Origin of the sequence: Halomonas sp. Cn5-12 (assembly GCF_021532545.1) — a bacterium.
Lineage (GTDB): Bacteria > Pseudomonadota > Gammaproteobacteria > Pseudomonadales > Halomonadaceae > Vreelandella > Vreelandella aquamarina.
In genome coordinates, this window is the sequence record NZ_JAKGAY010000009.1 from 57,672 (window position 1) to 113,890 (window position 56,219).

The window sequence follows — 56,219 nt, forward strand, 5'->3', positions numbered from 1 at the left end:
AACCACGCATGAAACTTCACTAAAGACATGCAAAGGGCGGGAGATCTACCCTAATACCATTCAGTTAAGCATAGTTAGCGGTCATGGGAGGGAGCTTCAGCTCGCGACGGGGGCTCTGCTAAGGCGCCTAGCGGCGCCATTCGCCCGCTAAAGCGGCCTCCCACTCAGGCTTACTCAGCATAACGGGTAGGTAAACCCGATAACTATCAGCGAACCTTGGCCAGCTCCGCGCGCATCTGCTGAATCACGCTGTCGTAGCCGTGGGGGTCGCTTGCCTGGTGGGCGTTAAAGATCGCTGAACCCGCTACAAAGGTATCGGCACCGGCGGCGGCGATATCCGCGATATTGTCGACTTTGACGCCACCATCAATCTCCAAGCGAATGGGCAAGCCCGAAGCGTCGATACGCGCACGTGCCTCACGCAGCTTGTTCAGCGTGCCGGGGATAAACGACTGGCCGCCAAAGCCGGGGTTGACGCTCATCAGCAGCACCATATCAACCTTATCCATCACGTAATCAAGATACGAAAGCGGCGTGGCCGGGTTAAACACCAGCCCCGCTTTACAACCACCATCACGAATCAGCTGCAGCGAACGATCAATATGCTCAGAGGCTTCGGGGTGGAAAGTGATGTAGCTGGCACCCGCCTCAATAAAATCGCTAATCATGCGATCCACCGGCTTCACCATCAGATGCACATCAATGGGTGCCGTCACGCCATGGTCGCGCAGCGCCTTACATACCATCGGCCCAATAGTCAGGTTCGGCACGTAATGGTTGTCCATAACGTCGAAATGAACCACATCGGCGCCGGCCGCCAGCACGTTATCAACCTCCTCGCCCAGCCGCGCAAAGTTAGCGGAGAGTATCGAAGGGGCAATCAAAAAATCCTGTGCAGCGCTCATGAAGGGGTCCTCAGGTAATAAAAATAAAGGGGCCATCTTACCAGAGCCACACACGAAGCCCTATTACACGTGACGGCCATGCAGCACGCTTGCCGTCAATGCATATCCTTAAACAGATATTTCCAAATAGAATATAAAACACGATTGTAATTCCACAATCCTAGGTTTAACCTTAGCGTCATCGCGACTAAATCGCCCCCAGAATCAAGGAGTCTATAATGACGCTACCCTCCTCTTTCCGCACCGGCCTTCGCCGTAGCCTACTGGCCGTTGCCGTTGGCACCGTCGTTTCTGGCATGACCTTCTCCAGCGCCGCCGTTGCTCAGGAGCGCGAGCTGCTGAACTCCTCCTATGACATCGCCCGCGAGCTGTTCGCCGCGATTAACCCGGAGTTCCAGGCGTGGTGGGAAGAGGAGCATGGCGAAGAGATCGCTATCAGCCAGTCCCACGGTGGCTCCTCTGCCCAGGCGCGCGCCATTATGCAGGGCCTACGTGCGGACGTAGTGACGTTTAACCAAGTCACCGACGTTCAAGCACTAGCCGATGCAGGCTTGGTGGCTGAGGATTGGCAGGATGCGTTTGAGAACAACGCTTCGCCCTACTACTCCACCACCGCTTTCCTGGTGCGCAAAGGCAACCCGAAAGGCATCGAAAGCTGGGATGACCTCGTTAAAGAAGACGTACAAATGGTCTTCCCGAACCCGAAAACCTCCGGTAACGGCCGCTACACGTACCTGGCTGCCTGGGGCTTCGCCGAGAATGAATTCGACGGCGATGAAGAGAAGATCCAAGACTTCATGCGCACCTTCCTGCGCAACGTAGCGGTGTTCGACACCGGCGGTCGCGGTGCCACAACCAGCTTTATCGAGCGCGGCATTGGCGACGTACTGATCAGCTTTGAGTCTGAAGTGAACAACATCCGCAGCGAATACGGCAGCGATGACTACGAAGTAATCGTCCCGCCGGTGAGCATTCTGGCGGAATTCCCGGTCGCGGTGGTGGGTGAAAACGCCGAACGTAACGGCAACAGCGACTTAGCCCAAAGCTACTTAGAGTACCTCTATACCGAAGACGCCCAGCGTCAGCTGGCAGGCTTTAACTACCGTGTCCATAACGACACTGTGGTAGAAGAGTTTGCCGACCAGTTCCCCGACACCGAGCTATTTGAAGTCGAAACCGTGTTCGGCAGCTGGGAAGAAGCGATGGAGAACCACTTCGAAGGCGGTGCTCTGCTTGATCAACTGCAACGTCGTTAACGGAACCCCATGAGCCAATTAGCATTTTGGCGATCCGGCAGCACGCGCGTGCTGCCGGGTTTTGGCCTATCTATGGGTATCAGCGTGCTATTTATTTCGCTGGTACTGCTACTCCCCATTACCGGACTATTTGGCCAGCTTTCTGAACTAAGCCTGGCCGAGTACTTTGCCATCATCACCGAAGGCCGCGTCGTCGCCAGCTATATGGTCACCATCGGCGCGGCAGCCGTAGCGGCGCTGGTGAATGCGGTGTTTGGCCTGCTACTGGCCTGGGTACTGGTGCGCTATGAGTTTCCTGGCAAGCGCCTGCTCGATGCCTTGATGGACCTCCCCTTCGCCCTGCCTACTGCCGTGGCTGGCATCACCCTGGCCACGCTCTATGCGGGTAATGGCTGGGTAGGCAGTATCATCGAGCCGATGGGGCTTCAGATCGCGTATACCTGGGTAGGGATTGCCCTGGCGATGGCCTTCACCAGTATTCCCTTCGTGGTGCGCACGGTGCAGCCGGTGCTGGAAGATTTGCCTGCCGAGGTGGACGAAGCCGCGATGTCCCTGGGGGCTACCGACGGCGTGGCGTTTCGCCGTGTGATTATGCCGCATCTATGGCCCGCGCTCGTCACCGGCACCGGGCTTGCCTTCGTACGCTCATTAGGTGAGTTCGGGGCGATTATTTTTATCGCAGGCAATATGCCTTACGAAACCGAAATTACCGCGCTAATGATCTTCGTCAAACTACAGGAGTATGACTACGCCGGGGCGTCTGCCATTGCCTCGGTGGTGCTGTTTGTTTCGTTGGCGCTGCTGCTCGCCATCAATATCTGGCAGGGCCGCTTTGTGCGTCGCCTGCATGGGGGTAAAGGATAATGCGCCGGATTGGTGATGCGCCTTTAGTGCGGCGCTTATTAATTGGCGCAGCCCTACTGCTGTCTGCGCTATTTCTGCTGCTGCCGCTGGTGGCTATTTTTGCTCAGGCGTTCTCCCAAGGTGTGGCGGTGTTTTGGGCGAACGTGAGCAATACGTTCACTCTACACGCCATTGGTCTCACGCTGGTCATCGCGTTAATGACCATCCCCATCTGCTTGGTGTTTGGCGTTGCGCTGGCATGGCTGGTGACGCGCTTTAGCTTCCCAGGGCGGCGCATTCTGCAAACGCTGATTGATATTCCGTTTGCCGTCTCCCCTGTCGTCGCTGGCTTAATTTATCTACTGCTGTATGGCCGCAACGGCTGGATTGGCGGATGGTTAGATAGCCACGATATTCAGCTGATGTTTGCCTGGCCGGGCATTTTGATGGTCACCATCTTCGTCACCTGCCCGTTTGTGGCGCGTGAATTAATCCCGCTTATGCAGGCCCAAGGCTCACGGGAAGAAGAAGCCGCCGTAACGCTGGGCGCTTCTGGCTGGACAACGTTTTGGCGGGTCACGCTGCCCAACATTCGCTGGGCACTGCTCTACGGCATCATCCTTACCAACGCCCGCGCGGTGGGTGAATTTGGCGCGGTCTCGGTTGTCTCAGGGGCCATTCGTGGGCAAACCAATACGCTACCGCTGCACCTTGAGCAGCTCTATCAGGATTACAACGCCGTGGGTGCGTTTGCGAGCGCCGCCCTGCTGGCCCTGATTGCCCTGTTAACTCTTGCGGCCAAGGCAGGCCTTGAATGGCGCGCATCGCGCCGGGAGGCATACACATGAGTATTCGCTTACAGAATATTGCCAAGCACTTTGCCAACACCCAGGCACTTGAACCCATCAACCTGGACATTCACGAAGGTGAATTGGTGGGCTTGCTAGGTCCTTCCGGTTCGGGCAAAACTACCCTGCTGCGTATCATTGCTGGCCTAGAGAACGCCGATAGCTCGCCGCAGCCGGGTAAAATTCTATTTGGCGACCGTGACGTGACCAATGTGCATGTGCGTGACCGCCGCATCGGCTTTGTTTTTCAGCACTACGCCCTGTTTCGTCATATGAGCGTTTATGACAACGTGGCGTTTGGCCTTACGGTGATGCCGAAAAAGCGCCGCCCCTCCAACGGTGAAATTCGGGCGCGGGTCTTCAGGCTCCTTGAGATGGTGCAGCTACAGCACTTAGCCAACCGCTTGCCTGCCCAGCTCTCGGGTGGGCAACAGCAGCGCGTATCGCTGGCTCGCGCACTTGCTGTAGAGCCTGACGTCCTGTTGCTAGACGAGCCGTTTGGCGCCTTGGATGCCAAGGTTCGCCAAGACCTTCGCCGCTGGCTGCGCCGCCTGCACGACGAACTGAACTTTACCAGTGTGTTCGTCACCCACGACCAGGAAGAAGCGCTGGAGCTTTCTGACCGTGTGGTGGTGATGAGTAACGGCCGTATCGAGCAGATCGACACGCCGGATACGCTCTACCGCGCACCGAAGAACCGCTTCGTGTTCGAGTTCTTGGGTGATGTGAACCACCTTGAAGGGCGCGTTCGCAATGGCGTACTGACCTGCGGCGATGCCCACCTGAACGTGGACTTACCCGATGGCGATGAAGAGCTGCAGCTGCGCCCCCATGAGGTGCGTCTGGCGGAAGAACCCAGCGCTGAAAGCCACCTGCCGGTGACGATTACCGCTATCTCCCCGGTCGGTGCCGAAGTGCGTGTGGAGCTAGAGGCCGACTGGCTGGCAAAACCGTGGCTAGCCACCGTTCGCCACGCCGATTTCGAGCGCCTGCACATGCGCCGGGGGCAGCGCTTGTTTGCTCATCCGCGCCAGTGGCATCGCTTTAAAGAAGACGCTAAAACACCTGAGCAGCAAGCAGGCACGAGTGGCTTAGGGACTGCTAGCGCGGCAGGCTAGCACAACGCTATACTGCCGCAATTATTGCAATGCCTTGTTTCTTAACGCTTTGCTTTTTAATACCTTGTTGCGACAGGTATGTTTATCGTTTAACCACAATGATTGCGGAGAGTTTTATGCGTCGGCGTCACTTTTTACGCGCGTCTGGTGCGTTGTTAACCACCCTATTGCTGGCAGGCTGTGCAAGTCCTCAATACCTACAGCTAAACCCCACCCGTAGCGCTAACGTGCCGCAAACCGGCTCGGGTCAGCAAGTGACCGTGGTGGCCGTCGACGCCCGGCCGAGTGAAGTCATTGGTACGCGCACGGGCGGCAACATGTCGACGGCGCAGATTATAGTAAGCAGCCATGAATTGATTCCGCGCCTACAGGCCGAAGCGGAGCGTGCCGCACGCGATATGGGGTTTACCCCTACCCGCGAAGCCGCCCAAGGCCGTCCCAGCCTGACTCTGGAACTTGCCAGCTTGCACTATGGTCGTGGCGACAGCGGGCAGCCGCTAATTGATGAAGCGCGTATTGAAGGGGTTTTCCGGGCCATCGCGCAGAACCAGGGCACGACGTATACCGGAACATATACGTCACGTCGCACCCAAGGTTATGCGCTTAAACCGGGTGAAGATGCCAATACGCGGATGTTGAACGACTTGCTTAGCGATGGCCTAAACCGGGCATTCAGCGACCCAGAGCTGGGTCGGCTTCTCGCCCGTTAAGGGGGATAATTAAACCCGTGGCCCGCGCCGCTCAAGCGCCCAGATGCTTTCACTTCGGCCACGGGCATCGGCGGGCAGCTGAGCGAGTCGCTCGATACGGAAATTGGGCGCCATCAGGCGCTCAATTTCCTCATCCGGCACGCTAAATGGCGGTCCGGCATCGCCATCGGCGTGGGTTAACCCCACCAGCAGTCCTTTCGCTCCCGGTGGCACCAACTGAGCCAAGTGGAAAGCGTAGCGTTCGCGGGTAGCCGGTGGCAGCGCAATCAGCGATGCACGATCGTAAAAAGCCTCCACTTCAGCCGCCTGCTGAATATGCAGGTGAAAGAAGTCACCGCACCAGAGCTCGATGTTACCCTGACGGCACACCTCAAAGCCTGCCTGAGTATAACGAGAGATACCGCCACTACGCTGGGCCAAAAATTGCTCGATAGCCTCCGGGGCAAGCTCTATGCCCAACACCGGGTGCCCTTGGTCCGCGAGCCAGCGCATATCTAAGCTCTTCCCACATAGCGGCACCAACACCTTGGCTCCAGAGGGCACGCCTAGCGTTGGCCAATACTTCAACAGTGCCGGGTGGGTCTCCTCCAGGTGAAAGCCTATCCGTCCCTCTTGCCAACGCTGCCGCCAGGAATTCTCCATGGACATGCCCTCTTACTATCCTAAAAACCTAACTGTTTAGAACCAGCGGTCACGCTTTTTACGACGGCGCGGCAAGTGCGGCACAATCAGCCCCACCAGCAGGCCAGCGCCCGCCACACCGCCACCGTACATAAAGTAGCGCATCAGCAAGTCTTCCTCTTGAGTGTCCAGACGTGCCTGCAGCGCTCGCACCTGTTGGCGTGACTGCTCTGCCTCGTTATCCAGCTCAAGGTTCCTCGCTTCCAGGTCTGCGATGCGCTGCTCGCGAACATCAAGCGTGGCGGTCATGGAAGAGACCCGCTGCTCCCAGGTATCGTTGATACCGTCAAGCTCTTGGGTCAGCTCTTCCACCTGGGCCTGCAGCTCGGGCAATTGCTGACGAGCACTAGGCGTTTGCTGAAGCTCATTGCTCAAAACCCACACCGTATCGCCGCTATTGCTGCGCACCCGGGTGTAATCACCGCTGGTTTCCAGCACTTCCACCTGCTCGCCTGCATTGAGCGTTCCCACAATGCGATAACCATCTGTCGGCCCACTGCGCACGTAGGTACTTAGCTCATCGCTGACCCAGGCTTGGTTATCGGATTGAGCGAATGCCGCTTGGCTGCTCATGCTTAGCAGCACGCCAACTGCGGCGGCATAACAATTACTGCGAAATTTATCTACTTGCATGACGTCATGTCCTGATCATAAAAACGCGCATGGCCGACGAAGCCACCGCGCGTATCGCTCAAAGCGTTGCGCGTGTCTAAAGCGCTTACCCTTCCCCGCGGGGCGGTAACGGGAAGGGACGAGGAAACTCTGCGACGCGAGCATCACTTTTCACGGCCTTCAGGGGGCCTTCACGCTCTACCTCATCAATCCGCACAATGGCGTTAAGAGGCAGGTAACTACGCTTCACACCCTCAAAGGTTCGCTGCAGTTTTTCCGCTCCTGGATCCACCACCACTCGCGACGCATCGTCAAAGACAAACTCCTCGACTTCAATAAAGCCCCAGAGTTCGCTCTGAAAGATCTCTCTGACGTATAAATCCCAAATTTCACCCTGCTGGTGAACCACCACACGGTAGATCGGCTTGGCCGCCATCTTGGCCTAATCCTCTTGCCACTTGAAGGTAACGTTACCGCGCCTAGCCTACCATACTCCGGGGTTGCCCCTTTAGCAGACATCATCGAAAACGGCGCTTTCCTTATTTGACAGCCTCACAGGCCACTAATTAGCCGGTGGTAGCGCCTATTGTGTATGGTACCCACTGGGGCTTGATCTACTTTAAAGGTGAGGACGCGCATACCATCCGTGATCTTTTAAAACGCCAAGAGGATCTCGACTTCTATGTATAATCCCCGCTACGGCAAGGGTAAGGAGTCTATGTGACAAACCACCAAGAGGTCTCTTCACCTGAAGATGCCAAGCTCAACGAGCTAGCACGTCCGGCAACGGCGAGCGCTTTGGCGAAGCCTCTCTGCCATTTGAGCAGTTCACTTCGCGGCTCTATATCTACCACTACGCCCCTCTAGAAAGAGGCGAGCTGGCCACGGTGACCGATGAAGAACTAGAGCGCGTTAAGGGCTTTCTGCACCGTAGCTGGGGAGCCACACGCTTCCCCCTACTGAGCTGCAGGCCGACTAATGGCCCCAGTAATACGGGGCCTCCCAAACACTACAGATACGACCAAGATGATACGACTCGATCAATTACTGGTCAGCCAAGGACTGGCCAGTTCTCGTACCCGTGCCCAGCGGCTGATCAAAAACGGGCGCGTTTTTTTAAGCGACGGCACCTTGCTGAGCAAACCCTCTGAAAAATGGCCGACCAATGCCCCACTCCGCGTGGAGGAGGACCCAGAAGAGCGCTACGCCTCACGCGCAGGGCTAAAGCTAGAAGGCGTTCTACAGGCGTTAGCCATGCGCTTAGAGGATAAAGGCGTGCTGGATATTGGCCAGTCCACAGGCGGGTTTACTGACTGCGCGCTGCAATTTGGCGCACGCCATGTAGTAGGCGTGGAAGTCGGCCACGACCAGCTTGCCAGCCACTTACGCAGCGACCCACGAGTAACCTGCCTGGAAGGCCTCAATGCCCGTCATATGAGCACCTCAGAGGCACTTTTGAGCACGCTTGCCGAACGGCCGATTGATCTTGCGGTGATGGATGTATCGTTTATATCCCAGACGCTGATTCTGCCTGAGATTGCCGCCCTACTGCCGCCTAGCGGGCAGCTGCTTTCGCTGGTAAAACCACAGTTTGAGCTAGACCCCGGTGCGCTGGATAAACGCGGCGTCGTGCGCGACCCTCGTCGCTACGCAGAGGTGGAGCAAAAAATACGCACCGCCTGCGAGCAGTGCGGCCTCGTCATCAGCCACTGGCAAGAGAGCCCGATTACCGGCAGCGACGGCAATCGGGAGTTTCTTCTTCTCGCCAGCAAGCCCTAGCGGTTAGCTCAACGAAGCAGGCGGGAGGGTCGGCTTGGACTGCACTTTCACCGACTCCCCTTGCTCAGGATGCAGCCAAACATCGAGCTGTTCAAAGGCGATCTTCACTCCCGCCTCCTTGAACAGCTCGTCCACTCGGCAGTTCACCTCATCGGCGGCAAATAAGCGGTCCAGTAGGTCATTGACAAAAATACGCAGTTCGAAATTCAGGCTGTGTGGCCCATAGCTCAAGCAGAACACCTGCGGCTCCGGGTCATCCAATACGCGTGCGTTCTCATCGGCAGCCTGACGTAACAGTCTATGCACGAGTGGTAAATCCGAACCGTGGGAGACGCCGTAGGTGAGCACCACGCGGGTCACGTTATCGGAGAGCGACCAGTTGATCAGTTGGTCGGTCACGAACGTTTTGTTGGGAATGATGATCTCTTTGCGGTCGAAGTCGGTCACCGTGGTCGCCCGAATGCGAATCCGGCTGACCGTGCCGTGAAGGTTCCCTAGCGTAATGGTGTCGCCGATACGAATGGGGCGCTCGAACAGAATGATCAATCCCGAAATGAAGTTGGCAAAGATCTCTTGCAAGCCAAACCCCAAACCCACACTCAGCGCCGCCACCAGCCACTGCAGCTTGTCCCAAGAGACCCCCAAAGTCGCCAGCGACATAACGATCCCGGTGCCTACGATGGTGTAAGAGAGCAGTGAGCTAATCGCATAAGCGCTGCCCTGCTTGAGTGCCAAGCGAGAGAGCACCATGACTTCGAGTAGTCCTGGCAGGTTCCTCGCCATGATGAACGTGACAGCCACTACCAGCAGCGCCGTAAAAAAATCCGAAATGGAGAGAGCATCATCGACCAGATCGCCTTCGCCCGCGTCCCAAAGCGATACCTGGTCCAAGTAACCCAATACCGAGAGCAGATCCGACCACACCAAATAGAGCAGCGCACTGAAACCAACCAGCAGAATCAGCTTGGAGAGCCGCAGCGACTGAGCGTTGATCTTTTCCATATCCAGCGGCGGCTCTTCGACTACCTCGAGCCCGCCTTCGGCACCCTCTTGCACCTGGGCGCGCCGTCTAGCCAGCGCTCGGCGGTAGGCCAAGCGGCGGGCGGCAACGGCCAAACTACGCACCACCGTCGCCTCCACTACCACCCAAAGCCCTAATAGATAGAGCGTAATGGCAAAACGCGCTACCAGCCTGAGCGCCGTGTACTCGTAGCCCCAGGCAACCAGCCCCATCAGCACCAGTGGAACAGCGGCCATGGCGAGCCCCAAGATCAGCCTGAAAAGCCGCACACCAAAGATTGGGACATGGGCCAGGATGAGCTGCGTCAGCGACCACGCCATGGCAAGCAGCCCCCCCATGAACAGTGCCATAGCGACAGGGCGCTGGGCCAAGGGGGTCTCCATCTGTTCAGACATGGCCGCAATGGCCACGACCGGTACCAGCGCCATGCCCAGCCCAATCAACAAGCGACGCAGCCGCGCGTTGTACGCCGGTGACCAGGTAAAGTGACGCTCGGCGACGCCGTCGGGCACCAGCAGTCGCCGCCCAAGGGCTACCACAAACCAGCTCAAACCAAGCTGCAGCAGCGCCGGTGCCAGTCCAAGGGCCAGACCACCTTCCGCCGTACGTAGGGCTACGCCCGTGCCAGCCAACGCCAGCGGGCCTGGTACCGCCAGCAGTGCATTGAGCAAAACGGCCTTGGGGGTATGCAGCTGGGTATCGCTCTTCAAACGGCCAATTTGTGAATGAATCAGCGCCAAACGCGCTTTGATATGCCCGCGCAAAGCGATTAAAACCACGCTCAATAGCAGCAGTGGCGCGCCCACCAACATGTCCCATGAGAGCCCTTTCCAACGGGTAGGCAACACCGCGCGCCACTCCCCTTCCCGCCACTCCTGCTGAAGATGCTGGGGCAGTTGGCGCAGCCAGTTCACATCTAGAGGACGACTGTTGGCCACCCAAAACAGCTGCTCATCGATAGTAGTGCGTAAATCTTGTGTCGTGCTGAGCAGCTGCTGCTGATTGAGCTGTAGCTCGATAGCCGAGCTCAATAGGTTGCCGTATGCTTGTTCGAGCTGCTCGACCAGCTCGCGTCGGGATTGATACAAGCGGGTCAGAGAATCCACCAGCCCTGGCGTGATATCGACGCCAGCCTCTTCCAGGCGCTGAGTTGCCAGTCGCTCGCCCTGCCGGAGTTGATCGCGCTGGCGAATGAGATCGAACTGCTTCAAACGCAGATCGGCGATTTCATCTTGCAAATCCCGGCGCGGCACCACAACGGGTAGCGATTGACGCTGTTCGCGAAGAATACGCGACAACAGTTGGCTGCCGCGAATTGCCTCCATCTGCTCGTTGAGGCTGCGCTGGAGCTGGCGAACATGTTCCAACTGGCGCTGCGCCTCGATGTTCTCGCGCACGATGCCATTGGCACGGTCCGTCGCCCGCAATAGCTCCAAGCTAAGCGTTTGGTTGATCTGCTGTGCATTCAGCACGACAGGGTGCCCCTCGGCGATCAACGGATCGTTCTTGGCGGCATCGGCAATGGCCTGTTCAGACTGAAGACGGCGCTGGCGGTCGATCACGCCCTGGAGCAGGTTGAGCTGCTGCTCTTGCTGGTCGATTTGCAAGGCAATCAGGTCACGACGCTGCTGAGCCAGCTCGCGCAGGCGACTGTTAGCGCTCAACTCCCGCTGGTTCAGGGTGACCTCTTGCTCGGCCACCGCTCGCTCTAAGCGCCACTGAATGAGCTGGGCATCCTCACGGGCCGAAAGCTGGCGGTCGGCGAGCAGCGCGGCTCGGGTATCGTGCTCACGACGCAGTGTTTCAGCCCGCTGCAGCGCCTCGGAAATGGCCTGTTGCGCCCGCTCGGGCAGCGTTTGCGCCGCAAGGAGTTGGGAATTTACCTCGGCCATTTGGCTCTGGAGCTGCTGCAGTTCGATCACGGCATCCGCCAGTTCGGCTTCCAAAGCCTCTAAAGGCATATCGCTAAGGTTATCGACCGACAGCTGCAGACTCTCCTCTTGCGCAGCGTTGAGCTCACGCTCCAGGCGTAGCAACTGCTCAGGCGCCTGACTGACCCGCTGCTCGAGTGCCTGCTGACGCTCTTCAATCGCTTGGAGCCGCTCATATGCCTGCAATGCAGCGGTCAACGCCGCTTGGTCACGCTGCTGGTCAGCGGTAGGCTCAGTTTCAAGAGACTCAATGACTGCCAAGCGTTCGGAGAGCTCAGCTTGAGGAGGAACGCCCTCGATCAAGGTGCTTTGAGCGATGGCGGTTTCCGCCAACAGCACTACCACAAACAGGCAGCCGATGGCGGCTTTCAGGGCATTTCTAACCACGTGACGGATGCCTCATAGACATATCGGCCCGCGATGCCGGGCGAGATGGCCATTGTCATAGGTAAGACAGCTCGACGCAATATTGTCAGCACGTCGCCATACGGAGTTGACTTACACAAGCGGCATGTATAGAAACAGTGCTGACATCTCTCTACTCTTAATTTGCGAGCCACGTTGATGGTTACCCGAAAACTGCTGTTCACCGGTTTGGCGACATTTGTGAGCGCGACCGTGCTCAGTCAAAGCGCCATAGCCGATTCCCGAGAAGACATTGAAGCCCGCATTCAAGCGCTCAGTACCGAACTCTACCAGTTGCGCCAGCAGCTTCAGCAAATCGAAGCACCCGAAGATGCCGCCCTGGGTATCGAACCAGCGCCGCTGCCGGTCGAAGTAGCGCTCGAAGACCTGAGTGAACGGCGACAGTTGGAACAAGAGTCGTCACGTAACCCCTTCGCCATCACGACGCATCGCACCAACTATCTGTTCCCCATTAGCTACAACACGAATCAAAACGTCGAGAATTTCCGCAGCATCACAGACGACGTTCAACCGGATAGTGGTGAGGTCAAATTTCAATTCAGTGCCAAGTTCAATTTGGCCGAAAATGTCTTCGGTGACATAGGCGACGTTTACTTTGCGTATACCCAGCGTAGCTGGTGGCAGGCGTACAACACCGATGCCTCCTCGCCGTTTCGCGAAACCAACTATGAGCCCGAAGTGTTTATCGACTTCGACAATGCCTGGAGTGCCTTGGGATGGGTGAACACCCGCAATCGCGTGTCGTTCATCCATCAATCAAACGGACGCTCCGATCCGCTCTCGCGCAGTTGGAACCGAGTGTACTTGGAAAGCACCTTCCAAAGCGGCGATTGGGCGCTCACCCTGGCGCCTCACTGGCGCGTGCCCGAGTCGGATAGCGATGATGACAACCCCGATATCGAGCGCTTCGTCGGCTATGGCGACATTCGCCTCGCCAAGCGCCTGCAAAACAACCATGAATTTGCCGGTCAACTGCGTGGCAACCCTAGCGCCGGCAACTACGGCACGCAGATCGATTACAGCTGGCCAGCGTTCAACGGCGTGCGCACCCATGTGCAGTACTACTACGGTTACGGCGAGAGCATGATCGATTACAACCACCGCGTGCATCGCCTGAGCCTTGGTTTTAGCCTCAACCCACTATTCAGCGCCACTGGGCTGAACCGTTAAGCCAGTAAGGTTGTCTATATGGTGATGACTGCTATGCTGAAGTCGTTACTCAAAGTCGTAACTCATTCACTCGTCAAAGGAAGACATCATGGCAAAACGTAATACAGACACCTCTGCCCGTGCTGACCAGCTGAAAGAAGACCTGCGCCATCTCAGCGAAACAGTCGAAGAGCTGGTGAACGCAACCTCCAAAGACGCCAGCAGCGAAATGCGCGATCTGCGTGAGCGTGCCGAGCGACGTTTAAAAGATACTCGTACTCGCCTAGAAGCCCGCGGAGAACGTTTCTACGAAGACACCCGCGAAACGCTCTCCGAACAGGCAGCGTGTTGTGACCGTTATGTCCATGAAAACCCCTGGACCAGCATCGGTATTGGCGCCGCTGCTGGCCTTGTCGTTGGTATGCTGCTCGGGCGTCGCTAATGGCTTTGGGTCCCACCCAACGCGTCTTTTCTGCCGCCAAACGCCTGCTGAAATCACTGGTAGCTAACAGTGAAACTCGCCTGCGTTTGGCGGTTTTAGAGCTAGAAGAGGAGCGCGCGCGTTTACTGGTTTTGCTGTTACTTGCGGGTGCCAGTCTACTGCTCCTGCTATTAGGCGTTGCCACGCTTACGGCGCTGGTGGTGGTTCTCTTCTGGGATACTTATCGATTAACGGCAATTAGCGTCAGTGCTGGTGTGCTCATCGCGTTAAGCATACTGCTAGCGGTGATTGCTATGCGTCAGGCCAAGCGCCATACACTGCTAAAAGAGACGTTAAAGCAGCTTGCCGCCGACCGTGCACTGCTGGAGGTGAATGAGGATGACTCGTCACGATAGCGTCGTTAAACCACTCAGTCGCGCAGAGCGCAAGGCGGCGCTGCTCGCCGAACTGGAGCAGCAGCGTATCGACATACTGGTCGATAGCGACACGCTGCTACATGCCTCTTCCCCGCTGGAACGTCATTGGAAAAGCGTCAAACTGCCGCTTTACGCCATTGGCGGCATTGCTGCGTTACGCATTGCACGTCATCCAGGCGGTGCCATGGTGCTAGGTCGTAAGGCACTGGCAGGTTACATGCTCTTTCGAAAGCTGAAGCTCCTTGCCAAAGTGGCGACATAATCGTCCGTTGACCGCTACGCCTGCGACAAGGATTATCCGACAAGCCGCTGCGGCTCACTTACCACAGCGGCTTGTTTAATGCGTGTCGATGACACCTAACACGCTTGTCCACAGGCCACACCGCTTGCCCAGGCCCACTGAAAGTTATAACCGCCTAGTTGGCCCGTCACATCCAGCACTTCCCCAATAAAGCGCAGTTGAGGTAGATCCTTTACTTCAAAGGTTTTGGATGAAATGGCGTCGGTGCTGACACCCCCCATCGTCACCTCGGCCGTGCGCCACCCTTCGGTGCCTGCTGGTTTTAGCTGCCACTGATTTAGCCGCTGGGCCCAAGCTTCGAGCGCTTCGTTGCTGTATTGCGCCAGCGGGCTGGCCAAGTGAGAGTCGGGATACCACTCCAGCAGCGCTTGGGCAAAGCGTTTGGGGAAACGCTCGCCTAGCCAGGTCGACAGCAGCCGCTTAGGGGTTTCCTGGCGCGCATGGCGCAAAGCGTCAGCCGCGTCTTCGCCCGGCAAGAGGTCGATGGAGATTGCGCTACCCGGCTCCCATACGCTGGAAATTTGTAGCATAGAAGGGCCGGATAGCCCTCGATGGGTAAACAGCATCGGCTCGACAAAGCGCTTCTCTTTGCAGCTCACTGCCGTGGGCACGCTAACGCCAGAAAGCCCCGCCGCCCGCTCTTTCCAGCTATCGCTTAGGGTAAATGGCACTAGGCCGGGGCGCGTGGGCAGCACCTCTAAGCCAAACTGGCGGGCAATATCGTACCCAAAGCCGGTCGCCCCCATGGTAGGAATGGAAAGCCCTCCGGTCGCCACGACCACCACCCCTGCATCAATCGTGCCCAGAGACGTGGCCAACCGCATGCCCTCGCCCTGCCGCTCCAGCCGAGAAACGGATGTGCTCAGTTTAATCTCCGCCCCGGCCCACTCACACTCGGCCAAGAGTACCCGCACAATCTCTTTGGCGGAATCTGCGCAAAATAGCTGCCCTGGCGCTTTTTCCACATACTCAACGCCATGGGTTTCTACCAGCGATACAAAGTGTTCTGGGCGATAACGTTTTAATGCAGAAATGCAAAAATAAGGATTTTCAGAGTAAAAGTGTCCAGGCGCTGTATCAAGATTGGTAAAGTTACAGCGGCCTCCCCCAGACATAAGAATCTTTTTACCCGCTTTGTTCGCATGGTCGACCACCAAAACGCGTCGCCCGGCATAGCCAGCCTGTGCCGCGCACATTAAACCAGCGGCACCTGCGCCAATGACTACGACGTCGTAGACCATAACTGAGGCTCCCAGAGTGAAAAGGCGGGCATTTTAACAGGTAAGAAGCGCCAAACTACTGTACATTTTAAAAACTCATGTATAAGAAATGCACAAGATACTACCTATTCGCCTCAACATTCGCCCCAACAATGTTGCAGGTAATGACTTACTATCATCGCCGATTGCGGAATATTTCAATAATACTGAGACACTTATGATCGCTTTTAAACGCTCCTTTTGCTGCCTCGTGCTACTCCTTGGATGGGCTTCTATTGCCAGCGCACAATCAAAGCCGCCTGTGATTGGTTATTACGTTGAGACAGAGACCTGGTCCGACCCGCTGGAAGCACTAGGCACCTTACGTGCTGATGAAAGCGTGACCTTATCGGCCACCGTAACCGACACCATTGCAGAGATTAACTTCGATGATGGCGAGCAGGTAGAGCGCGGTCGTTTACTGGTTCGTTTGGAAGACGCCGAAGAGCAAGCACTGCTAAGAGCCGCCCAGGCCATTACCGATGAGCGGCGAAACGCTTCTGACCGCGCTTCGCAGCTGCAGCAGCGCAACTTAGCGGCTAGAGCAGACGTAGAAGACACTCAATCCCAGCTGCGCCAAGCACAAGCCGATGCCCAAGCCCTGGAAGCTAGACTGGAAAATTACCGAATACACGCGCCGTTTAGCGGCCGCGTAGGATTTCGTGACGTCAGTGTGGGCACCCTCGTCACCCCCGGCATGGCGTTGGTGACGCTAGATAAGCTAGATGTAATGAAACTCGATTTTACCGTACCAGCGGTATTTTTGGGGCGGCTATCCGCCGGGTTAAGTCTTAGTGCCACCACGGCGGCGTACCCAGACGAGGTATTTCGCGGCGACGTTGCCAGCATTGGCACAAGGATTGACCCGGTATCCCGTAGCGTTAGCGTGCGTGCCGAGTTGACCAATCCTGATTTAAAGCTGCGCCCTGGCATGCTGATGGAAGTCATCGTGCAGCAGCGCGTACGCGATGCGTTAGTGCTGCCTGAAGCCGCGATTCAGCCTAGCGGCAACCGCCACTTTGTGATGGTGATTCAACAGCAGGAGAATGCGCCACGCTTAGAGCGCCGAGAAGTAGCTATCGGCGAGCGCCGCAGCGGGGAAGTAGAAGTACTAGAAGGCATTAGCGAAGGCGATTTGGTGGTGATTCATGGTCTGCAGCTAGCCCGTGAGGGTCAAGAAGTTCGCCTGCTAGGCGTTGCCGACGACAGCACGGACATTCGCTCGCTGCTGGAGGCTGATCGCTAATGCGTTTATCCGATATTTCCGTTCAGCGGCCAGTGCTGGCCATGGTAATTGCCGCACTGATTATTGCTTTTGGCTTGCTGGCCCTTAACCGCTTGCCGCTGCAAGAGTACCCCACGGTTGACCCGCCTATTGTCAGTATTGATACCCGCTACCCCGGTGCCTCGGCCAGCGTGGTAGAAACACGCATTACCCAAGTATTAGAAGACCGCATTGCCGGGGTGGAGGGCATCGAGCTGATCACCTCCCAAAGCGAGGATGGCCGCTCGCGGATCGAGATCGAGTTCGCCATCACTATGGATATCAACGCTGCGGCGAACGATATCCGCGACCGCATTTCAGGCGCACTGCGCAACCTGCCGGACGACGCCGACAATCCTGAAGTCACTAAAGCCGACAGCAGCGAAGAGATTGTTGTTTGGCTAAGCCTATCGGGGGCGGACTACTCGATTGCCGAACTCACCGACTACGCCAACCGCTTTCTCGTCGATAGCCTTTCAGTACAGCCGGGCGTTGCCCGAGTACGCGTGGGCGGCGGCCAGGATTACGCCATGCGTGTATGGCTGGACCGTAACGCATTAGCAGCCCGTGGCCTCACCGTGGGCGATGTGGAGGACGCTCTACGTGCTGAAAACGTCGAGCTGCCTGCGGGTTCTATCGAATCCGATGACCGCCAGTTTATTGTCCGCTTGCCGCGCAGTTTCGCCACTGCTGAAGACTTTCAAGGCTTAGCGCTTGCCCAAAGCAATAACGGCTATCTAGTGCGCTTATCGGATGTCGCCCGGGTGGAAGTAGGCTCTGTGGAAGACCGCTCCGTTTTCCGAGCCAACGGCGTGCCTATGGTGGGGCTGGGGATGATCATGCAGTCCACCGCCAACGTGATTGAGCTTTCTGAGGCAGTGCAAGAAGAGCTTGGGCGGCTACAAGGCACCCTGCCCGAGGGGATGTCGCTCACGCTGAACTATGATGCCTCGGTGTTCGTTTCCGGTGCTATTGAACAGGTAGTCATGACCCTCTTTATCGCCATGGGACTCGTAGTGGTGGTCATCTTTCTGTTCCTGGGCAATCTTCGCACTACCCTTGTCCCCGCCGTCACAGTGCCGATTGCCGTCATCGGTGCATTTACAGCACTGGCAGCCATGAATTTTTCCATCAACTTGCTGACGCTGCTCGCACTGGTGCTGGCCATCGGGCTGATTGTTGATGATGCCATTGTCGTGCTCGAAAATATCAACCGACGCATGCACGACTATGGCGAGACGCCGCTAGTCGCCGCCTTTCGCGGCACGCGGCAAATCGCCTTTGCGGTGATCGCCACCACCCTAGTGTTAGTCGCCGTCTTTGTGCCACTGAGCATGCTGCAAGGCGATATTGGTCGGCTGTTCTCGGAGTTCGCCCTCACCATGGCAGCAGCAGTGGTCGTCTCTACCCTGCTCGCATTGACCCTAACGCCCATGATGGCGTCTAAAATCCTCAAGCCCGGCATGCACGATAGCCGCATTGGAAAAGGCGTGCAGTGGCTGCTGGATGGCACCAAACGCCGCTACCAGCGAGCCTTAGAAGCCGTACTAACGGCCAAATGGCTGGTCGTGGCCCTGTTTGCCCTACTCATTGCCGGAACGGCGTGGCTCGCCACAGCGCTGCCCAATGAATACACTCCGCAAGAAGATCGCGGTAACTTTATCGTGCTGGTCAACGGCCCGGAAGGAGCCACGTTCGACTACATGATGGACTACATGGATGAGATCGAAGTGCGGCTCACCCCCTTTGTAGAGAGCGGCGAGCTTGAGCGCGTGGTGGTTCGTGCCCCGCGTGGCTTCGGTAATATCGAAAACTTCAACAGCGGCTTTATCATCGTCAATATGGCGGACTGGGGCAGCCGTCGCAGCGCCTGGGAGATTATGGCCGATGTGCGCCAGCAGCTCAGCTCGCTCCCTGGCGTCCAAGCCTTCCCGGTGATGCGCCAGGGCTTTGGTCAGCGCACTCAGAAGCCGGTGCAGTTTGTGTTGGGCGGCGGCACTTACGAAGACCTAGCCCGCTGGCGTGACCGGCTGATTAATCACGTGCGGGAAAACAACCCACGTTTGACGGCCATCGAGAGCAACTACGACGAAACCCAGCCGCAGCTGCGGGTCGATATCGATTACGAGCGTGCCGCCTCGCTAGGTGTGACCGTGACCGAGATTGGCCGCACGCTGGAAGTGCTGCTGGGTGGCCGTAACGTTACCCGCTATGTGGACGACGGCGAAGAGTACGATGTGATTGTGGAAGGCGACCGTAGTCGCCAAAACAGCCCGCGCGCGCTGGATAACATTCAGGTGCGCTCAGCACGCACAGGGGAGCTCATTCCGCTGGCAAGTCTGGTAACGCTGTCAGATTTTGCCGGTGCCAGCACGCTGAACCGCTTTGACCGCGTGCGCGCCATTACCATTGAAGCGAACCTCGCCGATGGCTACCCGCTGGGCGAAGCGCTGGCATACCTGCAAGACACCGCCGATACCATTCTGCCGGAAGAAGTACAAACCAACGTGGCGGGGCCATCGCGGGATTTCCAGCAGGCAAGCGGCGCGACAATGTTCCTGCTGGTGCTGGGTGCCGTGGTGGTATTCCTGGTACTGGCCGCCCAGTTCGAAAGCCTCATCCACCCGTTTGTGATTATGCTCACGGTGCCGCTAGCCATGAGCGGAGCGCTGCTTGCACTACTGCTCAGCGGTCAGTCGCTGAATATATATAGCCAGGTGGGCTTGGTACTGCTGATTGGTTTGGCGGCCAAAAACGGTATTTTGATCGTTGAGTTCGCCAACCAACTACGCGATGAGGGGCAAGCGTTTCGCTCGGCGCTGATTGAAGCCTCGGTGACCCGCCTGCGGCCCATTTTGATGACGGCGGTGACCACCATGGCGGGTGCTATTCCGTTGATCATCTCCAGCGGCCCAGGGGCGGAATCGCGGTTGGTGATTGGCACGGTCATCATGGCCGGTGTTGGGGCGGCAACCGTCTTCACGCTGTTTGTGGTGCCCGTGGCGTACGACCTGCTGGCCCGCCACTCTGGCTCACCTGGAGCAGTGAAGCGCCAGCTCGAAGAGGAGATCGCCAACGCGCCTACGGCTCAACATACGCCGCTTGATACGCCAGAGCGATAACGCATCCCCAAAAACACTAAGGGCGCCAACGAGGCGCCCTTAGTGTTTAAACGTCACAACGGCTGTACTTATTCGCAATCGCCGATACGCTCACCTTCAATCACGGTGTTCATAGTCAGCTCACCCATGGGAGACTGAGTCAGAATATCCACAGTGCCTTCAATTTGCTCGCCCATAAAGCGCATTTCGCCGTCGATGGTCGCTTCGCCACCCTCAGCGCGGCATACCATGCTGTAGGAGAGGCCGTCGGCACTCATATCCTGGTTCAGCAGTTCGCAGCCCTCTTCCTCTTCAATAAAACCAAAATCAGCACCCTCTAGCTCTTCCTGGGTAATGCACTGACGCTCGGTTTCCGTTTGATCGGGAATCTGCATATCGCCGCTGACGCTAGTCACGCTGACAAACTCCCACTCGCCGGGCGTAACATTAGGTGTTTCCGCCTGGGCAACCATCGGGAAGGCCGCTAAGGCCGCAACTGCCATGTACCGTTTCATCATCGCTTTTATCTCGCTAGGTGGTTCGGGAAAACTCGTCATTATCCTACCTGATTCGTTGATCAGGTGCCTGCTTGCAAACAGCACTGCTACACTAAGCTGTCAATGACATTGAGTGTAACGCTGAAAAGGGCAACAACCATGCACGACGACGCACTAATTAATCATGATTTCCACTGCCCTTACTGTGATACGCCACTCACCTTTGTGATCGATACCTCTCAGGGTAGCCACGACACCTGGGAAGATTGCCATCAGTGCTGCGCGCCCATCCAGCTACAGGTCATTGTGTCACCAATGACCGGAGAGCTAGACGCCGTCATCACTGGACGTGACGACGACGTGCTGTAGCGTTGGATTAAAAAGCTTAAACCCCCTCCCCTTGCTGTATCACTGACTGGCGCTTGGCCTCGCTGCGGCGCATGAAGTACCACGCCAGAAGTGTCGCCAACGATACGGTCAGAATAATCAGCGTCGCCAGCGCGTTGATCTTCGGCGACACGCCCATCCGCACCGAGGAAAACACCACCATCGGTAGCGTATTGGCCCCCGGCCCAGAGACAAAGCTGGCAATCACCAAGTCATCCAACGACAGCGTAAAGGCCAGCAGCCAGCCTGCAGCGAGGGCGGGTGCAATGACCGGTAGCGTGACGAAGAAGAAGGTTTTGACCGGCGGAGAGCCTAAATCCATCGCCGCCTCTTCAATAGAGCGGTCCACTTCCCGCAACCTAGCCGCCACCACCACCGCCACGTAGGCGCTACAGAACGTAGTGTGGGCAATCCAAATAGTGGCCATGCCACGGTCGGCGGGCCAGCCGATCAGCTGCGCCATTTGCACAAATAGCAGTAGCAGCGAAAGGCCGGTAATCACTTCCGGCATCACCAGCGGCGCGGTCACCATGCTGGAGAGCGCCGTTTTGCCGCGAAAGTGGCCGTAGCGCGTCATGACGAAGGCAGCGACCGTGCCTAGGCACACCGCCATACTGGCGGCAAAGAAAGCAATCTCCAGGCTGGTCCAAACCGCTGAGAGAATCTGCTGGTCACGGAACAGCTCGCCGTACCACTGGGTGGAAAATCCGGCCCATACCGTCACTAAGCGGGATTCGTTGAACGAATAAACCACCAGCACGACCATGGGCAGATAGAGAAACAGCAAACCCAACACCAGCATCACGGTGGTAAAACTTGGGCGTCGACGCGATCTCATCATTCTTCAAGCTCCCGTGACTGGTAACGGTGAAACCACACAATGGGGACAAGCAACAGCAGCAGCATGACCATGGCGAGCGCTGACGCGACCGGCCAGTCGCGGTTAAGGAAGAACTCTTCCCACAGCACCTTACCAATCATCAACGTATCGGGGCCGCCCAGTAGCTCAGGAATCACAAACTCCCCAACCGCAGGAATAAACACCAGCATTGAGCCTGCGATAATGCCCCCCATCGAGAGCGGCAGCGTCACCTTTAAAAAGGTATTGAGCTTACGCGACCCAAGATCCGAGGCCGCTTCCAGCAGCGAGTTATCCAAACGCGTCAGGTGGGCATACAACGGCAGTACCATAAACGGTAGGTAGGCGTAGACAATGCCCACAATTACCGAAAACTGGGTATTCATCATCCGCAGCGGTGAATCAATCACCCCCAACCCCATCAATAGGTTATTGATTAGGCCACTATTGCTAAGAATACCCATCCAGGCGTATACCCGAATCAGAAACGAGGTCCACGACGGTAGCATGACCAACAGCAGTAGAATCAGCTGCAAGCGCCCTGGGGCACGGGCCATGGCGTAGGCCATCGGATAGCCAATCAGCAAACACACCACTGTCGCCACAAATGCGGTTTTAATCGACCCCCAGTACGCCGCCACATAGAGTGAATCGGACAACAAAAACAGATAGTTGCCCAGATTCAAAAAGATGTTCAACGTTTGGTCGGCGTACTCGACCAGTGGCCCATAGGGCGGTATGGCGATCACTGACTCCGACAGGCTGATTTTTAGCACCAGCGCAAATGGGAGCAGGAAAAACAGCGTGAGCCATACCAGCGGAAACGCAATCACGGCGCGTCGGCCTAGCTGCATCCGCTTGATCACGCCGGCAATGCGAGATGGCATCATAATAGGCAATCTCCTGTCAGCCACCTGGGCATTAGCGGTTCAGCACGATAGCGCTATGATTTTCCCAATAAACGTACACGCTATCCTCCCAGGTAGGGCGGTCGCCGCGACGCTCGGTATTGGCCATGCTGACCTTGATCATCTGCCCGGAGGCGGTGCGCACGTAGTAGAGCGAGTAGCCACCCAAATAGGCGATATCGTCCACTTTGCCCGCTTCCCAGTTGTACTCACACGTTGGCTGTTCGCGGGTGAGCCAGATTTTCTCAGGGCGCAACGCTGCCCACACCCGGCGATCGACCGCTTGGGTCGTAATACCGTGATCGATATAGATAGGTCGCGACAGCGCGGGGGATTCGATGCGGCAGTGATCGGCGGCGTCTTCGATGATCTCCCCTTCGAACAGATTCACCGTGCCGACGAATTCAGCCACCATTCTGCTCGCGGGGCTTTCGTAGATATCCACCGGTGAGCCCACCTGCTCGATCCAGCCGTCGGCCATGATCGCCACGCGGTCGGCCATGGTCATGGCTTCTTCCTGGTCGTGGGTCACCATGATGCAGGTCACACCCACCTGCTCAATGATCTCAACCACTTCCAGCTGCATTTCGGTGCGCAGCTTTTTATCCAGCGCGCCCATGGGCTCATCAAGCAGCAGCAGCTTGGGTCTTTTGGCAAGCGAGCGCGCCAAGGCGACCCGCTGGCGCTGACCGCCAGAAAGCTGGTGGGGTTTACGCTTAGCGAAGCGCTCCATATGCACCAGTTTGAGCATCTGGGCAACCCGCGCTTCAATTTCAGCTTTAGGCAGCTTGTCCTGCTTTAATCCAAAGGCAATATTCTGCGCCACGGTCATGTGCGGAAATAGCGCATAGGACTGGAACATCATATTGATGGGCCGCTTGTGTGGCGGCATCTCAGTGATGTTTTCGCCACTCAGCAAAATGCGCCCTTCGCTGGGCGCCTCAAAACCGGCAAGCATGCGCAGTAGGGTGGATTTACCCGAGCCAGACCCACCTAGCAGGGCAAAAATCTCGCCGCGCTTTACCTGCAAATTCACATCATCGACGGCAAGCGCATCATCAAACCGCTTGCTCAAGCGCTTAACCTCTAAAACGATATCCTCGGCAAATCGAGGTGCTTTCCCCTGAGAGCGCACAGGCGGGGGAATGGCAGACGAAGAGGATGAAGAATCGTTCGACAGGGGCGTAGTGACCATTCGCCACTCCCATCAAAAGGCCCGGTTAACCGGGCGATAAAAGACAAACAGCGAGCCGAGCAGCTACCCGGCTCGCCGTCAGGCGACGATTAGAATTAACGGCCAGACTTAACGCGGTTCCAGGTGCGCGTACGGGCACGCAGGATATCCTGGGGTTTTTCTACCTGGACATACAGGTTCTGCATGACGTCGGTTTCCGGGTAGATGGCCGGATCGTTAATCAGCTCATCTGAGAGGTACTCGTTCGCCGCCAGGTTGGGGTTGGCATAACGCACGTACTCGCTGATCTCAGCAGCAATTTCAGGGTCGAGGATGAAATTAATAAACGCGTGGGCGTTTTCGGGATTCGGAGCATCTGCCGGAATCGCCATCATATCAAACCACAGCGCAGCGCCCTCTTTCGGGATGCTGTAGCCAATGGTGAAATCACGGCCCGCTTCTTCCGCACGCGCGGCAGCCTGGAAGATATCACCAGAGTAGCCTGCCGCCACGCAGATATCACCGTTGGCAAGGTCAGACACATAGCGCGAAGAGTGGAAGTAGGTAATGTTATCGCGCACTTTGGAGATTAGCTCACCGGCAGCCTCAATGTCCTCAACGCTTTCATTGAGCGGATCAAGGCCAAGATAGACCATCGCGGGCGACAGCATTTCATCGCCAGAATCGAGCATCGCAAGGCCACAGCCTGCTTCACTCAGCTGAGTGGTAATTCCCGGGTCAAACAGTAGCGCCCAGCTATTTAACGGTGCGTCGTCACCCAAAATTTCGGTGACGCGCTCAACGTTATAGCCAATGCCGTTGGTGCCCCACATATAAGGAACCGAGTATTCGCTACCCTGATCGATGGTTTCCAGATTAGCCATCAGCTCTGGGTTAAGGTTATCCAAATTGGGCAGCAGCTCATGGTTAAGCGGCTGAAAAACGCCTGCTTTCAACTGGCGGGTGAAGTAGTAGGTCGAAGGCACGACCACATCGTAGCCGGAACGGCCGGAGAGCAGGGCCGCATCAAGAATTTCGTTACTATCGTAAACGTCGTAGGTCACTTCTATACCGGTGCGCTCGGTAAACTTCTCCAGCGTTTCCGGAGCAATATAGTCTGACCAGTTATATACCCGCACTTCATCAGCGTGGGCAGCAGCGGCCGCTACGGCAAAAGAGATGGCCGTAACGGCCCCTGAAAGTTTTTTAATGTTCCCCACTTACCTGCTCCTTATCTCGAAAGTCTACATCACCCAAGAGCCATGTACTGCAACCGGCTGTCGCTGGCTGGTTAGCCACCGATGCAACTAGCGCCAGCTGAAAACAGCTTAGGCGATTATCGCAACCGTGCGAATTTTGCGGTGCAGTGCCGTCTACCGCAAGAGCCACCGAAAAATTCTTGTATTCAGCTCCCTATGCCCCCACTTTCCACCTGCGCGAAAGGTAGCAAGAAAGCTTCATAGCCAACACCTATTGGAAAGATTTAGTTTTCCAACTTTAGCTATTAGTCGCAGTCCGCTACCATGAGCAGCAACTTTTTCTACTGCCACTCACCTATTATGGAGACGTTCTGAATGTCTTTGATTAACACTGAAGTAAAACCGTTTAAAGCCACAGCTTACCTGAACGGCGAATTTATCGATGTCACTGAAGCGGACCTGAAAGGTCAGTGGTCCATTTTCTTCTTCTACCCGGCCGACTTCACCTTCGTTTGCCCGACTGAGCTGGGCGACCTGGCTGACAACTACGAAGCCTTCAAGAAGCTGGGCGTTGAAATTTACAGCGTATCTACCGACACCCACTTTACTCACAAAGCATGGCACGACAGCTCTGAAACCATCGGCAAGCTGCAGTACCCGATGATTGCTGACCCGACCCTGCAAATTTCTCGCAATTTCGAAGTGCTGATCGAAGAAGCCGGTCTGGCCGAGCGCGGTACTTTCGTCGTTGACCCGGATGGTAAAATCCAGATTGTCGAAATCAACGCTGGCAATATCGGCCGTAACGCTGAAGAGCTGCTGCGTAAAGTGAAAGCTGCTCAGTACGTTCGTGCAAACCCGAACGAAGTATGCCCGGCTAAATGGAAAGAAGGCGAAGAGACACTTGCTCCGTCTCTGGACCTCGTAGGCAAAATCTAAATTGCCTACCGCTGCCGCTTAGGGTTCGAATCACATTAAGTTGAATCCCTACAGGCAGCGCAACACCCGGGCACTTGGCCCGGGTGTTTCGTTTAAGCACCCGTGTAACCGCACCCCCTGTTTTCCCTAGCGCTTTTACCGACTGCCCTACTGATCCGGCAGCGGGCGTTTTAGGTTGAGAACAACTTACTGCTGACTGCGAGGAAGCCACTGTCATGCTGGACGCCAATTTAAAAAATCAGTTGAAAGCTTACCTGGAAAAAGTGACTCAACCGTTCGAGATCGTTGCGTCCCTCGATGACGGTGCCAAGTCACGCGAATTACTGGGCCTGTTGGAAGATATCAGCAGCCTCACCGATAAAATCACCCTGCATACCGACGGGCAAGATAGCCGTACCCCGTCGTTTGCGATTAACCGCCCCGGCGAAGAGACCGGCGTGGTGTTTGCAGGCATCCCCATGGGCCACGAGTTCACCTCGCTGGTACTGGCACTGCTGCAAGTCGGTGGTCACCCACCAAAGACCTCTCAAGAGCTGTTAGATCAAATCAAGGATCTCGACGGCGAGATGCTGTTTGAGACCTACTACTCGCTCTCCTGCCAGAACTGCCCGGATGTAGTTCAGGCGCTGAACCTGATGGCGATCTTCAACCCGAACGTGCGTCATGTCGCTATCGACGGTGCGCTGTTCCAGGATGAAGTCGAATCGCGCGAAATCATGTCCGTGCCCAGCATCTACTTAAACGGCAAGCCGTTTGACCAGGGCCGCATGACCCTTGAGCAGATTCTGGCCAAAGTGGACACTGGCGCTGCCGAGCGTGAAGCCAAGAAGCTGAGTGAAAAAGCTGCCTTCGATACGCTGGTGATTGGCGGCGGCCCAGCAGGTGCAGCGGCAGCCATCTACTCCGCACGTAAAGGCATTAACACCGGTGTTGCCGCCGAGCGCTTTGGTGGCCAGGTATCCGACACCATGGGTATTGAGAACTTTATCTCTGTTACCCACACCGAAGGCCCCAAGCTGGTCAGCGCACTTGAAGAGCACGTTAAAGAGTACGAAGTCGACGTGATGAATCTGCAACGTGCTACGTCGTTCAAAGCAGCAGAAGCCGAAGGCGGCCTGCATGAGGTCACGTTTGAGTCTGGCGCGAAGCTGAAGAGCAAAACTCTGGTACTGGCCACCGGTGCCCGCTGGCGTGAAATGAACGTGCCCGGCGAGCAAGAGTACCGCAACAAAGGTGTTGCCTACTGCCCCCACTGCGACGGCCCGCTGTTCAAAGGCAAGCGTGTCGCGGTGATTGGTGGCGGTAACTCCGGCGTTGAAGCCGCTATCGACTTGGCTGGCATCGTCGGCCACGTAACGCTGGTTGAGTTTATGGGTGAAATGCGCGCCGACGCGGTACTGCAGAAGAAGCTGAAGAGCCTGCCTAACGTCGACATCGTGCTAAATGCCCAAACCACCGAAGTGACAGGCGACGGCAGCCGCGTTAACGGCCTGACTTACAAAGACCGCAACACCGATGAAGTGAAGAGCATCGCGTTGGAAGGCATCTTTGTACAGATTGGCCTGGTGCCTAACACCGAGTGGCTGAAAGGCTCGCCAATTGAAATGTCACCCCGTGGCGAGATCATCGTCGATGCCCACGGTATGACCTCGGTGCCCGGTGTGTTCGCCGCTGGCGATGTTACCACCGTGCCCTACAAGCAGATCATTATTGCGATGGGTGAAGGTGCCAAAGCGTCACTGGGTGCCTTCGATTATCTGATTCGTAACTAATCTGCTAGATGACTGGCTGATAGGGCGGCAGCGCCGCCCTACTGAGTTCGTTCCCTTTGACGTGAAGACCGTGACGTCGCGCCCGCCTCCCTGCGGGCTTTTTTTTATGCGCGGGCGCTACACACCGGGCAAGCCGGATCTCTAGGCACTTGAAAATGGCGCCACTGGCCGCTTAAGCCATCAAACGTAGATAACCCCTGATGCGCACTCCCTGCACCGCTTAGCAGCTTAAATGCCTCTACCGCCTGGAAGCAGCCAATTAGCCCCACTAGCGGGGCCATGACACCGCTCTCTGCACAGCTCAGTGCCTCATCCTCACTATCCCCTGGCGGGTATAAACAGGCGTAGCAGGGGCACGCGTCATCACGCGGGTCAAACACCGCCAACTGGCCCGAAAAACGAATCGCCGCGCCGGAAATCAGCGGTACGCCTGCCTGTTGGGAGGCGGCATTGATGGCATAGCGGCTGGAAAAACGGTCGGTGCAGTCCAACACCACATCAGCCGAGGCCACCAGGGCGGTGAGCGCTTCGCCTTCTACATGCTGCTCAAGGGCCACAACGTGGCACTCTGGGTTAAGCGCCTGCATGCTCTCCTTCGCGGAGCGCGCTTTGTTCACCCCCAGGCTGGCCTGCTGATGGGCAATTTGGCGCTGCAGGTTGGAAAGCTCCACATGGTCGGCATCAGCGATAGTGATGGTGCCTACACCCGCCGCCGCCAAATAGAGCGCCACCGGCGAGCCAAGCCCGCCGGCACCGATAATCAGCGCATGGGCAGCGTGCAAGCGCTCCTGCCCTTCAATGTCCACCTCAGGCAGCATGATTTGGCGGCTATAGCGCAGCAGCGCCTGATCGTTCATCATCGCGTTACTTATCCTCAAATTCCTCAAAGTCGGGGATGTGCAGGCTGAAGCTCTCCTTCACCTCCTCCATCACTACGTAGCTTTTCGACTCTTTCACCCCTGGCAGGGTTAAGACCACATCCCCCAATAGTTGGCGATAAGCGGCCATTTCCGGGATGCGGCATTTCAGGATGTAGTCGAACTGCCCGGACACCAGGTGGCACTCCTGAATTTGCGGCAGCTTTTCCACCGCACGCCGAAACTCATCGAATACCGCAGGCGACTGGGTCTCCAGGCTGATCTCAACAAATACCAGTAAGTTAGCTTTTAATGCTCTGGGGTCGAGAATGGCTTGATAGCCGCGGATAATGCCCGCGCGCTCCAAGCGCTTCACTCGCTCTAGGCAAGGGGTTGTGGATAAACCAACTTCAGAGGCAAGGTCTACATAGGAAATGCGCGCGTTCTCTTGCAGGCAACGCAAAATTTTCAGATCGATACGGTCCAGCGTTCTATTTTTTGGTTTCATGGCAGGATCCAATACTGATGAATCAGGCAGTTATTCGAGGTGCCCCAGGGTAACCCGTTCATGGCCGCCCATGTCTTGCACGCTTTCAACGCTTTGATAGCCCGCCAGCTTTAGCGCTTGGCGCACACTGGGAGCCTGCTGATAGCCGTGCTCCAGCGCCAGCCAGCCGCCGGGCGAGAGAAACGCCTGCGCGGTGGTAATCAAGTGCAGCAGATCCGCCATACCGTCGGCCTCGGCCACCAGCGCCGAGCGTGGCTCAAAGCGCACATCGCCTTGGCCCAAATGCGGGTCATCGGCGGCAATATAGGGCGGATTACTGACAATGATCTCAAATGTTGAACCAGGTGAAGACGCACTAGGAGAAGAAAGCGTGAAAGCGCTGAACCAATCGCTGACCAGGAACGTAGCGTTAGTGATATTAAGTGTACGGGCATTGTCAACCGCCAGCGCCACCGCCTCTGGGCGAACATCCACCCCGACCACCTGCCAATCCGGCTTTTCACTGGCAAAGGCCAGCGCGATGGCCCCGGTGCCCGTACCCAGGTCAAGCAGCCTTCCTGTTGGCGTGCCTGCTCGCGCTAGCGCGGCCTCTACTAGCGTTTCGGTATCGGGACGGGGAATCAGCGTGGTAGACGAGGTAGCCAGCGGCAGCCCCCAAAACTCACGCTCTCCGGTTAAATAGGCCACCGGCTGGCCCTGGGCGCGGGCGGCAATTAGCGCGTCAAAGCGGGCATGCTCCCAAGTCGGGCATTCGCTATCGCCCCAGGTATAGAGCCATGTGCGGCTGCGGCCAGTAGCGAACTCCATCAGCACCTCGGCATCTACGCGAGGCGACGGCGAACCTGCCAGCTGCAGCCGCTGGGCGGCGCTCTTCAGCAAAGCGTCGAACGTCATTAAGCGTCCTGCAGCGCCGAAAGCTGTTCCGCTTGGTACTCATGAATCAGCGGCTCGATCACGTCGTCCAACTGCTCACCGCTCACTACTTCGGTCAGCTTATACAGCGTCAGGTTAATGCGGTGATCGGTAATGCGCCCCTGAGGGAAGTTGTAAGTGCGGATACGCTCACTGCGGTCACCAGACCCTACCAGCGAGCGGCGGGCATCGGCCTGCTCCTGGCGCTGGGAATCCACCGCGTTACGCTTGAGCTTGGCGGCAAGCAGCGACATCGCTTTGGCGCGGTTCTTATGCTGGCTACGCTCTTCCTGACACTCCACCACCACGCCGGTAGGCAGGTGGGTAATACGGATCGCGGAATCTGTGGTGTTAACGTGCTGACCACCGGCACCGCTTGAACGGTAGGTATCAACCCGCAAATCCGCAGGGTTAATATCAATATCCCCCACTTCATCCACTTCAGGCATCACCGCAACGGTACAAGCGGAGGTGTGGATTCGGCCCTGGGATTCGGTCGCCGGTACGCGCTGTACCCGATGAGCGCCAGACTCGAACTTGAGGCGGGCATAGACGCCGTCGCCCTTCACGCGGGAAATGACTTCTTTATAACCGCCCTGCTCGCCGTGGCTAGCGCTAACAATTTCTACGCGCCAGCCGCGCTTTTCCGCATAGCGGGAGTACATGCGGAAGAGATCACCCGCAAAGATGGCCGCTTCATCACCACCCGTGCCCGCGCGCACTTCCAAAAAGACACCGCGACCGTCGTCCGGGTCTTTCGGAATCAACAGGCGCTTGAGCTCAACGTCGAGAGTCTCCAACTGCTCGCGACCATCGAGGATTTCCATCTCCGCCAACTCGCGCATCTCCGGGTCACTGTCGCGGCTTAGCTGCTCGGCTTCGGCAATGCTGTTTTCCACCTCAAGGTAGCGCTTCCAGGCGGCGACCAGTTCTTCCAGCTCCGAGTACTCGCGAGAGTAGTCGCGAAAGCGCTGCTGATTGTTGATCACCTCAGGATCGGACAGCAGCATGGCCAGCTCTTCAAACCGGTCGGAGAAGCTGTCTAAACGTTGACGCAAAGTCTCTTTCATGCGGGCGTATCATCCTTCTGGCGTTTTGCCGGGGGCGCAGGCTGCTCAAAGGCGGGCTTCGGCGGTAGCAGCAGGCGCGGCGCGGCGCTAAGCAAATCGTGGTTTTCCTGAGAGGCCGCTTCGCGAATGGTGAGCGTTGGCTGATGCATTAGGCGGCTGGCTAGCTGATGCGCTAGGCGCTCAACCACTTTTACCGGGTCTTCGCCTTTTGCCAAACGCTCAAGCGCCTGATCCCGCGCCTGGTCGCGCAACGCCTCACCGTGGCGGCGATAGTCGCGAATTACCTCACCGCCATTACGAATACGCCGCTCATGCTGCCAGCTACCCACGCCGTGCTCAATGAGCGACTCGGCCTGGTCGGCTGCCACTTGGCGGTGGCGACGATTCTCTTCGATCACCTCTTCCAGGTCATCGACGGTATACAGGAACACATCCGCCAGCTCACCCACTTCTGGCTCGATGTCCCGCGGTACGGCGATATCGACCATAAACACGGGACGATGGCGACGCTTCTTCAGCGCCCGTTCGACCATCCCTTTGCCCAATATAGGCAGCGGCGATGCGGTAGAGGAGATAACGATATCGGCATGCTCTAAGGCATCAGGAATCTCAGGCAGCGTAATCGCCGTACCGCCCAGCGACGATGAAACCTGCTCGGCGCGCTCCCGGGTACGGTTCGCCACGGTGAGCTGACGTACCCCAGCTTCATGCAGATGGCGGGCCACTAGTTCGATGGTCTCACCGGCCCCAATCAGTAACGCGTTGGCGCGGCTGAAATCATCGAAAATGCGGCTGGCCATGCTGACGGCAGCATAGGCGACGGACACCGGGTTTTTACCGATGCCGGTTTCGGTGCGTACCTGCTTGGCCACGGCGAAGGTGTGCTGAAAAAGACGCTCCAGCTCGCCACCCAGGCCCTTGGCCTGACGCGCTTGCTGATAAGCATCTTTTAACTGGCCCAGTATTTGCGGCTCACCCAACACCATGGAGTCCAGCCCCACAGCCACGCGCATCAAATGACGAGCAGCGTCGTTGTCGTGGTAGTGGTAGGCGCAGCGGGAGAGCTCTTCAACGCGTAAATTATGAAAACGACCCAGCCAGTCCAGCACAGTCTGCTCACCGGCGGTATCCGTCACACAGTAGAGTTCCGTGCGATTACACGTCGAAAGCACCGCCGCTTCGCTAATGTGTGGCAGGCTACGCAGTTCAGCCAACGCGCTTTCCAGCTGCGTCGGCGTAAAGGCCACCTGCTCACGCACAGCCACGGTGGCAGTACGATGATTGATTCCCAGGGCAAGAAGCGTCATGGGTTATGCGTCTTCGCTAGTGGATCGGTCGTCACGTCACTGTCGGTCATGGTTTCTTGGCTTGTTGATACAAGTCTAAGAGAGCAGCTCATCAAGTGAATTGCGCTGGCTCGGCTCTTTTTCAAGGTGGAACATTCTATCACAGCCGAGCATCTTCTGGCGCACACCACTTTGCCGCAGGCAGCCAAGCCGCTATGCTGAACACTCGGCCACTTGATCGAGATACGCATGCCCCATCGCGCAACACTACTGGGTATTCCCCGTTCGTTTTCGGGTTTTCCACTTTTGCCCTTGGCCGCCACGCTGATACTGAGCGGCTGCCAGCTGTCACCCTCTCTTTTTGACGGTGAAACCAACGCTCATGTTGAAGACCCAATGGTGAAGGCACCGCCTATTACCAGCGGGCTGGATGCCGCTGGGTTACGTACCCTGCTAACCGCAGAGCTGGCCGGACAACGCGGCGATTACCGCTATGCGGGCCAGGGATATCTTGAGGCCGCCCAGCGCTACACGTCACCAGGGCTGGCCGAACGGGCCACGTTCGCCGCACGCTTTGGTAATGATGCCGCACTAATGGAAGCCGCCGCGCTGCGCTGGCGTGAATTAGACCCTCGGGCAGAAACACCCAACCGCCTGCTTGCCTCACTATCACTCCAACGGGGCGACTGGCTGGATAGCCTAGAGCAGCGGCTAGCCATTGCTGAATCAGGCGGCAATGGTGAAATTGCCCCCTTCGCTGAAATCGCCGTCGCCGAAGAGGCACCGCTTAACCTGTTAGCACAGCAGCTACGCAGCTATCTTTCACAGCCGGAGGTTTCCCAGCGCGAGTTTCACAGCGATGTGCTGCTGGGTACCGCCCTGATCGAAGCTGCCCTGGGAGAAACGCAAACCGCCCAGCGCTATTTAGATGAAGTAGAACAGCAAGAGCCAGAGTCAGCCGCCCTGTGGCTAGCTAAAGCACGCCTTGCTCTGGAAACTGGCGACCACCGCGGCGCACAGCAGGCAGCCCAGCAAGGCCTTAGCCTAGCGCCTGACGACGTGCGCTTTATCTTAATGCTGGCCCAAGCAGAAATACGCCTCAACAACATTACCGCCGCCGAAGTGCAAACCAATGCTCTATTAGAGAGCCACGGTGGCAACCAGGATTTACGCATTGCCTTGGCGCAGCTCTATTTAGAAGAAGGGCACAGCGAGCCTGCCTACCGGCTGCTGCAGCCGCTCATTAGTCAAGAGAACATACCCAACATTGCCTACTTCTTATTAGGTGCTATTGCCCAATCCCAGGGAGAGGTCGACAACGCCCTCCTCTACTACCGCCAAGTGTATGAAGGTGATGAATTTTTAGCCGCCAGGTCGGCGGCGGCTCGCATGCTCATTGAGGATGATCGTTTACTCGACGCCCGCGCTTTTCTACGCATTGAGCGCATGCGCCACGACGCCTATTTCGGTGACCTAGTAAGGTTAGAAGTGCAACTGCTGGACGAGTTGTCGCTTCAAGAAGATGCCACCGCCCTGCTGGATCGGGAAATTACCCGCACCCCAGATGACACTAGCCTGCTGTACCTTCGCGCCATGCGCGCCTGGGAGATGGGCGACTTAACAGGCATGGAGCGGGACTTACGGCAAATCTTACGCACCGAGCCCAACAATGCTGACGCGCTAAATGCCCTAGGTTACACGCTCGCTGACCTTAACTTACCCGGAAGACTAGAAGAAGCTCGTGAGCTTATTGAGCGTGCCTACGAAGCGGACCCAGATAACCCGGCGGTATTAGACAGCATGGGCTGGGTGTATTTCCGCCTCGGCAAACCCAACGATGCGCTGGCATGGCTAGAAAGCGCCTACGCGCAGATGCCCGACCAAGAAATTGCCGCGCACTTAGCCGAGGTGCTTCATTCACTAGGACGCAGTGACGAAGCGCGCCTGCTGATTGCACGCATTCTGCAACGAACCACTTACCATCCTCACATTGATGATTTACTTGAGCGTTACCCTGAACTTACGCCACCCAGCGCGCCCTAAGGCTTACTTCTTTACCGTTGCTAGTTTTTACCCTTAATAGACAGCACTGACATGGAGCCAGTTATGTTGACTTCTTTTTTGAACAGCGCGCCAGTGAGCACCTCTTCCGCATCACTCTATCGTTCTGCCCGCCTATGGGTGGCCGCCCTGGCGGTGGCTACCCTTGCCGGGTGTGCCAGCCAAGCGCCGATGGATGAAGGCGGCCGCCAAGCCGGCCAGTGGGAGCGCCAACAGGCAGATGTGGAAGCGTTCGAGAGCTGGATCCTGGTCGGCAAAGCGGGCCTACGCACTCCAGAAGAGGACACCAGCGCCAACCTGGATTGGAACCAAACCCCCTACTACTTCCGCATGCTGATTAGCGGCCCCTTTGGCGGAGGTCGCAGCGTACTGGAAGGCCGCGAGGGTCGCTTCTCACTGACCACCAGTGAAGGCCGTTTTGAAGCAGAAACCCCGGAAGCCTTAATGGAAGAGCAGCTTGGCTGGTCGTTGCCAGTGCGCGCCATGCCTGACTGGGTGCGCGGCCTGCCCGGCGACCACGCCAGCTACCAGCTCGAAACTGACGAACTCGGCTTCCCGAGCCACCTCCAACAAGATGGCTGGGAAATTGACTACCGTGACTGGGAGCAGGCTGAAGGTATGTGGCTACCGCGCCGTCTGGTCATGAACTACGGCGATGTACGCATTACCCTGGTAGTTAATCAGTGGCAGGCCTCCGAATAGAGCGCTCGGGCTGGCAAGCGCCGGCCTTCTTTCATACGTTTACATACGTTTAGCCAATAGAGAACCGGCATGCCCGCAACACCCCGCACACTCACTCTACCCGCCCCGGCCAAGTTAAACCGCATGCTGCATATTGTGGGCCGCCGTCAAGACGGCTACCACGAACTGCAGACGCTGTTTCAGATTATCGACCTCTACGATTATCTAAGCTTCAACCTGCGCCAAGACGGCGTTATCGAACTGACCACATCGATGGATGGTGTAGCGCACGATGACAACCTTATTGTGCGTGCAGCAAAGCGGTTGCAGCAGGCCAGCGGCACCCACCTTGGTACTTCTATATCAATTGAGAAGCACCTGCCCATGGGCGGCGGCCTGGGTGGCGGCAGCTCCAACGCGGCCACCGTACTTAAAGGACTCAATCAGCTCTGGCAGCTTGGGCTCAGCGATGCCACCCTAGCAGAGCTGGGCTTAGCGCTAGGTGCCGATGTACCCGTCTTCGTTTTAGGCAAAAGCGCCTGGGCCGAAGGCGTGGGCGAGAAATTAACGCCCGCGACCCTCGACACCCCGTGGTTTGTGGTCATCCACCCAGGCATTAGCGTCTCAACCCCCGCAATCTTCCAAGACCCGGAATTGACACGCGACAGCCTCCCCATTACTATGGCGCGCGCACTGCAGGGGGGAGTGGCCGAGTGGCGTAATGACTGCGAAGCTACCGTCAAAAAACGCTACCCGCGTATCGCGGAAGCACTTGACTGGCTCGCGCAGCACGCACCTAGTCGGCTGACGGGCACTGGCGCCTGTTTGTTTGCAGCTTTTGAGTCACAAGAGGCTGCGCAAACGGTGGCTGAACTGGCTAATCAGCGCTGGCAAGCATGGGTCGCGCGCGGACTTAACACCTCTCCCCTACAAGATGCTCTGGGCTGCTGAAAGCGCCCGGTCATCGCATTAGGTTATTGCTGGGGTATCGCCAAGTGGTAAGGCACCGGTTTTTGGTATCGGCATTCCCAGGTTCGAATCCTGGTACCCCAGCCAATTCTAATGTTGATCTGCGTTTTCTCCCCTGATCCCCAACACTGCAAAGGTGGCTGCGCGTGTCAAAATTGATGGTTTTCACCGGGAACGCCAATCCCGAACTCGCTCAAAAGATTGCCGAGAGCTTAGACAGCCGTATGGGTAACGCCACGGTGGGTCAATTTAGCGACGGCGAAATCGCGGTCGAGATCAATGAGAACGTGCGTGGTAAGGATGTCTTCATCCTGCAATCCACCTGTGCCCCGACGAACGACAACCTGATGGAACTGATCCTGATGGTCGACGCTCTGCGTCGCGCCTCGGCTGCCCGTATTACGGCAGTGGTTCCCTACTTTGGTTATGCCCGCCAGGACCGTCGTGTACGCTCCGCCCGCGTTCCCATCTCAGCAAAAGTTGTGGCGGATATGATGGTGAAAGCAGGCGTTGATCGCGTAATGACCATGGACCTGCACGCCGACCAAATTCAAGGTTTCTTCGACGTACCGGTTGATAACGTGTACGGCTCACCGATCCTGCTGGACGACATCGAGCGTCAAAACTACGACGATCTCGTGGTTGTTTCCCCCGATGTTGGCGGCGTTGTGCGTGCCCGTGCCATCGCCAAACAGCTGAATGCTGATTTGGCTATCATTGACAAGCGTCGCCCCCAGGCCAACCAAGCCCAGGTGATGCACATTATCGGTGAAATCGAAGGCCGCACTTGTGTGGTCGTCGATGACATGATTGATACCGCTGGCACACTGTGTAAAGCCGGTGAAGCGCTGAAAGACCACGGCGCTGCGCGCGTCGTCGCGTATGCTACGCATCCGATTTTGTCCGGCCCTGCGGTCGACAACATCACCAACTCTGTACTGGACGAGGTTGTCGTGACCGACACCATTCCGCTCGCCGACCATGCGCGTCGTAGCGGAAAGATTCGCCAGTTGAGCGTTGCTGGCTTGATTGCGGAAGCGATTCGCCGCGTCAGCAACGAAGAATCCGTCAGCGCGATGTTCCACTAACGCCTGACGTTATAAGCCCCCAACTGGGGCCCTGGAAACGTCGTCGTCTGGTCGCGGACGGCGGCGTTTCCTTACTTAAACCAAGAGGCAAATTCCATGTCTGATTTTATCCTGCAAGCCAGCGTTCGTAACGACCTGGGGAAAGGTGCGAGCCGCCGCCTGCGTCGTGCGAACCAACAAGTACCGGCCGTTGTATACGGCGGTGAGAAAGGTGCTCAGTCTATCTCTGTAGAAAAAACTGCTTTCTACAAAGCGATTGAAGACGAGGCCTTCTTCTCCTCTGTCATCAAACTGGTGATCGACGGTAAAGAAGAGCAAGTGGTTGTTCGTGACCTGCAGCGTCACCCGTTCAAGCCACTGCTGACCCACGCTGACTTCCTGCGTGTTGATGCTACTCACGAAATCACCATGAACGTGCCGCTGCACGTGGTGAACGAAGAGAAGTGTGTAGGTATCAAAGACCAAGGCGGCGAACTGCACGTCCTGGCTAACGAAGTCGCCATCAGCTGCTTGCCGAAAGACCTTCCGGACTTCCTGGAAGTGGACATCAGCAACGTTGAGCTGGGTACTACCCTGCACCTGTCTGACCTGACCCTGCCGGCTGGCGTCACTTCTGTTGACCTGTCCCACGGTGAAGAGCACGACAACGCCATTCTGAGCATCACCAAAGTGAAAGTACGTGGCGGTGACGAAGAAGAAGGCGAAGGCGACGCAGAAGCCAGCGCCGAGTAAGCCTTGCTAAAGGTGCTGCCAGCGTATGCTGACCAGTGCCGCCTGGGCCATGCCCGCATGGCCCAAGGATGTTAAAATCAAGCGCTTCGGCGCTTGATTTTTTTTTGCAGCGTGGCGCTACCCTGCTTATCTGCAAAGCAGCTGCCAGTGAGTCAACGACATATCTTCCAGAACCGTTGGAGGTGGGAAAATGAGCCAGGTAACGGCCATTATAGGACTGGGCAACCCAGGCGCAGAATACGACGCCACCCGCCATAATGCGGGCTTTTGGCTAGTGGACGCCATTGCACGCAGCGCCCACACCGAACTGCGTCCTGAGAAAAAGTTTTTAGGGTTATACGCCAAAGCCCGCGTGGGTGACCATGAGCTGCACCTGCTCAACCCCACCACCTTTATGAACCGCAGCGGTGCGGCTGTGGCAGCGCTAACCCAGTTTTTTAAGCTTACCCCAGACAACCTACTGGTCGCTCACGATGAGCTTGACCTCCCCCCTGGGCAGTCACGCTATAAAACCGGCGGCGGGCACGGCGGCCACAACGGGCTGAGGGATATTATCAGCGCCCTTGGCAACCAAAATCAGTTTCATCGGCTGCGGATTGGCATCGGCCATCCCGGCGAGGCGCGCCAAGTAGTGAACTATGTACTAGGCCGCCCTGGCAAAGCCGAACAAGAAGCCATTGAGCGCTCATTGGATGAGTGCCTAGCCACGCTTCCGCTTGCGCTTTCCGGCGACTGGGCTAAAGCCATGAACCGCCTACATAGCGTAAAATAGCAGCACGTTTTCAGCACACATTCTCTACGCGTTACGCACGCGCTTTTTTCACACTTGGCAGGCGCTTTATTGGTAGCGCCGCCCTAGCGGCCAGGAAGTTACTTATGGGCTTTAACTGCGGTATTGTCGGCCTACCCAACGTAGGCAAATCCACGCTGTTCAATGCGTTGACGAAGTCAGGGATTGATGCAGAGAACTTCCCGTTCTGCACCATCGAACCCAACGTTGGCATCGTCCCGATGCCAGACCCACGCCTGGATGCGCTAGCGGCCATCGTAAAGCCTGAGAAAGTGCTGCCCACCACCATGGAGTTTGTGGATATCGCAGGCCTCGTGGCGGGTGCCTCCAAAGGTGAAGGCCTGGGTAATAAGTTCCTGGCCAACATTCGTGAAACCCAAGCCATTGCCCACGTGGTGCGCTGCTTCGATAACGACAACGTGATCCACGTCGCCAACCAAGTAGATCCCCGCGCCGACATCGAGACCATCAATCTTGAGCTCGCCTTGGCCGACCTAGACACCGTCGAGAAAGCCAGCCAGCGCCTACTGCGCTCAGTGAAAGGCGGTGATAAAGACGCCATTGCCACCAAAGCCGTGCTGGACAAAATCCTGCCGCATCTTGCCGAAGGCCAGCCGCTGCGCAGCTTTGGCCTGGATGACGACGAAAAACGTCAGGTAAAAAGCTTTGGCTTTTTGACCCTCAAGCCCACTATGTACATTGCTAACGTCAATGAAGATGGCTTTGAGAACAACCCCTACCTGGATATCGTCAAAGAGATCGCCGCCGAAGAAGGTGCAGTCGTCGTACCGGTGTGCAACCAGTTAGAAGCCGAAATTGCCGAACTCGAAGATGAAGAGCGCAGCATGTTCCTCTCCGAAATGGGCATGGAAGAGCCGGGCTTAGACCGCGTAATTCGCGCGGGCTACGCCCTGCTTGGCCTGCAAACCTACTTCACCGCCGGTGTGAAAGAGGTGCGCGCCTGGACCGTGAAACAGGGCGCTAGCGCACCCGAGGCCGCCGGTGTGATTCACACCGATTTCCAAAAAGGCTTTATCCGCGCTGAAGTCATCGCCTATGACGACTACATCACGCTGGGCGGCGAGCAAGGTGCCAAAGATAACGGCAAATGGCGCTTGGAAGGTAAAGACTACATCGTCAAAGATGGCGACGTGATCCACTTCCGCTTCAATGTATAAGCGAGAAAAGAAACAAATGCTTGACGGGCGGCGTACCCCTGGGTAATATTTGCACCCGTTGAACGGCTACGTAGCTCAGCTGGTTAGAGCACATCACTCATAATGATGGGGTCCCCTGTTCAAATCAGGGCGTAGCCACCAACACCGAATACCGCTAGCAATAGCAGAAGCCCGCTGACTCAGTCAGCGGGCTTTTTCGTTTCTAGACTTTTCTTGGTTAGCTCAGGAGAGCGTCGGGCGGTTCAGGAACACCGTCAGCGCCCGCGTCAGGTAATCCACATCTCGCGTACCGGACGTTTCACGAATCGAGTGCATCGCCCACTGGGGCAACCCGACGTCGATGGTCGGCACGCCCACTTCCGTGGCGGTAATCGGCCCTATGGTGCTGCCACAGCCCATATCCGCCCGTGTGACGAACGACTGTACGGGCACATCTGCTTCGCGACACACGTCCCGGAACAGCGCGCCGGTGACGCTATTGGTGGCGTAGCGCTGGCTGGCGTTCACCTTGATCACCGGGCCGCCGTTAATGGCCGGACCGTGGCGTTCATCGTGTTTGTCGCGGAAGTTTGGATGCAGCGCGTGGGCGTTATCGCAGGAAATCATCAGCGACGATTGAATCAGCTGGATCAACGACTCCTCGCTGCCACCGCCCACCTGGGCATTCAAGCGTTTCAGCACGTCGCCTAAAAACGGCCCTTGGGCACCACAGGCGCTGGCACTACCTACCTCTTCATGGTCGTTTGCCACCAGCAGCGCGCCCTGGCTACCATCGCTTTCCAGCAGCGCTTCCAGGCCCACGAAGCACGACAGTAGGTTATCCAGCCGCGCGCTGGCCAGCAGCTCCTTGCGCAGCCCGACCAGTGATGGCGGCTGAACGTCGTAAAAACCCAACTCGAAATCCACCACCTCGACCGCGCGTAGGCCATGCTGCTCTTCCAGCCACTGCCCCAGCAGTTCGTGCAGCTTGGCGGTATCGCTCTGCATCAGCACCGGCGCCATCTGTGTTTGCGGATTGATCGAGCGCCCCGCATTTACATCGCGGTCCATATGGATCGCCAAGCTCGGAATCATCGCAATCGGACGCGCCACGTTGAGCAGCACGCTCTCCAAGCGACCATCGGCATGGCGCACGTGAACGCGGCCCGCCAAGCCCAAATCTCGGTCAAACCAGGGGGCCAACAGCACGCCGCCGTAAACCTGCACGCCCAACTGCAGCCAACCTGCTGAATATTGGGTGGCGTTGGGCTTCAAGCGCAGCCCTGGACTATCGGTGTGAGCACCCAGCATGCGCAGGCTGGTCACCTTGCCAGCGGGCAGCTGAAACGCGATCACCGACGAGTCGTTGCGCGTCACGTAGTAACGCTTTCCTGGCGACAATTGCCAGTTCGCGGTCTCTTCCAGGCGCGCAAAGCCCGCCTGCTCCAAACGCTCGACCATGCGTTGAGTCGCATGCCATGGCGTGGGCGACTGCTGCAGAAAATCGCACAGCCGCGTTAAACGTTCCGCGTTGAAAGCCTCGGACATGGAATTCCTCATAACAGTAATGATTGAGTCTCACAGGGGAAATGACCTGCTACAATGCTCCCTCGGCCTACGCAACTCATAGGCTGACTGCGGGTCTAGGGAAGAATGAGTGTACACAAATCCGGGAGAGCTTGACTGATGAGCTTGTTTGCAACGCTTTCGCGCTCGGTCGCCCTTGCCGTAATGCTGGTGATCACCAGCCCGGCAGCGCTGGCGCAACTTGCGCCGACCGACGAACAACGCCAAGCGGCGGTGGAAATTGCGGAAGCCCTCCGCTATGGCCATTATGCCGATATTGATTTCGACGAACAGTGGTCACAGGAAGCTTTCCAGCGCTATCTGGACATTCTTGATGGTCAGCGCAGCTACTTACTGAACCGTGACATCGAACCCTATCGCCACCTCGAAGACGACATGGCCGACGCGCTGTTCGACGGCGACCTAGACGATGCGTTTGCGCTTTACAACCGTCTCAGCGAGCGGCACACCAACCGCTTGGAATGGCTGCTTGCCAAATTGGACGACGGTTTATCGTTGGAGTTCGATAGCAACGAACGCTTGGAAGTCAACCGCGAAGACGCCCCCTGGGCCAGCCGCGAAAGCGAGCTGGATGAGCTATGGCGCAAACGGCTGAAAAACGACGCCCTGACCCTCGCCCTCACCGACCAAGACGCAGAGCAGATCGAAGACAACCTGCGCCAACGTTATGAAGGCCAGCTTTCGCGGTTACGCCAAACGGAATCGGAAGATGTCTTTGGGCTGCTGATGGCGGCTGTCTCCGGCACCATCGACCCGCATACCGGCTACCTCTCTCCTCGCCAAGGCGAATCTTTTGACATTCAAATGAGCCTCTCGCTGGAGGGCATAGGCGCGCTACTGCAATCCGACGGCGAGTACGTCAAGGTCTCTAGCCTCGTACCCGGCGGCCCCGCGGATCGCGCTGGAGTGCTCGAACCCGCTGACCGCATCATTGCGGTAGGCCAGGAAGAGGGAGAGATGGTCAACGTGGTGGGCATGCGCCTGGATAACGTCGTCGACCTGATTCGCGGCCCGAAAGGCTCCGTGGTCCGCCTGGACGTGGTGCCGGCCCAGGCGGTGGATATGACCCGCTCGCAAATCGTGGAAATCACCCGTGACACCGTCAGCCTGGAAGATCAAGCCGCCCACAGCGAAGTGATCGAAGTGATGCGTGACGGCGAGCCACACCGCATCGGCGTCATCAATGTGCCCACTTTCTACGTGGACTTCGACGCCTGGCAGGCCGGTGAAGAAGAGTACCGCAGCACTACCCGCGACGTGGCCCGTGAAATCGACAACCTCAAAAAAGAGGGTGTTGAAGGCATCGTGCTGGACCTGCGCAATAACGGCGGCGGCGCGCTGCAAGAAGCCAACTCGCTAATCGGCCTGTTTATTGACCGTGGCCCCACCGTGCAAGTACGCGACGCCCAGGGCCGCATTCAGCTGTACGGCGACACCGAAGCAGGCACCGTGTACGACGGCCCGCTCACCGTGCTGGTGAACCGCCTTTCGGCCTCGGCGTCTGAAATCTTCGCCGGTGCCATTCAGGATTACGGCCGCGGCATTGTGGTGGGCGCGTCTACCTTTGGCAAAGGCACCGTTCAAACCCTCAACGAGCTTAGCCACGGCCAGATCAAGCTCACCCGCGCCAAGTTCTACCGTATCTCTGGCGACAGCACCCAGAACCGCGGCGTAGAGCCGGACATCACCTTCCCCAGCCTGATTGACCCGGAACGGATTGGTGAGAGCAGCCTGGACAACGCGCTGGCCTGGGACACCGTGCAAAACGTTCAGTACCGCCGCTACGGAGAGCCGGAACGTGTACTGCCGACGCTGATTACTCGCCATGAAGAGCGCGCCAAAGAGAACCCCAACTTCCGCTACCTGGAGCGCCAATCCACGCTGGCTCGCCAGCTACGTGAACAGCACACCAGCGTCAGCCTGAACCGGGAGCAGCGCCAACGCGAGCTAGAAGCCCAAGAAGCCGAACAGCTCTCACTGGAAAACCAGCGCCGCCGCGCCCTGGGGCTGCCTGAACTGGAAGAGTGGATGGATGCGCGTAGCGACGGCACCACCCCGACAGAAGACGCTGAAGTAGAAAGCGAAGGCGAAACGGAAGGCAACGAAGAAGAAGTGCCGGTCGACCGTGCGCACGTACTCGAGGCCGCCGAAGTGCTGCTTGACTATGTACACCTGCAAAACCAGCAGCGCATGGCCAAGCGTTAAGGCCTAACCTAGCCTAAATACGAAGACGCCAGCCCTCGGGCTGGCGTTTTTGTGTGTGCTGACTAAATCATAACCGCTAGCAGAGCGCGGCACGGCGCGCTGGGCGATCCCCCATACGCGCCAAACGCTGCGTCAGCGCGTTAAGCTGCACGGCACTCCCCTGCGCAGCGGATTCAATAATCGACTGCGCCCAGGCAGGTAGCTGCGGCGCTAAACGGTAATAGACCCACTGCCCTTCCCGCTGGTCCATCAGCAGGCCGCACTGGCGCAGCTGCGCCAAATGGCGCGACACCTTGGGCTGAGACTCCTCCAGCGCATAGGTCATCTCACACACGCACAGCGACTGCTCTTTAGCAATCAGCAGCACCAGCATCAGCCGCGTTTCATCACTCAAACACTTAAAGACCTGCAGCGCCTGCAGGCTAGCCGCTTCTCCCACGACACCTTCCCACGCCATGAATTGGAAACATAGTGTACGCCATACGATAGGCAGGCGTTAAGAAGGCACGGACAGCTAACAAATACACACGTAAAAACACCCAAGATGCCAGGTGGCAACGGGCGATAAAATCATTCAGATAGGAAAGGTGATACGCCAATGGCTCCCCGAGCAGGACTCGAACCTGCGACCCAATGATTAACAGTCATTTGCTCTACCAACTGAGCTATCGGGGAACAACAGAAAATCTTTAGCAGAACAGCAGCTTGGCTCCTCGAGCAGGACTCGAACCTGCGACCCAATGATTAACAGTCATTTGCTCTACCAACTGAGCTATCGAGGAACATCATTTGCTGTTGCGTTTGAACCAGAGCCTATCACTTATTAACACTTACTTAAAGCAATCTAAGCAATTGTACTAACAAGTGTTTTGGCTCCTCGAGCAGGACTCGAACCTGCGACCCAATGATTAACAGTCATTTGCTCTACCAACTGAGCTATCGAGGAACTGCTCAAACACGGTGCGTAGTATACTGATAGAAACGCGCGGGTCAAGTCTCGATTACGGGGGAATGCCTAGCCCCTGGTTTCGTGTATCCGTATAATGCAGGCATTCAACGGCCGCACCAATCGCTGCCCAACCGTTATTTCATTCATCCCTCGTCTCCCCCGACGACCCATAGATGACAGGTACCGATGGCGAAGAAGCTCTTCATCAAAACGCACGGCTGCCAAATGAACGAGTACGACTCCTCGCGTATGGCGGACCTACTCGGCGAATCTCACCAGCTGGAGCTAACCGATAACGAGAAGGAAGCAGATGTGATTCTGCTGAACACCTGCTCGATTCGTGAAAAAGCTCAGGATAAGGTCTACCACCAGTTAGGCCGCTGGAAAAAGCTCAAAGACGCCAATCCGGACCTTGTGATTGGCGTGGGCGGCTGCGTGGCCAGCCAAGAAGGTGAAGCGCTGCGTAAACGCGCTCCTTTCGTAGATATGATTTTTGGCCCGCAAACCCTGCACCGGGTGCCAAAGATGCTCGACGCCCGTGCCAATAATCAAATTGCGGCGGTGGACGTCACTTTCCCGGAAATCGAGAAGTTCGACCACCTGCCGCAACCCAAATCTGATGGTGCCACAGCGTTTGTGTCGATCATGGAAGGCTGCTCTAAGTACTGCACCTTCTGCGTGGTGCCCTACACTCGCGGTGAAGAAGTCTCCCGCCCGTTTGAAGCGGTGATGGATGAAGTCATGCACTTAGCCGACCAGGGCGTGCGTGAAATCAACCTGCTGGGCCAGAACGTGAACGCCTACCGAGGCGACAACGAAGACGGCGACGAGATTGACCTTGCCGAGCTAATCGCCTGCATCGCAGCGGTGGATGGCATCGACCGTATTCGCTTCACCACCTCTCACCCGGTGGAGTTTACGGATAGCTTGGTAGACGCCTATGCGGATATTCCTGAGCTGGTAAGCCACCTGCACCTGCCGGTACAGTCTGGCTCTGACCGTATTCTGAGCGCCATGAAGCGCGGCCACACGGCGGAAGAGTACATCGAGAAGATGGAACGTATCCGCGCTAACCGCCCGGATATCAGTTTCTCCTCTGACTTTATTGTCGGCTTCCCCGGTGAAACAGAAGAGGATTTCGAAGCCACGATGAACCTGATCCACCGTATCGGTTTCGATCACTCGTTCAGCTTTGTTTACTCGGCGCGCCCCGGCACCCCTGCTTCCGGCTTGCCAGACGACACCCCTGAAAGCGTGAAGAAGCAGCGCTTGGCTATTCTGCAAGAGCGCATCCTTCAGCAGGCCGCTCAGATTAGCCGCCGTATGGTGGGCACTACTCAGCGCATTCTGGTGACCGGGTTTTCTCCGAAAGACCCCGGCCAGCTTTCTGGGCGTACCGAGAACAACCGCGTGGTGAACTTCCGCGCTGCCAATCCTACCGAGTTAATCGGCTACTTTGTCGATGTAGAGATCACCGAAGCGCTGCCCAATTCGCTGCGCGCTGAACTCGCCTCTGCCGAGCGTTATTGATCGCTTGCTTATCGTAGGTAATTGCCCCGGCACCGCCGGGGCAGTAAGCTGAGTCTCACACACATCAACTGACGGGTTTCTTACTCTTGAGCCAGCCATCACCTCAGGCCAATCGCATTATCACCCTAAGCCTTGAACCCAATGACCCGCAGCGTCTCGCTAGCCTCTGCGGCCAACAGGACGAGCATCTAAAGCTGATTGAGAGCCGCCTGGATGTGACGTTACGCAACCGTGGCAACGTATTTCAGCTGGCCGGTGCCGCTAACCGTATTAAAGCGGCGGCTAACGTGCTGGAACACCTTTACCGTGAAACCGCCGCCGACGAGCTATCGGCGGATACCGTGCATCTGTTCCTCCAAGAATCCGGGCTTGAAGCCCTGGAAGAGGAAGACGATGGCGAAGGCGGTAGCGATGAAGTCATCATGCGCACGCCGCGCACTATGATTAAGCCACGCGGGCTGAATCAGCAACGCTACGTGCAGAGCATTCGCGAGCACGATATCAACTTCGGCATTGGGCCAGCGGGTACCGGTAAAACCTACCTGGCCGTGGCCGCTGCGGTAGAAGCGCTCAATCAGCAAGAAGTGCGCCGCATTCTGCTGGTGCGCCCAGCGGTAGAAGCCGGTGAGAAACTCGGCTTCTTGCCGGGCGACCTTGCTCAAAAAATCGACCCCTACCTGCGCCCGCTGTACGACGCTCTGTATGAAATGATCGGTTTTGAGCAGGTGGCGAAGCTGATCGAGCGTCAGGTGATCGAGATTGCTCCGCTGGCCTATATGCGTGGCCGTACGCTGAACAACTCCTACATCATTCTGGATGAGAGCCAGAACACCACGCCGGAGCAGATGAAAATGTTCCTGACGCGGATTGGTTTTGGTTCCACCGCCGTGATTACCGGGGATATTACCCAGGTCGACTTACCGCGCGGGCAGCGTTCAGGCCTCTCGCAAGTGCTCGACGTGCTCAAAGATACGCCAGGAATCGGCGTGACCCACTTTGCCGCGAAAGATGTGGTGCGCCACCCGCTGGTTCAGCGCATCATCGAAGCCTACGACGAGTTTGAATCCGAGCAGGAAGTGCAAGAGCGCGCCCGCCGTGAAGCACGCCAGCAAGAGCGTGAAGCGCGTATGCAGGCGTTAGAGCGCAATAGCGAACGTTCGGGAGAAGCCTAACGATGAGCGACATCATAATCGACCGGCAAGCGGCGATTGATGAGCCACTGCTACCCTCGCTTGAACAGCTCACCCATTGGGTGGGCTGTGTCTTTTCTCGCCACCCGAATGATGACCGCCTAGAGCTCACCATTCGTTTTGTGGATGAAGAAGAGAGCCAGGCGCTTAACCGCGACTACCGGGAAAAAGATAAGCCCACCAACGTGCTCTCTTTCCCGTTTGAAAACCCACCCGGCATTACCCTGCCGCTGCTGGGCGACCTGATTATTTGCCATGCCGTAGTCGCACGTGAAGCCGAAGAGCAGCAGAAGCCGCTGGCCCACCACTATGCCCACATGGTCGTACACGGCACCCTGCACCTGATGGGGTACGACCATATCGAAGAGCAGGAAGCCGAAGAGATGGAGCAGCTAGAACGCGAGCTGCTGGCCACCCTTAATATTCCTGATCCTTATCACGTGTAAGCTGCTACCTTGAGCCAAACGTACGTTTAGGGTGGTGTCTGCTGTCACTCAGTGATAAAACGGTCACTTGAAGCGTGGTCACCCATTCGTGACCGCTTCTCCGTACAATATTTTCCGAACTACCTTTTCCGTAACATTCTGTCCGTAACTGAGAGAGATTTGACGCAATGAGCGAAGACCGATCGAGCAACCCTAATCAAAAATCATGGCTCGAGAAACTCTTTAGCGCCCTTTCCGGAGACAATGACGAACCCAGCTCGCGAGACGAGCTGATGACGTTTTTACGCCACACCGCAGGGAAACTGAAGCTGGATCAAGACGCCATCATGATTATTGAGGGCGCGCTTGAGATCAGCGATCAGCAAGTGCGTGAAATCTTGATCCCACGCTCTCAGGTATCGGCGATTACCCTCGACCAAACGTGGGATGACTACCTACCGTTGATCCAAGAGACCGGCCATTCACGCTACCCGGTGGTGGGCGAAAACCTGGACGACGTAAAAGGCATCCTGCTGGTCAAAGACCTGCTGCCGCTACTGTCGCAATCGCAAGAGAGCCGCGATGCGTTCAAGCTGGAAGACGTGCTGCGCCCTGCCATGTTTATTCCTGAGTCAAAGCGTTTGAACACGCTGCTCAAAGAGTTCCGCGAAACCCATAACCATATGGCGATCGTGGTGGATGAGTATGGCGGCACAGCGGGCATCATCACCATTGAAGATATTCTTGAGCAGATTGTCGGGGATATCGAAGATGAGCACGATACTGATGAAGAGGACGATATCCGCACGCTGGAGAACGGCCACTTCGCGATTCGCGCCCTCACCCCGATTGAAGATTTCAACGAGCGCTTTGGCACCGAATTCTCTGATGACGAATTCGATACGGTGGGCGGCCTTGTGATGCAGCAGTTTGGTCATCTGCCAGGCCGAGGCGAGCACACCAGCTTAGGCGGCTGGCGGTTTGTGATTCTGAACGCCGATAACCGCCGGATACGTCTACTTGAGGCCTATCGCGATAGCGAACCTACGGAAGACGAAAGCCAAGACGACTAGCCTGTCGCCCTCACCTTGCCTACCTCACACTGTTGATAGGATATCGTTATGGGGTTCACACCCACGTTGACGTTTCAGCTGCTAGCCGCCTTAGTGGCTGGCGGCTTTACCACGCTTACCGCTTCCCCGTTTGAGCTTTGGTGGCTTGGCCCTGTGGCCATTGGCCTGCTGTATGTCGGGCTGCATACCTTAAGCCCTGGCCAAGCCGCGTTAAAAGGCTGGCTGTATGGCGTGGCGCTGTTTGCTAGCGGCACCTCATGGGTTTACGTATCGATTCACGACTACGGCTACACCGGTGTGCCGCTCGCGGTCTTTTTAACCGCGCTGTTTGTGAGCGTGCTGGCGCTCTTCTTTGCGGGCACGTTCTGGCTCTACCGCCGCTTCATCGGCCCCCGCTGGGCGCTGCTCACCTTTGCTGGTGCGTGGGTGCTGGGCGAGGTGCTGCGCACTTACTTGTTCACCGGCTTTCCCTGGCTGTTGGTGGGGTCCAGCTACGTGGATTCTCCGCTGGCCAGTTGGGCACCCGTTGGAGGTGTGTACTTACTCTCGCTGCTGGTGGTGCTTACCGGCACGTTAGGGGCGGAACTGCTGCGCCGCCAGTGGTGGGCAGCGCTACCGCTGGCCGCTATCTGGCTAGCTCCTTTCGTACTGCCAAGCCAGTGGACAACGCCGGTAAGAGAACCCACTCGCGTCGCGCTGCTGCAGGGCAACCTGCCCCAGCTGTTAAAATGGACGCCTGAAGGCCAGCGCACCGCTGCGAATATTTACAGCGACTTAACCCGCGAAGTGGCGGATGAAGCGGATCTGATCTTATGGCCTGAAACCGCGCTACCCATGACTGATAGCCAAGCACGGCCAGTGCTTGAGCGCGTGCAGGCCAACCTGCCGCCAGAAGCCGCCCTGTTGACCGGCATCGTTCAGCTAGATGAGAATAACCGCTACTTTAACAGCGTGATTGGCGTAGGCGACGTGGAAGGCAGCTACCAGAAAGAGCACCTGGTGCCGTTTGGGGAGTACCTGCCGCTAGAGAGCCTGCTGCGCGGGACCATCGACTTCTTTGACCTGCCGATGTCCAGCTTTAGCAAAGGCGCATCGGAGCAGGTGCCGATGCAAGCAGCAGGAGTGGCGATCGGTAACGCCATTTGCTACGAAATCATCTACCCACAGCTCGTCGCACAGCGGGCCGCCGATAGCGGCGTGATCGTGACGGTTTCCAACGACACTTGGTTTGGTGCCTCCATTGGCCCGCACCAGCACCTGCAAATGGCCCGCCTGCGTGCGCTGGAAAATGGCCGCTATGTAGTTCGCGCTACCAGCAACGGCATCACCGCCATTATTACCCCCCGTGGCGAGCTGGTAGACCGCGCCCCACAGTTTGAAACCACCTACCTCACGGGCGAGTTCTACGCCATGGAAGGGCTCACCCCGTTTACCCGCATGGGCAGCCTGCCCATCTGGCTACTCGCCGGGCTGTTCCTGCTGCCGGGGTTTGTGCGTCGGCGTTGATGTCAACAGCACCTCGGCCATGAAAAAGCCCCCTGCCACATTCGTGGCAGGGGGCTTCGTTTTAGGCGGCTTCTTAAAAAGCCGTCTGCTAAGCGCCGGATTAAGTGCTGCTGGGGATTTCCCCTAGCACCTCGGGAATCGTCATCCGCACATAGCGGCCCGGCGCGGGTTCGATCACTGTTAGCTCCCCTTCCCCTGGCTGGCGGGCAGGTACCAGTTTCTTCGGGTCTGCATCCACGTAGCCGTTGTCGGTCATCCAGGCTTGCCAATGGGGCCACCAGGAGCCTTCGTTAAACGTAGCGCCTTCCATCCACTCCTCGTGGGTCTCGGGCAGCGTGTCGTTGGTCCAGTAGCCGTACTTGTTTTTATGGGGCGGGTTCACGATACCGGCAATATGCCCAGAGCCGCCCAGCACGAAGGTTACCGGGCCTTTGGGTAGCAGCGCACCGTAGTAGGTACTGTTCCACTTGGCGATATGGTCTTCTTTGGTGGAGACAAAGTAGCTGGGGGTTGAGACTTTGCGCAGGTCGATTTTGACCCCGTCTAGCTCGATGCCACCGGGCTCTACCAAGCGGTTTTCCAGATACATATGGCGCAGGTACCAAGCGTGGGTGCCTGCCGTCAGGTTGGTGCCATCAGTATTCCAGTAGAGCAAATCGAAGGCGGAGGGAGTCTCGCCCTTCAGGTAGTTATTGATATAGAACGACCAGAACAGATCATTTTCCCGCAGCAGGTTGAAGGTGTAGGCCATGGAGCGGCCATCCAGGTAGCCCTTCATCTGCATGGTTTGCTCAATACCCTGCACCACGCGCTCGTTCAGGAACACGCCGATATCGCCCGGATCGCGGAAGTCCTGCAGCGTGGCCATGTAAGTGACCGACTTCACCTTGCGGCCACGGCGCGTGCTGGTGAGATACGCCACGGTGGAGGCGGTCAGCGTGCCGCCTACGCAGTAGCTCAGCAGGTTGACTGACTTCTCGCCGCAGGCCTGCTCAATCGCTTCCATCGCACTGATGGGGCCCATCTGCATATAGTCTGCCCAGGTAATATCGCGCTGCTCGGGGCCAGGGTTACGCCAGGAGATCAGAAATACCGTGTGGCCTTGATCCACCAACCACTTCACCAGCGAGTTATCTTGCCGCAGGTCCAGAATGTAGTACTTATTGATCCAGGGCGGCACAATCAGCAGCGGCGTTTTAAAGGTGTTTTCGGTGGTTGGCGTGTACTGAATCAGCTGAATCAGTTCGTTTTCATACACCACAGAGCCAGGCGTTACCGCAATGTTCTCGCCCACGCCAAAGGCGCTGCGGTCGGTCATGCGTACGTTGATGCCTTCCGCTGAGTTGGCTAAATCTTCCCGTAGCCGAGTGAGGCCATCGACGAGATTCTGCCCCTTGGTTTCCAGGGTGCGGCGCATCACTTCTGGGTTGGTGGAGACGAAGTTGGTAGGCGACATCGCATTCACCAACTGGCGCGCGTAGAACGTTAAGTTGCGCTTGAGGGTAGGGTCTACATCCAGGTCGTTAATCAGCTCTTCGACCACCTGCGAAAACAGCAAATACTGCTGCATGATCGCCATGTAGTAGGGGTCTGTAGTCCAGACCTCATCTTTAAAACGGCGGTCGTTCTTGGGCGGCGTTACTAGGGGGGCCACCTGCTCACCGGCCATGGTGCGTACACCCTGCTGCCACAGCAACCACTGGTCTTGCATCAAGCGCGACTGGGTTTGCCACAGCAAATTCGGGTTACTCATCAGCGAACGAGCAGCGGCTTCAAAGCTTTCGCGCATGTCGCTATAAACGGAGTCAGCGGCTTCGCTGGGCGCCATACGTGACAGCAGGTCCTCTAGCAGACCTTTGTACTGTTCACTTATGTCGTCAAGCTGTGCCTTCCATGCCTCCATATCTTGCTGGGACAACGGTTGAGACGGCATTTTCCACCCTGACTGCATACGACTTTCCCCCTCACCAACTGAGCAATGGTTGCCCTGGCAACACGCTTAAGAACGCTGTAAAAGAACGCGGCGCCTCAAAGGCGCCGCGGACACTACTGACGATTAGCTTTTACGAGACGACTGGCTTGAGGCCTTCGCGGGCTGTTCACCCTTGGCTGTAGCGCTCACTTGTTCGCTCATTTTTTGTCCGGCTTCGCTAAACAGCTTTTCCATTTCAGATTTGAACTGCAAGCTCATCTCGCTCATCACCCGCGCGTCTTCCTGCATCTGCTGAGAAAGCTCGTTCATCATTTCCGCTTGCTTGGTACCGAAATCGCGCAGGCTCTCGGCATCATTAATTTCTGTCGCGCTGCGGATGCGCTCGGTGCCCATCTGGCTGTAGCGTTTCATCGCTTCCAGCTGGTACTGGGTCATTTTTTCCATGTTATTGAGCATCAGCGAGTTCATCTTGCGCATCGGCTCAAACATCTGGCGAGTTTGGGCGTTAAAGGCGTCCATCATTTTGTCTTGCATTGTGGTTGCTCCTGTCTCTCATTCCTTGGCATGAGCCTGGAGTGGCTCATCACATCGCAAATTGCTGCACTGCAAAAAGAGTAATGCTTAGCATGCTGCTTTGCAACAAGGAGCTTCCTACGGCCCCTCTGCATACCCTACAGCCGCCTCTGACTCAGCCTCACAGTGCCACGTATTTGATAGCGCCTTTATCGCCTACTCTTTGGCGCGAGAGCGAGAAGAGGCCGTGGCTTTCGCCTTGGTACTTTTCTCGTTTGCCGCTGACGATGGTTCGCTATCTTGGGTGCCGTTACTGGCACCACCCGTATGGGTACTACCGGCCTGACGCAGCATATCCAGCATCATTTGCTGATAGGTGCCAAAGTTAGCCAGCCCCTGTGAAAGCCCCTGCTGCATCATGGGTTGCTGCAGGAAAGGGCGCATTAAGCTCATGGGGTCATAACCTTCTACCCCTGATTCCATCTGCCGCTGAATATTATCCAGCAGGCTCTGCTGGAACGCCTCTACATCCGGCAACCCTAGCGACTGCCGAAACTCAGCCGGCGTCAGGTCAAACTCAACGTTAATTTTCATAGGCGACTCCTTAACCGTCTTCCTTGAGTGTAGCAGCGAACCACTCAGCACACCTTGGCGTTATCGCTGACCTAATCGCGGTGTATCAACGCTAACATCAGCGTTTTGGCCCCGGTGGCGCAGCCAATGATCCAACAGCGTAATCGCCATCATGGCTTCGGCAATGGGCGTCGCTCGAATGCCCACACAAGGGTCGTGACGCCCTTTGGTAATCACTTCGACTGGTTCACCATGGACATCAATGGAGCGGCCCGGCGTGGTAATGCTGGAGGTAGGTTTCAGTGCCAACCGAGCCACAATGGGCTGCCCGCTGGAAATACCACCCAGCACGCCGCCCGCGTGGTTGGAGAGAAAGCCTTCCGGTGTCATCTCGTCGCGGTGTTCGCTGCCGCGCTGAGCAATACAGCCAAAGCCCGCGCCAATCTCGATCCCTTTTACCGCATTAATGCTCATCAAACCGTGCGCTAGGTCAGCATCCAGACGGTCGAAGACTGGCTCGCCCAGGCCCACGGGTACGCCATCGGCAATTACGGTAATTTCCGCGCCCACGGAGTCTTGGTCCCGTCGCAGTTGATCCATGTAGCTTTCCAGCTCGGCTACTTTATCGGGGTCGGGGCAGAAGAAGGCGTTCTGGTCGACGGCTTCCCAGGTTTTGAAGTCGATCTTGATCGGGCCAAGCTGGCTCATATAGCCGCGAATTTGAATGCCCTGTGCCGCCAGCACCTTTTTGGCAATGGCACCCGCCGCCACGCGCATGGCGGTTTCGCGGGCGCTGGAACGGCCGCCCCCCCGGTAGTCCCGGTGGCCATACTTGTGGTGGTAGGTGTAGTCCGCGTGGGCAGGACGGAACTGGTCTTTGATCTTGGAGTAATCTTTCGAGCGCTGGTCGGTATTCTCAATCAATAAGCCAATCGAGGTACCGGTGGTTTTGCCTTCAAACACGCCGGAAAGAATGCGCACCTGATCCGGCTCTTTGCGCTGGGTGGTATGGCGCGAGCTGCCGGGGCGGCGACGGTCTAAATCGCCCTGCAGGTCCTCTTCGCTAATCGCAATGCCAGGAGGGCAACCATCCACAATGGCCCCTAATGCGGGGCCGTGGCTTTCGCCAAAAGTGGTGACGGTAAACAGTTTGCCAAACGTATTGCCAGACATGGGCGTTAATTCCTCACGCAAAAGACGCCGCATGGGCGTCGAGTTCAGCGGCGTTCAGGGCAAACACGCCCTGGCCGCCACGCTCGAATTCAAGCCAGATAAAGGGCACCTCGGGGAAGGCAGCCTCCACATGGCGGTCAGAGTTGCCAACTTCAACAATCAGCCAGCCCTCTGAAGTTAGGTGCTCGCGGGCCTCGCGCAGAATACGCCGCACGATATCAAGACCGTCGCTGCCCGCGCCCAGCGCCAGGGCTGGCTCATGGCGAAATTCGGCGGGCATCGTGGCTAAGTCGCGCTCATCCACATAGGGCGGGTTGGAAACGATCAGGTCAAAGCGCTGCCCTTCCAGGCCGTCGAACACGTCCGATTCCACGGCGCGCACGCGGTCGCCGACATCGTGGCGGGTAATATTTTGCCGTGCCACGGCCAAGGCATCCTGGCTGATATCCGCCAGGGCCACTTCGCAGGTCGGCAGCACCAGCGCCGTGGCGATGCCAATGCAGCCGGAGCCGGTGCATAAATCCAGCACGCGGGCGGGTGGTTCTTCTGGAAACCAGGCCGCAAAGCCATCTTCGATCAGCTCGGCAATCGGCGAGCGGGGAATCAGCACGCGCTCATCCACGTTAAACGGGTAGCCTGCAAAGAAGGCCTCTCCCAGTAGATAAGGCAACGGGCGGCGCGTGGTGACACGCTCCCGGGCTAAGCGAATAATCCGCTCGCGCTCAACTGGCAGCAGCCGCGCATCCAGCACGGCGGGGTCGACGTTCCAAGGCAGGTGCAGCGCGCCTAAGCAGAGCGCGACCGCCTCATCCCAGGGTGACTGCGTGCCGTGCCCATAGTGCAACCCCGCCAGATAGAATTCGCTGGATACCCAGCGCAAATAGTCCCGCAGTGTGTAAAGATCGCTTATCAGCGCCGTATCAGGCAGTGATAGCGTTGAGGGGGAGGACTCATCAGAGAGGTGCGTGGTCACAAGGGCTCCTGGCGTCAAAAGTTCGTTGGGGGATTGTACCTTTGCCGCCGCCCGGTTCACAGCAGCGCTAAGCTCGCTATACTGTCTCGCCTTAGCGTTTTTTATCCACCGCCCCTTTTTTCACCACTACTTAGTTGATTCGAGCCGACCATGACGCGACACCTGCCCAACGATGACGATATCAGTGCCTTTCGCCAAGCGCTGCAGGCGGCAGGCGTACGCCGTATTGCCACCAACCAAGCCGACCCCGGTAAGCCCAAACGCCAGTCAGACGCCAGCGAAGCGCGCCGCCGAGCGGCGGTAGAGAGCAATACACTGCAAACCAGCGGGCGCACGTCTGATGGTCGGGTGGAAGCCGTACGGCCATCAGAGTATTTAGAGTTCAGCGTGCCCGACCTGCCCTGGCGCACGTTTAGCCAATTGAAGCGCGGCCAAATGGCCTGGCAGGCAGGGCTAGACCTTCACGGCTATACCCTGGAAGAGGCGCGGGTAGAGCTAGAGAGCTTTCTTCGCGATGCCGCAGGCCAAGGGCTGCGCTGTGTGCTGGTGGTGCATGGCAAAGCCTGGGGCACCACCTCTGATTTCCCGGTACTGAAAAGCCACACCAATGCGTGGCTGCGCGAGTGGCCCGGCGTGCTGGCGTTCTGCTCTGCCACGGATATCGATGGCGGCACCGGGGCG

Annotated in this window: 53 protein-coding genes and 5 tRNA genes (2 of these 58 cut by a window edge); 32 read left to right on the forward strand and 26 right to left on the reverse strand. The window is 57.3% G+C overall.

All coding sequences use genetic code 11. The features are described from left to right. Nucleotides 1–23, forward strand: the end of a protein-coding gene (locus L1249_RS07325; protein WP_062359145.1) for an NAD(P)/FAD-dependent oxidoreductase. 1,276 nt of this gene lie to the left of the window's left edge; the window shows 23 of its 1,299 coding nt (coding positions 1,277–1,299); its start codon lies beyond the left edge, outside the window; it ends in the stop codon at nucleotides 21–23. 183 nt (nucleotides 24–206) lie between these two features. Here the strand turns inward: L1249_RS07325 and rpe are convergent, their stop codons facing one another. Next, nucleotides 207–905: a ribulose-phosphate 3-epimerase gene (gene rpe / locus L1249_RS07330; protein ID WP_054640885.1), complete on the reverse strand. Its 699-nt coding sequence runs from the start codon at nucleotides 903–905 to the stop codon at nucleotides 207–209. Between the two features lie 218 nt (nucleotides 906–1,123). On the opposite strand from rpe, the gene cysP reads away from it, so the two are divergent. The 5 genes from cysP (at nucleotide 1,124) to L1249_RS07355 (ending at nucleotide 5,680) form a co-directional block, all read left to right on the forward strand. Then, complete coding sequence (cysP, locus tag L1249_RS07335) at nucleotides 1,124–2,161, forward strand: thiosulfate ABC transporter substrate-binding protein CysP (protein WP_328284126.1); 1,038 nt, start codon at nucleotides 1,124–1,126, stop codon at nucleotides 2,159–2,161. 9 nt (nucleotides 2,162–2,170) lie between these two features. Further along, the gene (gene cysT, locus L1249_RS07340) at nucleotides 2,171–3,025 is read left to right on the forward strand and encodes a sulfate ABC transporter permease subunit CysT (RefSeq protein ID WP_062374276.1); all 855 of its coding nucleotides are present in this window, start codon (nucleotides 2,171–2,173) and stop codon (nucleotides 3,023–3,025) included. Then, complete coding sequence (cysW, locus tag L1249_RS07345) at nucleotides 3,025–3,852, forward strand: sulfate ABC transporter permease subunit CysW (protein WP_062374278.1); 828 nt, start codon at nucleotides 3,025–3,027, stop codon at nucleotides 3,850–3,852. Before cysT ends, cysW begins: the two co-directional genes overlap by 1 nt. Continuing rightward, nucleotides 3,849–4,970: a sulfate/molybdate ABC transporter ATP-binding protein gene (locus tag L1249_RS07350; protein ID WP_172515645.1), complete on the forward strand. Its 1,122-nt coding sequence runs from the start codon at nucleotides 3,849–3,851 to the stop codon at nucleotides 4,968–4,970. Before cysW ends, L1249_RS07350 begins: the two co-directional genes overlap by 4 nt. A gap of 116 nt (nucleotides 4,971–5,086) precedes the next feature. Further along, complete coding sequence (locus L1249_RS07355; RefSeq protein WP_044628202.1) at nucleotides 5,087–5,680, forward strand: YajG family lipoprotein; 594 nt, start codon at nucleotides 5,087–5,089, stop codon at nucleotides 5,678–5,680. Between the two features lie 9 nt (nucleotides 5,681–5,689). On the opposite strand, the gene L1249_RS07360 is transcribed toward L1249_RS07355, so the two are convergent. The 3 genes from L1249_RS07360 to L1249_RS07370 all read right to left on the reverse strand — a co-directional run bounded on the left by L1249_RS07360 (nucleotide 5,690) and on the right by L1249_RS07370 (nucleotide 7,409). Continuing rightward, a complete protein-coding gene (locus L1249_RS07360) occupies nucleotides 5,690–6,322 on the reverse strand; it encodes a thiopurine S-methyltransferase (protein WP_172515644.1) in 633 nt (210 codons plus the stop codon). Nucleotides 6,323–6,358: 36 nt separating this feature from the next. Continuing rightward, nucleotides 6,359–6,994, reverse strand: a complete 636-nt coding sequence (locus L1249_RS07365; protein WP_054644975.1) for a TIGR04211 family SH3 domain-containing protein — start codon at nucleotides 6,992–6,994, stop codon at nucleotides 6,359–6,361. A gap of 85 nt (nucleotides 6,995–7,079) precedes the next feature. Then, nucleotides 7,080–7,409: a DUF1820 family protein gene (locus L1249_RS07370; RefSeq protein ID WP_009100748.1), complete on the reverse strand. Its 330-nt coding sequence runs from the start codon at nucleotides 7,407–7,409 to the stop codon at nucleotides 7,080–7,082. Between the two features lie 590 nt (nucleotides 7,410–7,999). Here L1249_RS07370 and L1249_RS07380 point away from each other — a divergent pair. After that, nucleotides 8,000–8,752, forward strand: a complete 753-nt coding sequence (locus L1249_RS07380) for a TlyA family RNA methyltransferase (protein WP_058577626.1) — start codon at nucleotides 8,000–8,002, stop codon at nucleotides 8,750–8,752. Nucleotides 8,753–8,755: 3 nt separating this feature from the next. Here L1249_RS07380 and mscK read toward each other — a convergent pair whose 3' ends face one another. Further along, nucleotides 8,756–12,091 carry a mechanosensitive channel MscK gene (mscK, locus tag L1249_RS07385; protein ID WP_228168695.1) on the reverse strand — a complete coding sequence of 1,112 codons (3,336 nt, stop codon included), beginning with the start codon at nucleotides 12,089–12,091 and terminating at the stop codon, nucleotides 8,756–8,758. Between the two features lie 177 nt (nucleotides 12,092–12,268). Between mscK and L1249_RS07390 the strand changes: the two genes are divergently transcribed. The 4 genes from L1249_RS07390 to L1249_RS07405 all read left to right on the forward strand — a co-directional run bounded on the left by L1249_RS07390 (nucleotide 12,269) and on the right by L1249_RS07405 (nucleotide 14,399). Further along, the gene (locus L1249_RS07390) at nucleotides 12,269–13,300 is read left to right on the forward strand and encodes a phospholipase A (protein ID WP_044628206.1); all 1,032 of its coding nucleotides are present in this window, start codon (nucleotides 12,269–12,271) and stop codon (nucleotides 13,298–13,300) included. Nucleotides 13,301–13,388: 88 nt separating this feature from the next. Next, on the forward strand, nucleotides 13,389–13,721 hold the full coding sequence (locus tag L1249_RS07395) for a DUF883 family protein (protein WP_044628207.1): 333 nt from the start codon (nucleotides 13,389–13,391) through the stop codon (nucleotides 13,719–13,721). Next, nucleotides 13,721–14,116, forward strand: coding sequence for a phage holin family protein (locus tag L1249_RS07400; protein ID WP_172515641.1), 396 nt, complete (start codon nucleotides 13,721–13,723; stop codon nucleotides 14,114–14,116). Before L1249_RS07395 ends, L1249_RS07400 begins: the two co-directional genes overlap by 1 nt. Further along, nucleotides 14,100–14,399, forward strand: coding sequence for a YqjK family protein (locus tag L1249_RS07405; RefSeq protein WP_137093870.1), 300 nt, complete (start codon nucleotides 14,100–14,102; stop codon nucleotides 14,397–14,399). Before L1249_RS07400 ends, L1249_RS07405 begins: the two co-directional genes overlap by 17 nt. Nucleotides 14,400–14,494: 95 nt before the next feature. Here L1249_RS07405 and L1249_RS07410 read toward each other — a convergent pair whose 3' ends face one another. Further along, nucleotides 14,495–15,679 (reverse strand): NAD(P)/FAD-dependent oxidoreductase, encoded by a 1,185-nt coding sequence (locus L1249_RS07410; RefSeq protein ID WP_228168694.1) that lies wholly within the window; start codon nucleotides 15,677–15,679, stop codon nucleotides 14,495–14,497. Nucleotides 15,680–15,875: 196 nt separating this feature from the next. Between L1249_RS07410 and L1249_RS07415 the strand changes: the two genes are divergently transcribed. Next, a complete protein-coding gene (locus L1249_RS07415; protein ID WP_172515632.1) occupies nucleotides 15,876–16,943 on the forward strand; it encodes an efflux RND transporter periplasmic adaptor subunit in 1,068 nt (355 codons plus the stop codon). Then, nucleotides 16,943–20,083 (forward strand): efflux RND transporter permease subunit, encoded by a 3,141-nt coding sequence (locus tag L1249_RS07420; RefSeq protein WP_172515631.1) that lies wholly within the window; start codon nucleotides 16,943–16,945, stop codon nucleotides 20,081–20,083. The genes L1249_RS07415 and L1249_RS07420 overlap by 1 nt, the downstream gene beginning before the upstream one ends. 68 nt (nucleotides 20,084–20,151) lie before the next feature. On the opposite strand, the gene L1249_RS07425 is transcribed toward L1249_RS07420, so the two are convergent. After that, nucleotides 20,152–20,565, reverse strand: coding sequence for a DUF3617 domain-containing protein (locus tag L1249_RS07425; RefSeq protein WP_228168693.1), 414 nt, complete (start codon nucleotides 20,563–20,565; stop codon nucleotides 20,152–20,154). Nucleotides 20,566–20,718: 153 nt separating this feature from the next. Between L1249_RS07425 and L1249_RS07430 the strand changes: the two genes are divergently transcribed. Continuing rightward, a complete protein-coding gene (locus tag L1249_RS07430; protein WP_054644977.1) occupies nucleotides 20,719–20,928 on the forward strand; it encodes a CPXCG motif-containing cysteine-rich protein in 210 nt (69 codons plus the stop codon). 16 nt (nucleotides 20,929–20,944) lie between these two features. On the opposite strand, the gene L1249_RS07435 is transcribed toward L1249_RS07430, so the two are convergent. From L1249_RS07435 to L1249_RS07450, 4 genes are all read right to left on the reverse strand, one after another. Continuing rightward, nucleotides 20,945–21,787 carry an ABC transporter permease subunit gene (locus tag L1249_RS07435; protein ID WP_054644978.1) on the reverse strand — a complete coding sequence of 281 codons (843 nt, stop codon included), beginning with the start codon at nucleotides 21,785–21,787 and terminating at the stop codon, nucleotides 20,945–20,947. Beyond that, nucleotides 21,784–22,695, reverse strand: coding sequence for an ABC transporter permease subunit (locus tag L1249_RS07440; RefSeq protein WP_172416024.1), 912 nt, complete (start codon nucleotides 22,693–22,695; stop codon nucleotides 21,784–21,786). The genes L1249_RS07435 and L1249_RS07440 overlap by 4 nt, the downstream gene beginning before the upstream one ends. Before the next feature lie 31 nt (nucleotides 22,696–22,726). Further along, nucleotides 22,727–23,908 carry an ABC transporter ATP-binding protein gene (locus tag L1249_RS07445; RefSeq protein WP_228168692.1) on the reverse strand — a complete coding sequence of 394 codons (1,182 nt, stop codon included), beginning with the start codon at nucleotides 23,906–23,908 and terminating at the stop codon, nucleotides 22,727–22,729. A 95-nt stretch (nucleotides 23,909–24,003) separates the two neighbouring features. Then, nucleotides 24,004–25,107: a polyamine ABC transporter substrate-binding protein gene (locus L1249_RS07450; RefSeq protein WP_074210852.1), complete on the reverse strand. Its 1,104-nt coding sequence runs from the start codon at nucleotides 25,105–25,107 to the stop codon at nucleotides 24,004–24,006. A 354-nt stretch (nucleotides 25,108–25,461) separates the two neighbouring features. Here L1249_RS07450 and ahpC point away from each other — a divergent pair, with 354 nt between their 5' ends. Then, complete coding sequence (gene ahpC / locus L1249_RS07455) at nucleotides 25,462–26,025, forward strand: alkyl hydroperoxide reductase subunit C (RefSeq protein WP_044628218.1); 564 nt, start codon at nucleotides 25,462–25,464, stop codon at nucleotides 26,023–26,025. Nucleotides 26,026–26,240: 215 nt separating this feature from the next. After that, the gene (ahpF, locus tag L1249_RS07460; RefSeq protein WP_062359154.1) at nucleotides 26,241–27,797 is read left to right on the forward strand and encodes an alkyl hydroperoxide reductase subunit F; all 1,557 of its coding nucleotides are present in this window, start codon (nucleotides 26,241–26,243) and stop codon (nucleotides 27,795–27,797) included. Between the two features lie 104 nt (nucleotides 27,798–27,901). Here ahpF and L1249_RS07465 read toward each other — a convergent pair whose 3' ends face one another. Genes L1249_RS07465 through hemA form a run of 5 tightly spaced genes read right to left on the reverse strand, consistent with a single transcriptional unit; the run spans nucleotide 27,902 to nucleotide 32,451 of the window. Beyond that, nucleotides 27,902–28,657 (reverse strand): HesA/MoeB/ThiF family protein, encoded by a 756-nt coding sequence (locus tag L1249_RS07465; RefSeq protein ID WP_228168691.1) that lies wholly within the window; start codon nucleotides 28,655–28,657, stop codon nucleotides 27,902–27,904. Nucleotides 28,658–28,661: 4 nt separating this feature from the next. Further along, complete coding sequence (locus tag L1249_RS07470; RefSeq protein ID WP_044628221.1) at nucleotides 28,662–29,162, reverse strand: Lrp/AsnC ligand binding domain-containing protein; 501 nt, start codon at nucleotides 29,160–29,162, stop codon at nucleotides 28,662–28,664. A 30-nt stretch (nucleotides 29,163–29,192) separates the two neighbouring features. Continuing rightward, complete coding sequence (gene prmC, locus L1249_RS07475) at nucleotides 29,193–30,056, reverse strand: peptide chain release factor N(5)-glutamine methyltransferase (protein ID WP_228168690.1); 864 nt, start codon at nucleotides 30,054–30,056, stop codon at nucleotides 29,193–29,195. Continuing rightward, complete coding sequence (gene prfA, locus L1249_RS07480; protein ID WP_058577618.1) at nucleotides 30,056–31,144, reverse strand: peptide chain release factor 1; 1,089 nt, start codon at nucleotides 31,142–31,144, stop codon at nucleotides 30,056–30,058. The genes prmC and prfA overlap by 1 nt, the downstream gene beginning before the upstream one ends. Continuing rightward, entirely contained in the window at nucleotides 31,141–32,451 is a 1,311-nt protein-coding gene (gene hemA, locus L1249_RS07485; RefSeq protein ID WP_228168689.1) for a glutamyl-tRNA reductase, read from the reverse strand. Before hemA ends, prfA begins: the two co-directional genes overlap by 4 nt. A gap of 228 nt (nucleotides 32,452–32,679) precedes the next feature. Between hemA and L1249_RS07490 the strand changes: the two genes are divergently transcribed. The 9 genes from L1249_RS07490 (at nucleotide 32,680) to L1249_RS07530 (ending at nucleotide 40,070) form a co-directional block, all read left to right on the forward strand. Then, entirely contained in the window at nucleotides 32,680–34,473 is a 1,794-nt protein-coding gene (locus L1249_RS07490) for a tetratricopeptide repeat protein (RefSeq protein ID WP_228168688.1), read from the forward strand. Between the two features lie 63 nt (nucleotides 34,474–34,536). Next, nucleotides 34,537–35,193, forward strand: a complete 657-nt coding sequence (gene lolB / locus L1249_RS07495; protein ID WP_228168687.1) for a lipoprotein insertase outer membrane protein LolB — start codon at nucleotides 34,537–34,539, stop codon at nucleotides 35,191–35,193. Between the two features lie 69 nt (nucleotides 35,194–35,262). Beyond that, a complete protein-coding gene (gene ispE, locus L1249_RS07500; RefSeq protein WP_228168686.1) occupies nucleotides 35,263–36,123 on the forward strand; it encodes a 4-(cytidine 5'-diphospho)-2-C-methyl-D-erythritol kinase in 861 nt (286 codons plus the stop codon). Between the two features lie 30 nt (nucleotides 36,124–36,153). Further along, a tRNA-Gln gene (locus tag L1249_RS07505) sits at nucleotides 36,154–36,228 on the forward strand. Nucleotides 36,229–36,287: 59 nt separating this feature from the next. Beyond that, nucleotides 36,288–37,229: a ribose-phosphate pyrophosphokinase gene (locus L1249_RS07510; RefSeq protein WP_172416021.1), complete on the forward strand. Its 942-nt coding sequence runs from the start codon at nucleotides 36,288–36,290 to the stop codon at nucleotides 37,227–37,229. Nucleotides 37,230–37,325: 96 nt separating this feature from the next. Continuing rightward, nucleotides 37,326–37,961, forward strand: a complete 636-nt coding sequence (locus L1249_RS07515; RefSeq protein WP_044628228.1) for a 50S ribosomal protein L25/general stress protein Ctc — start codon at nucleotides 37,326–37,328, stop codon at nucleotides 37,959–37,961. Nucleotides 37,962–38,151: 190 nt separating this feature from the next. Further along, entirely contained in the window at nucleotides 38,152–38,733 is a 582-nt protein-coding gene (gene pth / locus L1249_RS07520) for an aminoacyl-tRNA hydrolase (RefSeq protein ID WP_054644979.1), read from the forward strand. 104 nt (nucleotides 38,734–38,837) lie between these two features. After that, the gene (ychF, locus tag L1249_RS07525; protein WP_058577613.1) at nucleotides 38,838–39,929 is read left to right on the forward strand and encodes a redox-regulated ATPase YchF; all 1,092 of its coding nucleotides are present in this window, start codon (nucleotides 38,838–38,840) and stop codon (nucleotides 39,927–39,929) included. A 64-nt stretch (nucleotides 39,930–39,993) separates the two neighbouring features. Further along, nucleotides 39,994–40,070, forward strand: a tRNA-Met gene (locus tag L1249_RS07530). Between the two features lie 81 nt (nucleotides 40,071–40,151). Here L1249_RS07530 and L1249_RS07535 read toward each other — a convergent pair. Beyond that, entirely contained in the window at nucleotides 40,152–41,456 is a 1,305-nt protein-coding gene (locus tag L1249_RS07535; RefSeq protein WP_172416020.1) for a M18 family aminopeptidase, read from the reverse strand. Nucleotides 41,457–41,594: 138 nt separating this feature from the next. Between L1249_RS07535 and L1249_RS07540 the strand changes: the two genes are divergently transcribed. Further along, complete coding sequence (locus L1249_RS07540; protein ID WP_058577611.1) at nucleotides 41,595–43,700, forward strand: carboxy terminal-processing peptidase; 2,106 nt, start codon at nucleotides 41,595–41,597, stop codon at nucleotides 43,698–43,700. A gap of 76 nt (nucleotides 43,701–43,776) precedes the next feature. Here the strand turns inward: L1249_RS07540 and L1249_RS07545 are convergent, their stop codons facing one another. The 4 genes from L1249_RS07545 to L1249_RS07560 form a co-directional block, all read right to left on the reverse strand. After that, the gene (locus L1249_RS07545; protein WP_172416019.1) at nucleotides 43,777–44,157 is read right to left on the reverse strand and encodes a metalloregulator ArsR/SmtB family transcription factor; all 381 of its coding nucleotides are present in this window, start codon (nucleotides 44,155–44,157) and stop codon (nucleotides 43,777–43,779) included. 142 nt (nucleotides 44,158–44,299) lie between these two features. Then, a tRNA-Asn gene (locus tag L1249_RS07550) sits at nucleotides 44,300–44,375 on the reverse strand. Between the two features lie 31 nt (nucleotides 44,376–44,406). Next, nucleotides 44,407–44,482: transfer RNA gene (locus L1249_RS07555), tRNA-Asn, on the reverse strand. Nucleotides 44,483–44,570: 88 nt separating this feature from the next. Continuing rightward, nucleotides 44,571–44,646 (reverse strand) — tRNA-Asn (locus tag L1249_RS07560). A 189-nt stretch (nucleotides 44,647–44,835) separates the two neighbouring features. Between L1249_RS07560 and miaB the strand changes: the two genes are divergently transcribed. The 5 genes from miaB to lnt all read left to right on the forward strand — a co-directional run bounded on the left by miaB (nucleotide 44,836) and on the right by lnt (nucleotide 50,373). After that, entirely contained in the window at nucleotides 44,836–46,179 is a 1,344-nt protein-coding gene (gene miaB, locus L1249_RS07565) for a tRNA (N6-isopentenyl adenosine(37)-C2)-methylthiotransferase MiaB (protein WP_044628233.1), read from the forward strand. Nucleotides 46,180–46,265: 86 nt separating this feature from the next. Then, nucleotides 46,266–47,351 carry a PhoH family protein gene (locus L1249_RS07570; protein ID WP_044628234.1) on the forward strand — a complete coding sequence of 362 codons (1,086 nt, stop codon included), beginning with the start codon at nucleotides 46,266–46,268 and terminating at the stop codon, nucleotides 47,349–47,351. Nucleotides 47,352–47,353: 2 nt separating this feature from the next. Beyond that, on the forward strand, nucleotides 47,354–47,815 hold the full coding sequence (gene ybeY / locus L1249_RS07575) for an rRNA maturation RNase YbeY (protein ID WP_058577565.1): 462 nt from the start codon (nucleotides 47,354–47,356) through the stop codon (nucleotides 47,813–47,815). A 167-nt stretch (nucleotides 47,816–47,982) separates the two neighbouring features. Then, on the forward strand, nucleotides 47,983–48,867 hold the full coding sequence (locus tag L1249_RS07580; RefSeq protein WP_058577564.1) for an HlyC/CorC family transporter: 885 nt from the start codon (nucleotides 47,983–47,985) through the stop codon (nucleotides 48,865–48,867). Between the two features lie 48 nt (nucleotides 48,868–48,915). Further along, on the forward strand, nucleotides 48,916–50,373 hold the full coding sequence (gene lnt, locus L1249_RS07585; protein WP_058577563.1) for an apolipoprotein N-acyltransferase: 1,458 nt from the start codon (nucleotides 48,916–48,918) through the stop codon (nucleotides 50,371–50,373). Between the two features lie 100 nt (nucleotides 50,374–50,473). Here the strand turns inward: lnt and phaC are convergent, their stop codons facing one another. From phaC to prmB, 5 genes are all read right to left on the reverse strand, one after another. Further along, entirely contained in the window at nucleotides 50,474–52,324 is a 1,851-nt protein-coding gene (gene phaC, locus L1249_RS07590) for a class I poly(R)-hydroxyalkanoic acid synthase (RefSeq protein ID WP_228169066.1), read from the reverse strand. Between the two features lie 105 nt (nucleotides 52,325–52,429). Then, on the reverse strand, nucleotides 52,430–52,840 hold the full coding sequence (locus tag L1249_RS07595; protein ID WP_044628239.1) for a phasin family protein: 411 nt from the start codon (nucleotides 52,838–52,840) through the stop codon (nucleotides 52,430–52,432). A gap of 195 nt (nucleotides 52,841–53,035) precedes the next feature. Further along, a complete protein-coding gene (locus L1249_RS07600) occupies nucleotides 53,036–53,413 on the reverse strand; it encodes a hypothetical protein (RefSeq protein ID WP_172416017.1) in 378 nt (125 codons plus the stop codon). A 60-nt stretch (nucleotides 53,414–53,473) separates the two neighbouring features. Further along, nucleotides 53,474–54,565 (reverse strand): chorismate synthase, encoded by a 1,092-nt coding sequence (gene aroC / locus L1249_RS07605; protein ID WP_044628241.1) that lies wholly within the window; start codon nucleotides 54,563–54,565, stop codon nucleotides 53,474–53,476. A gap of 13 nt (nucleotides 54,566–54,578) precedes the next feature. Then, complete coding sequence (prmB, locus tag L1249_RS07610) at nucleotides 54,579–55,538, reverse strand: 50S ribosomal protein L3 N(5)-glutamine methyltransferase (RefSeq protein WP_058577561.1); 960 nt, start codon at nucleotides 55,536–55,538, stop codon at nucleotides 54,579–54,581. 150 nt (nucleotides 55,539–55,688) lie between these two features. On the opposite strand from prmB, the gene L1249_RS07615 reads away from it, so the two are divergent. Continuing rightward, nucleotides 55,689–56,219 carry the 5' portion of a Smr/MutS family protein gene (locus L1249_RS07615; protein WP_137093896.1) on the forward strand. It continues 33 nt past the right edge of the window, so 531 of the gene's 564 nt are visible here — the first part of the coding sequence; the start codon lies at nucleotides 55,689–55,691; its stop codon lies beyond the right edge, outside the window.

What these genes read in the sequence shown, in the direction of transcription:
- ychF (WP_058577613.1), top strand. Translation starts at nt 38,838, where the DNA reads ATGGGCTTTAACTGCGGTATTGTCGGCCTACCCAACGTAGGCAAATCC.
- L1249_RS07595 (WP_044628239.1), bottom strand. Translation starts at nt 52,840, where the DNA reads ATGCAAGACAAAATGATGGACGCCTTTAACGCCCAAACTCGCCAGATG.
- ahpF (WP_062359154.1), top strand. Translation starts at nt 26,241, where the DNA reads ATGCTGGACGCCAATTTAAAAAATCAGTTGAAAGCTTACCTGGAAAAA.
- L1249_RS07430 (WP_054644977.1), top strand. Translation starts at nt 20,719, where the DNA reads ATGCACGACGACGCACTAATTAATCATGATTTCCACTGCCCTTACTGT.
- L1249_RS07415 (WP_172515632.1), top strand. Translation starts at nt 15,876, where the DNA reads ATGATCGCTTTTAAACGCTCCTTTTGCTGCCTCGTGCTACTCCTTGGA.
- L1249_RS07465 (WP_228168691.1), bottom strand. Translation starts at nt 28,657, where the DNA reads ATGATGAACGATCAGGCGCTGCTGCGCTATAGCCGCCAAATCATGCTG.
- L1249_RS07545 (WP_172416019.1), bottom strand. Translation starts at nt 44,157, where the DNA reads ATGGCGTGGGAAGGTGTCGTGGGAGAAGCGGCTAGCCTGCAGGCGCTG.
- ybeY (WP_058577565.1), top strand. Translation starts at nt 47,354, where the DNA reads ATGAGCGACATCATAATCGACCGGCAAGCGGCGATTGATGAGCCACTG.
- L1249_RS07365 (WP_054644975.1), bottom strand. Translation starts at nt 6,994, where the DNA reads ATGCAAGTAGATAAATTTCGCAGTAATTGTTATGCCGCCGCAGTTGGC.
- ahpC (WP_044628218.1), top strand. Translation starts at nt 25,462, where the DNA reads ATGTCTTTGATTAACACTGAAGTAAAACCGTTTAAAGCCACAGCTTAC.
- miaB (WP_044628233.1), top strand. Translation starts at nt 44,836, where the DNA reads ATGGCGAAGAAGCTCTTCATCAAAACGCACGGCTGCCAAATGAACGAG.
- ispE (WP_228168686.1), top strand. Translation starts at nt 35,263, where the DNA reads ATGCCCGCAACACCCCGCACACTCACTCTACCCGCCCCGGCCAAGTTA.
- rpe (WP_054640885.1), bottom strand. Translation starts at nt 905, where the DNA reads ATGAGCGCTGCACAGGATTTTTTGATTGCCCCTTCGATACTCTCCGCT.
- L1249_RS07535 (WP_172416020.1), bottom strand. Translation starts at nt 41,456, where the DNA reads ATGTCCGAGGCTTTCAACGCGGAACGTTTAACGCGGCTGTGCGATTTT.
- L1249_RS07515 (WP_044628228.1), top strand. Translation starts at nt 37,326, where the DNA reads ATGTCTGATTTTATCCTGCAAGCCAGCGTTCGTAACGACCTGGGGAAA.
- lnt (WP_058577563.1), top strand. Translation starts at nt 48,916, where the DNA reads ATGGGGTTCACACCCACGTTGACGTTTCAGCTGCTAGCCGCCTTAGTG.
- lolB (WP_228168687.1), top strand. Translation starts at nt 34,537, where the DNA reads ATGTTGACTTCTTTTTTGAACAGCGCGCCAGTGAGCACCTCTTCCGCA.
- L1249_RS07395 (WP_044628207.1), top strand. Translation starts at nt 13,389, where the DNA reads ATGGCAAAACGTAATACAGACACCTCTGCCCGTGCTGACCAGCTGAAA.
- L1249_RS07350 (WP_172515645.1), top strand. Translation starts at nt 3,849, where the DNA reads ATGAGTATTCGCTTACAGAATATTGCCAAGCACTTTGCCAACACCCAG.
- prmC (WP_228168690.1), bottom strand. Translation starts at nt 30,056, where the DNA reads ATGACGTTCGACGCTTTGCTGAAGAGCGCCGCCCAGCGGCTGCAGCTG.
- L1249_RS07410 (WP_228168694.1), bottom strand. Translation starts at nt 15,679, where the DNA reads ATGGTCTACGACGTCGTAGTCATTGGCGCAGGTGCCGCTGGTTTAATG.
- L1249_RS07390 (WP_044628206.1), top strand. Translation starts at nt 12,269, where the DNA reads ATGGTTACCCGAAAACTGCTGTTCACCGGTTTGGCGACATTTGTGAGC.
- L1249_RS07490 (WP_228168688.1), top strand. Translation starts at nt 32,680, where the DNA reads ATGCCCCATCGCGCAACACTACTGGGTATTCCCCGTTCGTTTTCGGGT.
- L1249_RS07400 (WP_172515641.1), top strand. Translation starts at nt 13,721, where the DNA reads ATGGCTTTGGGTCCCACCCAACGCGTCTTTTCTGCCGCCAAACGCCTG.
- prfA (WP_058577618.1), bottom strand. Translation starts at nt 31,144, where the DNA reads ATGAAAGAGACTTTGCGTCAACGTTTAGACAGCTTCTCCGACCGGTTT.
- cysT (WP_062374276.1), top strand. Translation starts at nt 2,171, where the DNA reads ATGAGCCAATTAGCATTTTGGCGATCCGGCAGCACGCGCGTGCTGCCG.
- L1249_RS07370 (WP_009100748.1), bottom strand. Translation starts at nt 7,409, where the DNA reads ATGGCGGCCAAGCCGATCTACCGTGTGGTGGTTCACCAGCAGGGTGAA.
- pth (WP_054644979.1), top strand. Translation starts at nt 38,152, where the DNA reads ATGAGCCAGGTAACGGCCATTATAGGACTGGGCAACCCAGGCGCAGAA.
- hemA (WP_228168689.1), bottom strand. Translation starts at nt 32,451, where the DNA reads ATGACGCTTCTTGCCCTGGGAATCAATCATCGTACTGCCACCGTGGCT.
- L1249_RS07360 (WP_172515644.1), bottom strand. Translation starts at nt 6,322, where the DNA reads ATGGAGAATTCCTGGCGGCAGCGTTGGCAAGAGGGACGGATAGGCTTT.
- cysW (WP_062374278.1), top strand. Translation starts at nt 3,025, where the DNA reads ATGCGCCGGATTGGTGATGCGCCTTTAGTGCGGCGCTTATTAATTGGC.
- L1249_RS07540 (WP_058577611.1), top strand. Translation starts at nt 41,595, where the DNA reads ATGAGCTTGTTTGCAACGCTTTCGCGCTCGGTCGCCCTTGCCGTAATG.
- L1249_RS07405 (WP_137093870.1), top strand. Translation starts at nt 14,100, where the DNA reads ATGACTCGTCACGATAGCGTCGTTAAACCACTCAGTCGCGCAGAGCGC.
- L1249_RS07580 (WP_058577564.1), top strand. Translation starts at nt 47,983, where the DNA reads ATGAGCGAAGACCGATCGAGCAACCCTAATCAAAAATCATGGCTCGAG.
- L1249_RS07380 (WP_058577626.1), top strand. Translation starts at nt 8,000, where the DNA reads ATGATACGACTCGATCAATTACTGGTCAGCCAAGGACTGGCCAGTTCT.
- L1249_RS07425 (WP_228168693.1), bottom strand. Translation starts at nt 20,565, where the DNA reads ATGGCAGTTGCGGCCTTAGCGGCCTTCCCGATGGTTGCCCAGGCGGAA.
- cysP (WP_328284126.1), top strand. Translation starts at nt 1,124, where the DNA reads ATGACGCTACCCTCCTCTTTCCGCACCGGCCTTCGCCGTAGCCTACTG.
- L1249_RS07355 (WP_044628202.1), top strand. Translation starts at nt 5,087, where the DNA reads ATGCGTCGGCGTCACTTTTTACGCGCGTCTGGTGCGTTGTTAACCACC.
- L1249_RS07445 (WP_228168692.1), bottom strand. Translation starts at nt 23,908, where the DNA reads ATGGTCACTACGCCCCTGTCGAACGATTCTTCATCCTCTTCGTCTGCC.
- aroC (WP_044628241.1), bottom strand. Translation starts at nt 54,565, where the DNA reads ATGTCTGGCAATACGTTTGGCAAACTGTTTACCGTCACCACTTTTGGC.
- L1249_RS07440 (WP_172416024.1), bottom strand. Translation starts at nt 22,695, where the DNA reads ATGATGCCATCTCGCATTGCCGGCGTGATCAAGCGGATGCAGCTAGGC.
- L1249_RS07470 (WP_044628221.1), bottom strand. Translation starts at nt 29,162, where the DNA reads ATGAAACCAAAAAATAGAACGCTGGACCGTATCGATCTGAAAATTTTG.
- L1249_RS07420 (WP_172515631.1), top strand. Translation starts at nt 16,943, where the DNA reads ATGCGTTTATCCGATATTTCCGTTCAGCGGCCAGTGCTGGCCATGGTA.
- phaC (WP_228169066.1), bottom strand. Translation starts at nt 52,324, where the DNA reads ATGCAGTCAGGGTGGAAAATGCCGTCTCAACCGTTGTCCCAGCAAGAT.
- L1249_RS07600 (WP_172416017.1), bottom strand. Translation starts at nt 53,413, where the DNA reads ATGAAAATTAACGTTGAGTTTGACCTGACGCCGGCTGAGTTTCGGCAG.
- L1249_RS07435 (WP_054644978.1), bottom strand. Translation starts at nt 21,787, where the DNA reads ATGATGAGATCGCGTCGACGCCCAAGTTTTACCACCGTGATGCTGGTG.